This is a genomic window from Pseudomonas sp. B424, from assembly GCF_055408345.1.
This window is the reverse complement of sequence record NZ_JBUZTL010000008.1, coordinates 167180-215837: the sequence shown is the minus strand read 5'-3', so window position 1 is coordinate 215837 and position 48658 is coordinate 167180. Positions and strand designations below refer to the sequence as shown.

General features: G+C 52.8%; 50 protein-coding genes and 1 pseudogene (1 of these 51 only partly in view). 39 read left to right on the top strand and 12 right to left on the bottom strand.

Annotated elements, in window-relative coordinates; genetic code table 11:
• Window positions 1–127: 127 nt before the first annotated feature.
• Together ACZRMS_RS12685 and ACZRMS_RS12680 are read right to left on the bottom strand one after the other, a co-directional pair.
• Window positions 128–2122, bottom strand: coding sequence for a copper resistance system multicopper oxidase (locus ACZRMS_RS12685; protein ID WP_047303450.1), 1995 nt, complete (start codon window positions 2120–2122; stop codon window positions 128–130).
• Window positions 2123–2298: 176 nt separating this feature from the next.
• Window positions 2299–2505 carry a co-regulatory protein PtrA N-terminal domain-containing protein gene (locus tag ACZRMS_RS12680; protein ID WP_047303448.1) on the bottom strand — a complete coding sequence of 69 codons (207 nt, stop codon included), beginning with the start codon at window positions 2503–2505 and terminating at the stop codon, window positions 2299–2301.
• 353 nt (window positions 2506–2858) lie between these two features.
• On the opposite strand from ACZRMS_RS12680, the gene flgB reads away from it, so the two are divergent.
• Window positions 2859–3272 carry a flagellar basal body rod protein FlgB gene (flgB, locus tag ACZRMS_RS12675; protein ID WP_047303446.1) on the top strand — a complete coding sequence of 138 codons (414 nt, stop codon included), beginning with the start codon at window positions 2859–2861 and terminating at the stop codon, window positions 3270–3272.
• A gap of 118 nt (window positions 3273–3390) precedes the next feature.
• On the opposite strand, the gene ACZRMS_RS12670 is transcribed toward flgB, so the two are convergent.
• Window positions 3391–3591 carry a heavy-metal-associated domain-containing protein gene (locus ACZRMS_RS12670; RefSeq protein WP_019821359.1) on the bottom strand — a complete coding sequence of 67 codons (201 nt, stop codon included), beginning with the start codon at window positions 3589–3591 and terminating at the stop codon, window positions 3391–3393.
• A gap of 365 nt (window positions 3592–3956) precedes the next feature.
• Here ACZRMS_RS12670 and ACZRMS_RS12665 point away from each other — a divergent pair, with 365 nt between their 5' ends.
• From ACZRMS_RS12665 to ACZRMS_RS12650, 4 genes are read left to right on the top strand one after another with little or no spacing between them, the layout of a single operon-like run.
• The gene (locus tag ACZRMS_RS12665; protein WP_047303444.1) at window positions 3957–4232 is read left to right on the top strand and encodes a metal/formaldehyde-sensitive transcriptional repressor; all 276 of its coding nucleotides are present in this window, start codon (window positions 3957–3959) and stop codon (window positions 4230–4232) included.
• Window positions 4233–4252: 20 nt separating this feature from the next.
• On the top strand, window positions 4253–5167 hold the full coding sequence (dmeF, locus tag ACZRMS_RS12660) for a CDF family Co(II)/Ni(II) efflux transporter DmeF (RefSeq protein WP_314492650.1): 915 nt from the start codon (window positions 4253–4255) through the stop codon (window positions 5165–5167).
• 39 nt (window positions 5168–5206) lie between these two features.
• Window positions 5207–5578, top strand: coding sequence for a hypothetical protein (locus tag ACZRMS_RS12655; RefSeq protein ID WP_047303440.1), 372 nt, complete (start codon window positions 5207–5209; stop codon window positions 5576–5578).
• A 2-nt stretch (window positions 5579–5580) separates the two neighbouring features.
• Window positions 5581–5763, top strand: a complete 183-nt coding sequence (locus ACZRMS_RS12650) for a DUF1289 domain-containing protein (RefSeq protein WP_050683282.1) — start codon at window positions 5581–5583, stop codon at window positions 5761–5763.
• 149 nt (window positions 5764–5912) lie between these two features.
• Here ACZRMS_RS12650 and ACZRMS_RS12645 read toward each other — a convergent pair whose 3' ends face one another.
• From ACZRMS_RS12645 to ACZRMS_RS12620, 6 genes and pseudogenes are all read right to left on the bottom strand, one after another.
• Complete coding sequence (locus ACZRMS_RS12645; protein WP_326427866.1) at window positions 5913–7559, bottom strand: copper-translocating P-type ATPase; 1647 nt, start codon at window positions 7557–7559, stop codon at window positions 5913–5915.
• Window positions 7556–8718, bottom strand: a protein-coding gene (locus tag ACZRMS_RS12640; RefSeq protein WP_094991569.1) for an IS3 family transposase whose coding sequence is annotated in 2 segments (ribosomal slippage) — window positions 7556–8463 and window positions 8463–8718 — 1164 coding nt in all. Because the reading frame shifts where the segments join, the coding sequence is not laid out codon by codon here. The genes ACZRMS_RS12645 and ACZRMS_RS12640 overlap by 4 nt, the downstream gene beginning before the upstream one ends.
• A gap of 49 nt (window positions 8719–8767) precedes the next feature.
• A pseudogene (locus tag ACZRMS_RS12635) lies at window positions 8768–9508 on the bottom strand (YHS domain-containing protein); the annotation flags it as partial.
• A 2-nt stretch (window positions 9509–9510) separates the two neighbouring features.
• Window positions 9511–9747 carry a DUF2933 domain-containing protein gene (locus ACZRMS_RS12630; protein WP_047303434.1) on the bottom strand — a complete coding sequence of 79 codons (237 nt, stop codon included), beginning with the start codon at window positions 9745–9747 and terminating at the stop codon, window positions 9511–9513.
• Window positions 9748–9826: 79 nt separating this feature from the next.
• Window positions 9827–10363: a cupredoxin domain-containing protein gene (locus tag ACZRMS_RS12625; protein ID WP_326427869.1), complete on the bottom strand. Its 537-nt coding sequence runs from the start codon at window positions 10361–10363 to the stop codon at window positions 9827–9829.
• A 167-nt stretch (window positions 10364–10530) separates the two neighbouring features.
• Window positions 10531–10884 carry a co-regulatory protein PtrA N-terminal domain-containing protein gene (locus ACZRMS_RS12620; protein ID WP_042556871.1) on the bottom strand — a complete coding sequence of 118 codons (354 nt, stop codon included), beginning with the start codon at window positions 10882–10884 and terminating at the stop codon, window positions 10531–10533.
• 204 nt (window positions 10885–11088) lie between these two features.
• Between ACZRMS_RS12620 and ACZRMS_RS12615 the strand changes: the two genes are divergently transcribed.
• From ACZRMS_RS12615 to ACZRMS_RS12560, 12 genes are all read left to right on the top strand, one after another.
• A complete protein-coding gene (locus tag ACZRMS_RS12615) occupies window positions 11089–11778 on the top strand; it encodes a heavy metal response regulator transcription factor (protein ID WP_047304368.1) in 690 nt (229 codons plus the stop codon).
• On the top strand, window positions 11775–13163 hold the full coding sequence (locus tag ACZRMS_RS12610) for a heavy metal sensor histidine kinase (protein WP_047304366.1): 1389 nt from the start codon (window positions 11775–11777) through the stop codon (window positions 13161–13163). Before ACZRMS_RS12615 ends, ACZRMS_RS12610 begins: the two co-directional genes overlap by 4 nt.
• 363 nt (window positions 13164–13526) lie before the next feature.
• Complete coding sequence (copC, locus tag ACZRMS_RS12605) at window positions 13527–13910, top strand: copper homeostasis periplasmic binding protein CopC (protein ID WP_042556868.1); 384 nt, start codon at window positions 13527–13529, stop codon at window positions 13908–13910.
• A 3-nt stretch (window positions 13911–13913) separates the two neighbouring features.
• Complete coding sequence (copD, locus tag ACZRMS_RS12600; protein ID WP_042556867.1) at window positions 13914–14852, top strand: copper homeostasis membrane protein CopD; 939 nt, start codon at window positions 13914–13916, stop codon at window positions 14850–14852.
• Window positions 14853–14925: 73 nt separating this feature from the next.
• Window positions 14926–15267 carry a hypothetical protein gene (locus tag ACZRMS_RS12595; RefSeq protein WP_080896087.1) on the top strand — a complete coding sequence of 114 codons (342 nt, stop codon included), beginning with the start codon at window positions 14926–14928 and terminating at the stop codon, window positions 15265–15267.
• Between the two features lie 99 nt (window positions 15268–15366).
• Entirely contained in the window at window positions 15367–16623 is a 1257-nt protein-coding gene (locus ACZRMS_RS12590; protein WP_326427872.1) for a TolC family protein, read from the top strand.
• Entirely contained in the window at window positions 16620–18104 is a 1485-nt protein-coding gene (locus ACZRMS_RS12585; RefSeq protein WP_047304361.1) for an efflux RND transporter periplasmic adaptor subunit, read from the top strand. The genes ACZRMS_RS12590 and ACZRMS_RS12585 overlap by 4 nt, the downstream gene beginning before the upstream one ends.
• Window positions 18101–21244 (top strand): efflux RND transporter permease subunit, encoded by a 3144-nt coding sequence (locus ACZRMS_RS12580; RefSeq protein ID WP_047304359.1) that lies wholly within the window; start codon window positions 18101–18103, stop codon window positions 21242–21244. Before ACZRMS_RS12585 ends, ACZRMS_RS12580 begins: the two co-directional genes overlap by 4 nt.
• A 354-nt stretch (window positions 21245–21598) precedes the next feature.
• Complete coding sequence (locus ACZRMS_RS12575) at window positions 21599–22765, top strand: SAVED domain-containing protein (RefSeq protein ID WP_047304356.1); 1167 nt, start codon at window positions 21599–21601, stop codon at window positions 22763–22765.
• Complete coding sequence (locus ACZRMS_RS12570; protein ID WP_047304353.1) at window positions 22766–24016, top strand: nucleotidyltransferase domain-containing protein; 1251 nt, start codon at window positions 22766–22768, stop codon at window positions 24014–24016.
• Window positions 24000–25784 carry a HesA/MoeB/ThiF family protein gene (locus ACZRMS_RS12565; RefSeq protein ID WP_047304352.1) on the top strand — a complete coding sequence of 595 codons (1785 nt, stop codon included), beginning with the start codon at window positions 24000–24002 and terminating at the stop codon, window positions 25782–25784. The genes ACZRMS_RS12570 and ACZRMS_RS12565 overlap by 17 nt, the downstream gene beginning before the upstream one ends.
• The gene (locus ACZRMS_RS12560) at window positions 25781–26263 is read left to right on the top strand and encodes a Mov34/MPN/PAD-1 family protein (protein ID WP_032901850.1); all 483 of its coding nucleotides are present in this window, start codon (window positions 25781–25783) and stop codon (window positions 26261–26263) included. Before ACZRMS_RS12565 ends, ACZRMS_RS12560 begins: the two co-directional genes overlap by 4 nt.
• Window positions 26264–26291: 28 nt before the next feature.
• On the opposite strand, the gene ACZRMS_RS12555 is transcribed toward ACZRMS_RS12560, so the two are convergent.
• A complete protein-coding gene (locus tag ACZRMS_RS12555) occupies window positions 26292–26840 on the bottom strand; it encodes a 3'-5' exonuclease (RefSeq protein ID WP_032901853.1) in 549 nt (182 codons plus the stop codon).
• A gap of 226 nt (window positions 26841–27066) precedes the next feature.
• Here ACZRMS_RS12555 and ACZRMS_RS12550 point away from each other — a divergent pair, with 226 nt between their 5' ends.
• From ACZRMS_RS12550 to ACZRMS_RS12515, 8 genes are all read left to right on the top strand, one after another.
• Window positions 27067–27705: an antitoxin Xre/MbcA/ParS toxin-binding domain-containing protein gene (locus ACZRMS_RS12550; RefSeq protein WP_230679725.1), complete on the top strand. Its 639-nt coding sequence runs from the start codon at window positions 27067–27069 to the stop codon at window positions 27703–27705.
• Window positions 27706–28023: 318 nt separating this feature from the next.
• The gene (locus ACZRMS_RS12545) at window positions 28024–28464 is read left to right on the top strand and encodes a DUF6957 family protein (RefSeq protein ID WP_155418777.1); all 441 of its coding nucleotides are present in this window, start codon (window positions 28024–28026) and stop codon (window positions 28462–28464) included.
• A 230-nt stretch (window positions 28465–28694) separates the two neighbouring features.
• Complete coding sequence (locus ACZRMS_RS12540) at window positions 28695–28961, top strand: hypothetical protein (protein WP_463995520.1); 267 nt, start codon at window positions 28695–28697, stop codon at window positions 28959–28961.
• 15 nt (window positions 28962–28976) lie between these two features.
• Entirely contained in the window at window positions 28977–29366 is a 390-nt protein-coding gene (locus ACZRMS_RS12535) for a hypothetical protein (protein WP_463993172.1), read from the top strand.
• Window positions 29363–29683, top strand: coding sequence for a hypothetical protein (locus ACZRMS_RS12530; RefSeq protein ID WP_463995519.1), 321 nt, complete (start codon window positions 29363–29365; stop codon window positions 29681–29683). Before ACZRMS_RS12535 ends, ACZRMS_RS12530 begins: the two co-directional genes overlap by 4 nt.
• 12 nt (window positions 29684–29695) lie before the next feature.
• Window positions 29696–30142, top strand: coding sequence for a hypothetical protein (locus ACZRMS_RS12525; RefSeq protein WP_463995518.1), 447 nt, complete (start codon window positions 29696–29698; stop codon window positions 30140–30142).
• Window positions 30078–30632, top strand: a complete 555-nt coding sequence (locus tag ACZRMS_RS12520; RefSeq protein ID WP_463995521.1) for a ParB/RepB/Spo0J family partition protein — start codon at window positions 30078–30080, stop codon at window positions 30630–30632. The genes ACZRMS_RS12525 and ACZRMS_RS12520 overlap by 65 nt, the downstream gene beginning before the upstream one ends.
• A gap of 98 nt (window positions 30633–30730) precedes the next feature.
• Complete coding sequence (locus ACZRMS_RS12515; RefSeq protein WP_463995517.1) at window positions 30731–31039, top strand: hypothetical protein; 309 nt, start codon at window positions 30731–30733, stop codon at window positions 31037–31039.
• 583 nt (window positions 31040–31622) lie between these two features.
• On the opposite strand, the gene ACZRMS_RS12510 is transcribed toward ACZRMS_RS12515, so the two are convergent.
• Window positions 31623–32975 carry a toprim domain-containing protein gene (locus ACZRMS_RS12510; protein WP_169872904.1) on the bottom strand — a complete coding sequence of 451 codons (1353 nt, stop codon included), beginning with the start codon at window positions 32973–32975 and terminating at the stop codon, window positions 31623–31625.
• Window positions 32976–33279: 304 nt separating this feature from the next.
• Between ACZRMS_RS12510 and ACZRMS_RS12505 the strand changes: the two genes are divergently transcribed.
• The 14 genes from ACZRMS_RS12505 to ACZRMS_RS12440 all read left to right on the top strand — a co-directional run bounded on the left by ACZRMS_RS12505 (window position 33280) and on the right by ACZRMS_RS12440 (window position 45975).
• Entirely contained in the window at window positions 33280–33882 is a 603-nt protein-coding gene (locus ACZRMS_RS12505; protein ID WP_463995516.1) for a DUF6012 family protein, read from the top strand.
• A gap of 645 nt (window positions 33883–34527) precedes the next feature.
• Window positions 34528–34899 carry a hypothetical protein gene (locus tag ACZRMS_RS12500; protein ID WP_326427881.1) on the top strand — a complete coding sequence of 124 codons (372 nt, stop codon included), beginning with the start codon at window positions 34528–34530 and terminating at the stop codon, window positions 34897–34899.
• Between the two features lie 129 nt (window positions 34900–35028).
• Window positions 35029–35556, top strand: a complete 528-nt coding sequence (locus ACZRMS_RS12495; RefSeq protein ID WP_463995515.1) for a hypothetical protein — start codon at window positions 35029–35031, stop codon at window positions 35554–35556.
• A 339-nt stretch (window positions 35557–35895) separates the two neighbouring features.
• A complete protein-coding gene (locus ACZRMS_RS12490) occupies window positions 35896–36132 on the top strand; it encodes a hypothetical protein (protein WP_326427884.1) in 237 nt (78 codons plus the stop codon).
• Window positions 36133–36191: 59 nt separating this feature from the next.
• A complete protein-coding gene (locus ACZRMS_RS12485) occupies window positions 36192–36446 on the top strand; it encodes a hypothetical protein (protein ID WP_326427885.1) in 255 nt (84 codons plus the stop codon).
• A 283-nt stretch (window positions 36447–36729) separates the two neighbouring features.
• Window positions 36730–37416: a GNAT family N-acetyltransferase gene (locus tag ACZRMS_RS12480; protein WP_463995514.1), complete on the top strand. Its 687-nt coding sequence runs from the start codon at window positions 36730–36732 to the stop codon at window positions 37414–37416.
• Window positions 37417–37551: 135 nt separating this feature from the next.
• Window positions 37552–38391, top strand: coding sequence for a hypothetical protein (locus ACZRMS_RS12475; RefSeq protein ID WP_463995513.1), 840 nt, complete (start codon window positions 37552–37554; stop codon window positions 38389–38391).
• A 398-nt stretch (window positions 38392–38789) separates the two neighbouring features.
• Window positions 38790–39155, top strand: coding sequence for a hypothetical protein (locus ACZRMS_RS12470; protein ID WP_463995512.1), 366 nt, complete (start codon window positions 38790–38792; stop codon window positions 39153–39155).
• 512 nt (window positions 39156–39667) lie between these two features.
• Window positions 39668–40132 (top strand): hypothetical protein, encoded by a 465-nt coding sequence (locus tag ACZRMS_RS12465; protein WP_463995511.1) that lies wholly within the window; start codon window positions 39668–39670, stop codon window positions 40130–40132.
• 21 nt (window positions 40133–40153) lie between these two features.
• On the top strand, window positions 40154–40501 hold the full coding sequence (locus ACZRMS_RS12460; protein ID WP_463995510.1) for an Arc family DNA-binding protein: 348 nt from the start codon (window positions 40154–40156) through the stop codon (window positions 40499–40501).
• 963 nt (window positions 40502–41464) lie between these two features.
• Entirely contained in the window at window positions 41465–42619 is a 1155-nt protein-coding gene (locus ACZRMS_RS12455; RefSeq protein WP_463995509.1) for a hypothetical protein, read from the top strand.
• An 82-nt stretch (window positions 42620–42701) separates the two neighbouring features.
• Entirely contained in the window at window positions 42702–43583 is an 882-nt protein-coding gene (locus ACZRMS_RS12450) for a tyrosine-type recombinase/integrase (protein ID WP_463995508.1), read from the top strand.
• A 173-nt stretch (window positions 43584–43756) separates the two neighbouring features.
• Window positions 43757–44938 (top strand): ParB/RepB/Spo0J family partition protein, encoded by a 1182-nt coding sequence (locus tag ACZRMS_RS12445; RefSeq protein WP_463995507.1) that lies wholly within the window; start codon window positions 43757–43759, stop codon window positions 44936–44938.
• A 671-nt stretch (window positions 44939–45609) separates the two neighbouring features.
• Entirely contained in the window at window positions 45610–45975 is a 366-nt protein-coding gene (locus tag ACZRMS_RS12440) for a hypothetical protein (RefSeq protein ID WP_463995506.1), read from the top strand.
• A gap of 71 nt (window positions 45976–46046) precedes the next feature.
• Here the strand turns inward: ACZRMS_RS12440 and ACZRMS_RS12435 are convergent, their stop codons facing one another.
• A protein-coding gene (locus ACZRMS_RS12435; RefSeq protein WP_463995505.1) for an ADP-ribosyltransferase-containing protein crosses the window boundary here: on the bottom strand, window positions 46047–48658 show its 3' portion. Its footprint extends 8080 nt past the window's final position; 2612 of the gene's 10692 nt are visible here — the last part of the coding sequence; its start codon lies off the right edge, out of view; it ends in the stop codon at window positions 46047–46049.

Sequence of the window (48658 nt, the reverse complement as noted above, 5' to 3'; positions counted from 1 at the left end):
CTCGATGAACACTGCATCAGGTCGTTTTGAGCAAATAGCGCTGCGTGCCGTGCAAATTACGACTTGCGGCCGCCGCGCAGCAAGTTGATCGGAGCATCCTTAGGTATGTGCTCACAGATCGTCTCCTTTACTCATCAACCCGTACTTCACGGAACATGCCCATTTCCATATGGAAAAGCAGGTGGCAGTGATAGGCCCAGCGACCTAAGGCATCGGCGGTGACTCGATAGCTGCGCTTGGTACCTGGTGGCATGTCGATTGTGTGCTTGCGCACCATGAACTTGCCGTTTTCATCTTCAAGGTCGCTCCACATTCCGTGAAGGTGAATGGGGTGCGTCATCATGGTGTCGTTTACCAAGGTGATGCGAAGACGCTCCCCATACTTGAGACGAAGGGGCTCAGCGTCAGAAAATTTGATGCCGTTGAAGGACCAGGAAAACTTTTCCATGTGACCGGTCAAATGCAGCTCAATGGTGCGATTGGGCTCGCGGCCATCAGGGTCCTGGAAAGTGCTTTTCAGGTCTGAATAGGTGAGGACTCGACGACCATTGTTCCGCAAACCGATGCCTGGATCGTTTAGCTTTGGCGTCGGGGTCATGGCTTGCATATCAACCAAGGGGTTGTTGGTTTCGGAGGCTGGGTGAGTCTGCATTTCTCCACCCATACTACCCATGCCAGCCATCCCCGACATATCACCACCGCCCATTCCTGCCATCTTGCTGTGGTCCATGCCGGCCATGTTGGACATATCGCCTTTGTCCATGCCCGCCATCTTGCTGTGATCCATACCAGCCATGTTGGCCATGTCGCCTTTGTCCATACCAGCCATCTTGCTGTGATCCATACCAGCCATGCTAGTCATATCACCGCCGTCCATGCCGGTCATCCCGGTCATGTCACTTTGGTCCATGCCCGCCATCTTGCTGTGATCAATGCCAGCCATGCCGGACATGTCGCCGCTGCCCATACCAGCCATGCTGCCATGGTCCATACCAGCCATACCGCCCATTCCCATGTCATCCATGGACAAAAGAGGCCTGGGGTCGATCGCAGGCACTTGTGCCTTTAATCCTTCGCGAACTGCGAGGGTTCCGCGTGCATACCCGGTTCTGTCCATAGACTGGGCGAAGATGGTGTAAGCCTCTTCACTGGCGGGCTCAACTATCACGTCATACGTTTCAGCTACGGCGATGCGGAATTCGTCGACGCTGACCGGTTTGACGTGTTGGCCGTCGGCGGCCACAACGGTCATTTTCAAGCCAGGAATTCGAACGTCGAAATAGCTCATCGCCGAGCCGTTAATAAAACGAAGGCGCAGCTTCTCACCCGTTTTGAAAATACCGGTCCAGTTACCGTTGGGCGCCTGGCCATTCATGAGGTAGGTGTAAGTATCTCCACTGACGTCTGCGAGGTCAGTGGGGTTCATTTTCATTTCTGCCCACATCTTTCGGTCGGCTACGGCAGATGACCAGCCTTGCTTGCTGACATCGTCGATGAAATCGCCAACGGTACGTTTGTGGTGGTTGTAGTAGTCAGATTGCTTCTTAAGCTTCGCCATGACGCGACTAGGATCTTCATCGGTCCAGTCAGTCAACATCACCACGTAGTCGCGGTTGTATTGAAAAGGTTCAGGTTCTTTCGAGTCGATAACGATTGGCCCGTAAACGCCTGCCTGCTCCTGTAAGCCCGAGTGGCTGTGATACCAATACGTACCGTTCTGATGGACCTTGAATTTGTACTCGTACATACCGTCGGGTGCGATGCCATGGAAACTTAATCCGGGTACGCCGTCCATATTGGCCGGCAGGATGATCCCGTGCCAATGGATGGAAGTGTCCTGGTCCAAGCGATTTTTCACACGCAGTGTGACTGTCTCTCCTTCGCGCCAACGCAGCAAGGGTCCTGGCAATGATCCATTGATGGTCATGGCCGTGCGCGGCGAGCCGGTGATGTTTACAGGGGTTTCACCAATAAACAGATCAAATTCGTTGCCGGTTAGGACGCTCGGCAGGCCTGGACTGGTCACTGCCCATACAGGAGTGCGCCACAGACCAAGGCCGCCAAGGATGCCGCCGGCGGCTAGGCCTTTAACGAATGTCCGTCTAGAGGTTTTGGAATGCATGCCGTTTATTTCCAATCAGTCAAAAGGGAGCCGTTCAAAACAACCCGTGAGTTGGCAAGATGAGCTTCGCTTACCGTTAAAAAGACGAATATTTACAGCAAGCGAGCTCAGAAATTGCCACATCTAAACCACCTTAGTGATTACATTTCTGTCAGCTTGGCCGCGTGCCTAATCGTTCAGCAGTTTTTATGATCCATCGCTTTGGCTTTGCTCTCAGCGACAGGCGGTTGAGAGCTCTGCGTTTGAGCTACCTGGTACGATTCCACCGAATTATTCCTGGCCAATTCCATACGTGCGAAAGTCCGATCACCACCGCCCTCAGCCATAGCCAAAGATGAAATGGTCAGAGCAGCGATGACGAACAAGGATTTGATAGTGTTCATTTTGGGTTTCCTCAGATCAGTACTGGCCGCCCCTGAATCCAATCGTGCATTGATTCGTAGCGGGTGAGCATTAGGCTCAATAGGACTATAAGACTCACCCGCTGTCGGGAAGCTTAGGCCAATATTACAGTTGCGTCAGGTTGCGATATTTCTCTTGAAGAACACCGTATTTAGTCCTTAAGGTCTCGGTCTTCCAGCGCGCATCGATATTTACTCACTAACAATATCAACGGGCGAACCTTTGTAGGTTTTCGTTACTCAAGGTGACTACGTCTTTGAACCTCTACTGGTCGGAGATGTGAATACCGGAGGTATCGCGTAGCACATTAAGTGAGCTTGTTGAGGATTATTGCTTGAGTATTAGTTTCGAAAAAGCGGTCGGCGTAGCGGAAAGAGCTTTGAATCTTCGTAGCCAAAGAGCCGAAATCCTGAGTAACAACATCGCAAATGCTGATACGCCGAACTACAAGGCCCGAGATTTAGATTTTTCTACTGTGCTCGCCCGCGAAATAGAAAAAACACCTGCCACTCTATTTTCTTTGGAAACGACAAATGTAAAACACATTGCCGGAATAGAATCCGTCAGTGATATTTATGGAGTTAGTTTGCTTTACAGTACACCGGCTCAACCTGCCATTGACCAAAATACTGTCGATCAGCAGGTTGAGGTCGCAAAGTACACAGAAAATGGAATACGTTTCGACGCCGCTTTTACTCGGTTGAATGGAGCATTCAAAGGTTTGCTCAAAGCTCTGCGAGGTGATTAGTAGCGCAAGGGCTTGCGAGCGGTAATTGTGGCCGACGTGGCTGCTTCGGTATTCCCTGAGGGGTTAACCAAGGGGAGCCCCTGTATACGGGGCCCTGACCATGGAAAGGTGCCAGCATTCAAGCGCTGATCTGGGAAGGAAAACCCAACGCCTCTACAGCTTTACGAATCTGCTCTGGGCTTTCGCTGCTTTCAACACTTACCTTACCGGCTGACCGATCCACGGAAACTGTAGCTTCGTTGTCCAGTGACTGAATCGCTTTGGTAATTTTGCTGACGCAACTGCCGCAACCAATGCCTGATACATCTAAGACGAACATGGTTATTCCTCTCGTGCTGAGCGGTCTCTTTTCACCGCACCGACAGCATCAACGTTGACACGATGGCAAGGTCAACAGCTATATGTTTCGGGTTGTGAGCGTCATTGATGGGTATTTGCGCAGACTTAACCAGCCGTTTGCATTTGACCTGACCAACCATTTGCAGCGTATTCGACCAGTACGCTTCTTTTGGCCATGGCCGGCAAAGAACGGCCAGAGGCGGACATTACAGCTCCTCTCGTTCCTCGCTCGCACTTGAAGCCTCTTTCCTGCCAGGGACTGTAGATGCTCTCTCCGTTCTTTGATCTTGTATAGGTATAGGGGGTATGCCTATCATGCACAATACATAGGTAGGGGGGGATCCCATGGGCCATATTGCAGCAAACAAAGAAAATCTTCTCAACCGCGTAAAACGCATAGCCGGACAAATCCAAGCCGTTGAACGGGCATTGGAATCGGATCTCGATTGCGCAAAAACACTACACCTTGTTGCTGCCACTCGCGGAGCAATCAACGGCTTAATGGAGGAAATCATCGAGGACCACGCGCGGGAGCATGTCGCGAACCCTGCGCTCAGCGAAGAAGAGCGTAACAAGGGCGTCGAAGAGCTTCTTGAAGCCATTCGCCGTTACGCCAAGTGAACGCATCTAGGTACACACTCATGAGCAGCACCAACATCAATTACACACACGACCACGTGTTCCTTGGCTCAGCGCACGACGAAAATGCCAAGCGTACGCTTTGGGTTGTGGCACTGACGGTGGTGATGATGGTTGGCGAGATCACCGCCGGCTATATTACGGGTTCGATGGCGTTACTGGCCGATGGCTTCCACATGGCAACCCATGCTGGCGCATTGGGCATCGCGGCCGCCGCTTACGGATACGCAAAACGCCATGCTTCCAGCCAGCGCTACAGTTTCGGTACCGGAAAGGTTGGAGACTTGGGCGGATTCGCCTCGGCACTGATTCTCGGTATGGTCTCCCTGGGAATTGGCATTGAGTCTGTCATGCGCCTCTTGCAGCCAACGGAAGTTCAGTTCGGCACCGCTACGCTCATCGCGATTGTCGGATTGATCGTCAACATTGTCAGTGCCTTACTGCTGGGCCACGGGCACAGTCATGGGCACGATCACGATCACGGCCATGCCCATCACGGGAACGACAACAACCTGAAATCGGCCTACGTTCACGTAATTGCAGACGCGCTGACTTCGGTTCTGGCCATTGCTGCACTGCTCGCCGGCCGGTATCTCGGCTGGGTTTGGCTAGACCCGGTTATGGGCATTGTCGGCGCCATTGTTATCGCGCGCTGGGCATGGACCTTGATGGGGGCCACCGCAGGAATACTACTGGATCAGACAGACGCACACGTTGCCGAGGAAATCCGCGAACTGATTGAGAAACCGGGGGATGCCACTATCACGGACTTGCACGTCTGGCGGATTGGACCGCAAGCCCATGCGGCCATCGTCAGCGTCCTTGGTGAGGCCACTGCGAACGCCGATAGAATTCGTGAACGTCTCAAGCCGGTCCACGAAGTCAGCCATCTAACGGTCGAGTTTCGACCTGTCTGATTCAGCGGCTCCCCACCATTGTCTCCAAAGGAACCCGCAATGCCTCCAGGGAAACGTGAACTGGCACGAATCGAACGTCGGTTGATGACCACGCTCACCGAAGCGTGCGAAACAGCCAAAGGTGAAATCGAAGGCTTTACCTGGCTCACTCATGCCGCTGACCTGAGCGCATTGGCTGAAACCCTGAAGGTAATCTGGGTGTTCGAAACCCAGGCTGACAGAAAGCGCGCCCAGGTTAACGCTAAGGCGCGCATCTTTGAGTTGACGGCCTTAGCGCTGAATGAGGCCAACATCGAGCTGATCCCTTCAGACCTTAACGTCCGCTTCGACTCTGAGGAGGAGTGTCAGCGAACTCACGGAGGTGACTGGAACACCCGCCTGACTCAATCACGTGTGTCCAAAGGTGGCTGACAATGGCTAAAGAAATCGAGAATCCCTGCATCTCAGTTTGCCAACTCAGTGGTGATCTGTGTGTGAGCTGTGGGCGAAGCAAGGAAGACATCAGAAAATGGAAACGCATGAAGCGGCCTGAAAAAATGGCCGCTGTGCAAAGGGCGAATGTGCGCTTGAAGGGACTGAAGAAAGCACATGGGTAGTCACTTGCCCAGGTTTACCGCTTTGGGTCGTTATGAGCCCCTCAGCTTTGATGTCTGGTTGGTCAAATTCTCAATCGCTGATCAGTCAAATGCGAATGACTGGTCAGGTCGTATGCAAACGCATGGCAAGTGCGCTGCAATTTTGCAGCTCAGTCAATTCGGGTATTTCTCAGTCTCAATGCATTGAAAACTACAGATGCAGAACTGACGCTCATGGCTATGGCAGCGATCATTGGCGACAGAAGATGTCCCGTCAGTGGATAGAGCAAGCCTGCGGCAAGAGGAATGCCCATTGAGTTGTAAAGAAAGGCGAAACCCAAATTTTGCCGCATGTTTTTTACTGTTGCGACCGAAAGAGCCCGTGCTCGTAAAATTCCCATCAGGTCACCTTTTACCAGCGTGAGTTGCGCGCTATTCATCGCTACGTCAGTCCCTGTCCCCATGGCAATGCCCACATCTGCTCGGGCCAGAGCTGGTGCATCGTTGATACCGTCACCGGCCATGGCGACCTTCCGGCCGTATTGCTGAAGGTCTGCGACCAGACGCTCCTTGTCCTGAGGTTTCACTTCACCATGGACTTCTTCAATCCCCATCTCCCTGGCGACTGCCCGAGCGGTGGATAGCCCGTCGCCAGTTGCCATGATGATTTTGATGTCATCAGCCTTGAGTTTGGTGACTGCTTCTTTGGAGGTCGGCTTAATTGGATCTGATACTGCCAACAACCCCGCCAATGCCCCGTCGACTGCGAGGTAGATGATGCTAATGCCATCACGTCGCAACGCCTCAGCACGCTCTTGTAGGGGAGTGGCGCTTACGCCTACGGCTTCCATCAATGCGGTGTTCCCCAGCTCGATCTTCTTACCATCAACGATCCCACTGACCCCAATACCTGAACCAGACTCGAAAGACTCTGGCTTGGTGAGCTTAATGTTCTTAGTTCGGGCGTGATCGACGATTGCATGAGCCAAGGGATGTTCGCTGCCCTGATCAAGACTGGCAGCAAGCTGGAGAACATCGTGGGGATTGAAACTGGGTGTGGCCTCCACACTGTGAAACACTGGCCGTCCCTCTGTCAGGGTGCCGGTCTTATCGACAATCAGCGTGTCGATCTTGCAAAGGTTTTCGATGGCGCTGGCATCCCTGAACAGCACCCCCATGCTGGCCGCTTTACCCGTCGAAACCATGATCGACATGGGCGTAGCAAGACCTAGCGCACAGGGACAAGCGATGATCAGCACAGCAACAGCGTTGATCAGACCAAACACCCAACTGGGCTCAGGGCCAAAAAGCCCCCAGCCGACAAATGTCAGTATCGCAATCGCGATAACACCCATCACAAAGTAGCCAGCAATCGAGTCGGCCATTCGTTGCATTGGTGCTTTGGACCGCTGAGCCCGAGCGACCATCTGTACTATCTGTGACAGCATGGTCTCGGCGCCGACCTTCTGCGCCTCCATTACCAAGCTGCCATGTGTATTGAGCGTGGCACCGATCAGACTATCTCCAGCTCTCTTCATTACCGGCACTGGTTCGCCAGTAAGCATGGACTCATCCACCGCACTTTCACCTTCCAGTACTGAGCCATCAACTGGAACCTTTTCACCGGGTCTGACCCGTAGATGGTCTCCAAGGTGGACATGGGTGAGAGGAATGTCTTCTTCCTGTCCATCGGTATTGATCCGGCGTGCTGTCTTGGGCGACAGGCCGAGAAGGGACTTGATGGCGGCGGAGGTTTGCGATCGTGCTTTGAGCTCAAGAATCTGCCCAAGCAAGGTGAGTGAGATTGTAGTGGTCAACTTATCCCGGACACGACTTTAAGTTTTTCCTCGGCCCGCGCTGGAGCCAACCCATCGTTGAATTGATGAGGCCTAATCCAATTGTAGCGATGCATCAAAAAATGGCTGATATCGCGCTGTGCTTCCTGCGCAGTTCGATAGCCCACGGTCGGTATCCATTCTGTTTTCAAGCTGCGAAATACGCGCTCCATCGGTGCGTTATCCCAGCAGTTTCCTCGTCGACTCATGCTCTGGCGCATGCGGTATCGCCACAACCGCTGGCGAAAGAGTCGGCTTGCATATTGCGATCCCTGGTCCGAGTGGAATAGCAGATCCGAAGGCCTGCCACGCTGCTCGTAAGCCATATCTAGCGCTTTGATCACCAGCTCAGCGTCTGGCTTTTCCGACAGCGCCCAGCCCACGATCCGACGCGTACAAAGATCCAGGACGACAGCCAGGTAATGCCACTTTCCTTGCGCCCAAATGTAGGTGATATCGCCGCACCAGACTTGATTGGGCGCTGGCACGTCGAACTCGCGGTTCAATGTGTTCGGGATATCCAGTCTTTCTACTGTTGCTCGTTTGTAGGCATGGGAGCCGGGTTGTTTGCTGACTAAATCAAGCTCGCGCATCAAGCTGCGCACTTTGAATCGACCGATCTGCTCACCGTCTTCACGCATCAGCGACAAAATGCTGCGACTGCCCGCAGCACTGCGACTTTGTGAGAACAGCTCACTGACACGCCTACGCAATCGAAGCCGTTCAACAGCGGGTGAGCGGCGCCGCAGGCGCTGGGCGTAGTAACACGAGCGAGTGACGTCAAACACCTTGCACAGCCAATCAACCGGCTCATGTGCGCTCAACTGGTCAATCAGCGCGAACGCTCGTGATCTTCCGACATCAAGAGCGCGGTAGCCTTTTTTAATATTGATTTCTCTCGCTCAAGCCGAGCAATCCGAGCTTCCAGCTCCTGAATTTTTTGCTGTTCAGGAGTCAGTGCTTTGTTCTGCGGGGTGACGCCTTTATGTTCTTTCTGAATCTGGTCAACCCAGCGGCGCAATGCCGACTCACCAATGCCGAGTGAACGGCTGGCTTCGATGTAGCTGTAGTTTTGCTTGAGCACAAGGTCGGCAGCCTCGCGCTTGAATTCAGGAGTAAAGGAGCGGCGTTGTTTGGTCATCTGACACCTCGATCTGGCGAGCATTCTCGCCTAAATGGGTGTCCGGTTTCATTAGACCACTACAGATGATGACCGCTGCGGCTTCGAAGTAGACGCCGATGCGTCCATCTTGCATGAAGGTGGCCGGAAAGCTTTGAGGTAAGAGCGTTGCCATGACGCTGTAAAGGTATGCTGCGGCGGTACCCAACCCAATCAGTGTCCACATATTTGGACTGCGATTTCTAATAGAGGCTATGCCTCTGACAAAAAAAGGCCAACCTGCCCACAAGGTCACCGGTGTCGCCAGAGCCAGCTCGATCCAGTTTTGGATCGGGCCATGGAAAAGTTGTAACGTGTGTCCCGCCATGGCGAGCAAGGTCACTATCACGGTTAATGGCAGCGACCACCAAAAGCGGCGGGCGAAATCCCGGAGTTCAGGATTTTCTTCTTCATCGAGCGCGGGCATGACCGGCTCTAATGTCATGCCACATTTAGGGCAGTTGCCGGGTCCGGGCTGACGTATTTCCGGGTGCATCGGACAGGTAAACTCAGTGCCTGTTTGTACCGCAGACTCTGGAGTGGTGACACGGGATTCGGCGCTCGAAACATTACTGCTGAAGCGTTCAGGATCAGCTCGAAACTTCTCCTGGCATTTCAGGCTACAGAATTGATACTTCTGTCCCTGATAAGACTCACCAAATTTACTTGATGAAGTGACTGCCATTCCGCACACCGGGTCACGTAGATCATCGTCATTTAGCGGAGCAGCATGGGCGTGACTGTGGTCGTGGTGGCTCGATATGTTAGGCATGGCTATTTCCCTTCTTTGTCCTTGTGGGTTGCTGCCTGATCGCCATGGCGATGTCCAAAAAAATGCATCAATGGACAGATCAACAGAATCAGATAAGGCCAAAATGGATAAACGTGGCTGAAATGCTCCCGCAACACGTAGAAGGCACCAATCGCAATGAGCATGATTAGTACAACGCCTGTTTTGCGCCTCCAAAATGGTGCGGTGGTGTTTCCATCCAGACGCTGATGGTTACTCATGATCTAAGCCTCACTGTGTACTCTGCAACAGAGCGTAGCCAACTCCTGTGTCGAAGCGGTGGGAGAAGCCGGCTTAGGCTTATTTCAGGTCAAACTGACCGACCATTCCCGATTGGTAATGTCCGGGCACATTGCAGGCAAACTGAAGGCCTGTGCTGTCGTTGAAGGTCCAGATCAGTTCTTGGGTTGAGCCAGGCTCAATCAGGACGCTATTCGGGTCGTTGTGCTCCATTCCGACCATCTTCATTCCGCCCATGCTGTGGCTCATACCGCTCATCGTTTTCCCGGTACCGGTGGGGTTAAGCGTCCCGTTCTGGAACATGCTCGCCATTTCTTTTTGGTGTGCTGCATGAGCAGCGGCTTTGCCGATGTTGAACTCGTGCAGCAGCGAACCCTCATTGCGAAGGACAAATCGAATGGTTTCACCAGGCTTTACGTTGATGCTTTCAGGTTTGAAGAAAATATCGCCCATCTCGACCTCCACCGTACGGGTAACCTCAGAGGCGACTCCAGGCTGGCCGATGTCCTCTTTCCCATGCCCTGCGCTGGCCATAGCCGTAGCACCGAAGAGTAGAGTGATTGCCGCGATGACAGGGGTAACGAGCTTAATTTTCATAGTGACCTCGAGAGTAAGAGGAGTGGGAGCACTGGCTATGCTAAAGACACGGAGCTGCCAGTTAACTGACCTGAACACTACATTTCTGTCAGTTTTCAAAAAAGCACGGCGTCCAAACGACGCCGTATTTAACGTTACTGTTCAAAAAGCCCCTTGGAAGCCGTTTTTCACTGATGATTCTCTGAAAGCATCAATTTGTGCTCGCGCTGCATTTGGTTCAAAACGTCATCGACGATTTTGTCGTGCTTTTCCATCCAGGCGAGATGCTGCTGAGGTGACATTGAGGCGTCTGGATGATCTTTATGGAGTTGACTCATGAGCTCTCCCAGCATCTTCATATGCTCGGTCATGTGGACATGACGCTGACCTTCAGGGGCGTTTTCAGCTTGTATCAGGACAGCCTCTGCCTTGTTGCGCAGACCCTCCATGCGCTCTATCACCCGGTCTCCGCCACTTTCAGCCCATACAGAAGCTGAGACGAGTATTGAGCTCACAAAAAACAGAATTTTCAGGCGATTCATGGGGCAACTCCTTATGGAATTGTTTTCCGGCTCCCAAACGGTTCATGTTAAAGAGTCGGTCGAGCACCAGGAAGTACTCATGCTTGAACCCTAGACAGCGCTCGCTGACATCTACCTGAAGCCAATATTACTTTTCTGTCAGTTGCTGGTTGGCTGCCGGTTTTCGTTGCAGACTCCGCTTCATCACTATCAGAGAACGACCTCATGAGACTTCTTGTCGCTGAAGACGAACCAAAAATAGGTATCTATTTGCAGCAAGGACTCACCGAGGCGGGGTTCAATGTTGATCGTTTTACTAATGGAAAAGAGGCGCTTCAGCACGCTTTGAGCGAAGCGTATGACCTGTTGATTCTCGACGTCATGATGCCTGGATTGGATGGCTGGGAAGTTCTGCAGAAGGTTCGCGCTTCCGGGAAAGACGTCCCCGTGCTCTTTCTCACAGCGAGAGACCGCGTTGAAGATCGAGTTAAAGGACTTGAACTCGGCGCAGATGACTACCTGATCAAACCCTTCGCATTTTCTGAATTGCTTGCTCGAGTCAGAACGTTGCTGCGTCGCGGTAACAGCGCGCCTTCGCAAACCTACATGAAATTGGCTGATCTGGAAGTGGACCTCCTCAAGCGTCGAGCCATTCGTGGAGGCAAGCGAATTGACCTTACGGCCAAAGAGTTCGCGTTGCTTGAGCTATTGCTGCGACGTCGTGGGGAGGTGCTGCCAAAGTCACTTATCGCTTCCCAGGTTTGGGATATGAACTTCGATAGCGACACCAACGTTATCGAGGTTGCGGTTAGACGGTTGAGGGCCAAGATAGATGACGACTTTGAGGTCAAGTTGATTCATACCTCGAGGGGAATGGGTTACATGCTAGACGCGCCTGATTCGGAGTCGGAATGAATCGGATGTCCCTGACAACTCGCATGAGTCTGATGTTCATGCTCGCGGTAACGGCCGTGCTTACGGTCGCCGGACTTAGTTTCAACAACCTCAGTCGGCATCACTTTAAGATGCTGGATCAGCAGGCATTGAACGAAAAGCTCCACTCGACCCAGAGAATTTTGTCGGGGTTGAACACCATCGATCAATTCAGCGAATTTAAGCCTGAGTTGGAAGCGCTGCTGGGTGCTCACCGTGATTTGACGGCCCTAATAATCGATGGTGAAGGCAAGCTGCTGTTCGCAGATCCCGGTCCGGTAGATATTCCGAAGGAGTTCCGCACAACCACAAACAACAACGTCTGGGAGTGGCGGGAGCAAGAGCAGATGTTCCGTGGCGTGACAGCACAAGCCGTTGTAACGGGGCAAGACAAGCCGTTGACAGTCATTTTGATCTTTGACGTTACTCAGCATATGTCTTTTTTCGAGACGCTTGAGCGCTGGTTTTGGATAGGGCTGGTAATTAGCGCGTTGGTCAGTGCGGCGCTTGGCTGGATGGTAGCAAGCAGTGGCATGCGGCCTATTCGCCAGGTCACGCGGGTCGCCGCCTCTATGTCAGCAAAATCACTAAAAGAGCGCATCCCTTTAGCGCCTGTTCCTAAAGAACTTCAGCAAATGGTGCTGTCCTTTAACGCAATGCTGTCCAGACTCGACGATGCATTTGTCCGGTTATCGAATTTTTCCGCAGACATTGCCCACGAACTACGGACTCCTGTAAGCAACTTGATGACCCACACCGAAGTCGTGCTTTCAAGAAAAAGGGATATAGAAGACTACGAAGACAACCTGTACTCAAATCTTGATGACTTGAAGCGTATGAGTCGGATGATTGATGACATGCTATTTCTGGCGAAGTCAGACAATGGTCTGATCACCCACGAGAACAAACCAATAGATTTGGTGGAAGTCGTGGAGAAACTGCTTGAATACTACCGTCTTTTGGCAGATGAGCGAGGGATAGAACTGAAGGTTTCAGGAAGGGGCAGCGTCCGAGGCGATGTCCTTATGCTCCACAGAGCTATATCTAACCTGCTCTCTAATGCGCTTCGCTACACCTCGGAAGGGAAGATGATCAGTGTCGAAATCCTCCAGAAGGAGATGTCGATATTGGTCGTCGTGGAGAACCAGGGTGAACCCATTGCCCCCGAACATCTTGAAAAGCTCTTCGATCGTTTTTATCGCGTGGACCCAGCGCGCAGGGAAGGAAGCCCAAGCAACGCAGGGCTAGGTTTGTCGATTACCCGATCAATTATTGAGGCGCATGATGGCAAAATCTGGTGTACGTCAAGTGACGGTAAAACGGCCTTTCATCTCGAGTTTCCTAGTGTTGACTTGCAGGTCAGCTGAGCAATGCCGCATTTGTGATCAACGGCGTTAGCGCGACTTGGGCCTGCATCCAGTTTCGTAATTTTTTGAATGAGTGAATACCCCAGTATTTGCGGCGTGCGGTCTCGTTTCTAAGACTTGTGACCTTCGCCAATTCGATCCCAAACAGCGTGTCAAGCTGACTGAAATGTAATCGAACAGTTTGCGTTCGTGTGGCATCGTGTTCTTGCACTGTGACGTTGGGGCTTAGCGAGATGTTCGTGTTCAACCTGCACTAGAGATGGAAGCTCCGAGTTAACCATCAGTGGTTTTAAATTGAAAATTACAAACTAGTTCTTCCCAAACAAACCTCAAATCAACAGCTCTTGCTGTGAGGAGTCTTGCATGTCATTCCTTAAAACTACGACCGTAGCTGTTGCACTTACTGCTGGTTTGCTTCTGAGTGCCGTAGCTCAAGCACATCCAAAGCTCCTTTCTTCCACTCCGGCGGAAGGCTCGGATGCGGCGGCCCCTTCGAAAATTGAACTGCACTTTTCCGAGAATCTCACCACTCAGTTTTCCGGTGCAAAACTGATCATGACCGATATGCCTGGCATGCCGAACTCTCCAATGGGTGTAAAGGCCGCCGTCGCTGCTGGCGGTGATCCGAAAACGATGGTGATTACGCCGGCTGCACCTCTGACGACCGGTACCTACAAAGTTGAATGGCGTGCAGTTTCCTCGGACACCCACCCGATCACCGGCAACTTTTCCTTCAAAGTGAAATGATCCATGAGCGACTCAATAAATATTGTGGTTCGCTTTGCTCTCTATTTTGACCTGATGTTGTTATTTGGATTGGCCATATTTGGCTTGTACAGTCTCAGGGGAAAAGAAAGGGTATCGGGCACGGTCTTGAATTTTGAGTCGCTTCTTTACGGTACTTCTGTTGCAGGTGTAGCTCTGTCCCTTGCCTCGATGTTGTTGCTTGCGAAAGCAATGAGCGGTGTATCGGAGCTTATGGAGCTACATCACCACATTTTTGAAATGGTCATCATGGGCACCGACGTTGGGTTGACCTGGATGGTCCGAATAGCCGCCTTGGTTGGGGCAATTATGGGCGTCGCGTTGAATAAACGATTTCCGACACCCAGCCTCTGGATCGTCACCGTGTGTGGAGCAATCGCGTTGGCCACGCTAGCCTGGACAGGGCACGGTGCCATGGACGAAGGCAGCCGCCGCTACTGGCATTTTCTGAGCGATATTTTCCATTTATTAGCGGCAGGTGGCTGGTTGGGTGCTCTAGCGGCCTTCGCTCTACTGCTGCGGTTGAAATCGCTGAAGGGCGAGGAGGAAGCACGAATTCTTGCCCGCGTGCTGACTGGCTTTGAGTCGGCCGGCGGTGTGATTGTTGCGATCATAAGCGTAACGGGAGTCGTGAATTACCTTTTCATCGTCGGTCCAAACCTTGATGAGGTCATGCTGAGTACCTATGGTCAGCTGCTGTTTTTGAAGATCCTGCTCTTTGCCGGGATGATCGTTTTAGCCACACTGAACCGCTTTCACTTAAGCCCGCAGTTGGAGCGCTCAGTTCGCAATGGTCAATACTCTGTAGCGGTTAATGCCTTGCGCCGCAGCATGAAATTCGAATTCCTGATGGCAATCCTCATCATCTGTCTGGTCGCATGGTTAGGCACGCTAAGTCCTGAAATGGAAATGAGCGCGCAATAGAGGTTTCTGGCAGCTAACCAAGAAGCCGGGAACGGGATTGTTAGCACCATTTCTACTGGCTACACTTCAGTCCATGACACGCTATGTACGGTTTTGCCTGATATTCCTGATTAGCTTGGCGCTTCCCCTCAGTGGGATGGCGGGTGTTCAGGCGCCGACAGAGCCGTGTCCCATGCAAACCATGGGCATGGCGATGATGGACGGCATGGGCCAAGACTGCTGCCATGACATGAAAAGTCCCACCGAGCATGGTAAACCCTGCAAGCCGGGCCAGGAGTGTAAGACCGGCGGCATGCTGCAAGTCTCTATCATCAAGCCTCTGGTCCCCCTATCTAGCCCCCTCGAAGCGTCCATCTCCATAGACTCCCATCCTGTCCAAACCCCTTCAGGGGTATGGCGACCGCCCCGCATTTGATTCCTGTACCACACTGAGCCTCATTCCGCGTTAGCGGGATGGCATATCTGCGTGCATGTCTGATGAAGCGCGCAGTGGATCATCACAGGAATCGTGAACATGAACTCCAAGTGCTATTGCACAGGGTGGTCCCTCGTGGCCGGCCTGGCGGCAAGCGTACTGGCATTGCCGAGTCTCGCTGCCGCATTGACACTCGATGAAGCTTTGCAGCTGGCTGAAAACAATGCGCCGTCGCTGACTGCACAAGACGCGAAAATTCAGGCTGCCAGTAGTGCGGCCATCCCCGCTGGTGAACTACCCGATCCCAAGTTGCTGCTAGGCGTACAGAACTACCCCATTGGGGGGCCGGATCGCTGGAGCATCGACCAAGACTTCATGACTATGCGAATGGTCGGAGTCAGTCAGGAGATGCCCAGCAGCGCCAAGCGCAAAGCCCGAATCGAGGTCGCTGATGCGGCCATTGAACGCGCCGCCGCTGAGCGCCGGGTCGAACGTCTAAAGGTTCGTCAGGCCACGGCGTTGGCCTGGATCAACAGCTACTCGGTTGAGCGTAAAGACACTCTGTTCCAGGACCTCTACAAAGAAAACCGTCTGCTGGCCGATACCGTCCGGGCACAAATTGCCGGCGGCCGCGCTCAACCTGCTGATGCAGTAACGCCCAAACAGGAAGCGGCACAACTGGAAGAGCAGCAGGACGATCTGATTCGTCAGAGAGCGCAGGCCCGAGCTGCCCTGAAGCGCTGGATTGGACCAGCCGCCAATGACAAACCTGTGGGCAGCTTGCCTGAATGGCCTGTCGAAGCCTCTGACTACTCTCATAAGCTGCAACATCATCCAGAATTGGCAGCTTTTGCGCCAATGACCCGCGAAGCGCAAGCCAAGGTCCGTGAAGCCGAAGCGGAAAAACAGTCGGATTGGAGCTGGGAAGTCGACTATCAGAATCGCGGCCGACAGTTCGGCGACATGGTCAGTGTGCAATTTTCCTGGGATCTACCACTGTTTCCTGACTCTCGGCAAAACCCCAAAATTGCGGCCAAGCACGCTGAACTCAACCAGCTAGAGGCCGAGCGGGAAGCCCTGTCACGCAAGCGTACCCAGCAACTGGAGGACGAGCTGGCCGATTATGAACGCTTGAATCGTGCCGTTCGCCGAACCCAGGACAGTCTGCTGCCTCTGGCCAAGGAGAAGGTCGAGCTCAGCATGGCCAGCTACCGCGCCGGCAAAGGCGATTTGAACTCCGTCGTGGCTGCTCGGCGCGAGCTTATCGAAGCCCGTCTCAAGCAGATTGATGTTGAAGAGCAGCGTGCTCTCACCAGCGCTCGCCTGTATTTCGCCTATGGGGAGTCCGCTCAATGATCTCTAGAACACGGAAAGGGGTATTTGTTGTCAGCATCTCAGTTGCTTTGGGGGTTGCCGGTGGTTACTGGTTGGCCCAACCGGGGGTGAGCTCGGTACCGGATGCAGCACCGCAGCAGAAGCCTGAGTCATCAGTCGATCGCAAAGTTCTGTATTGGTACGACCCCATGTACCCACAACAGAAATTCGATAAGCCGGGTAAGTCGCCCTTCATGGACATGCAAATGGTCCCTCAGTACGCGGATAGCAAGGGGGACAGTGACACTGTTCGCATTGATCCAAGCCTGACCCAGAACCTCGGTGTGCGACTGGCTACCGTCAGTCGAGGTGTGTTTGCTTCGAGTCTGGACGTTGTCGGAGTGTTGGCTTTCAACGAACGGGACGTCGCCGTCATTCAAGCCCGTACGGCGGGTTTCGTCGAGCGCGTGTATGCCCATGCTCCTGGCGACGTGATCAAAGCCAATGCCGCCATGGCGGATATCCTTGTACCTGAGTGGGCTGCGGCTCAGGAGGAGTTTCTCGCACTCAAGCGCAGTGGCGATACAGGCTTGCTGGCCGTGGCTCGCCAGCGCTTGCGGCTCACCGGGATGCCGGCGGCATCGATTGCTCAAGTAGAGCGCAGTGGCAAAGTCCAACCAAACTTTACCCTCACCAGCCCTATTAGTGGTGTGCTGCAAGAGCTCAATGTGCGCGAGGGTATGACGGTGGCCGCCGGCGAGACACTGGCACGCGTTAATGGTTTGAGTAGCGTCTGGCTGGCCCTGGCCGTTCCGGAGACTGAATCTGGATCGATCCTCATGGGGCAAACGGCAGAGGCGCATTTGCCCGCGTTCCCTGGGGTTGTGCTCAAGGGCGTCGTCAGCGCGATTCTTCCGGAAACCAATCCGGATAGCCGCACCCTTCGCGTACGCGTCGAGTTACCCAACCCAGAAGGCCTTCTCAGGCCGGGTATGACCGCACGAGTGAGCCTCAATCGTTCAACGGAGCAAAGTGTGTTGTGGGTGCCGAGCGAGGCCGTCATTCGCACCGGTCGACGTGCTCTGGTGATGCTTGCTGAAGACGCTGGCCGCTATCGTCCTGTTGAAGTGTTGATCGGGCAGGAAAACGATGACAAGACGGCGATCTTGAAAGGTCTGGAAGAGGGCCAGAAGGTGGTTACCTCTGGCCAGTTCCTGCTCGACTCGGAGGCCAGTCTCAAGGGCATCGTTGCAAGCTCGGAGGAAGAGTCACCACCCAGCGCAGCAGTCTCCAGTTTTCATGAAGCGGATGGGCAGATCGTTGAGATCAACGACAAAGAAGTCACGCTCGCCCATGGTCCTTTCAAAACGCTGGGCATGCCTGGCATGACGATGACGTTCCCGCTCGCCAATCCGGCGCTGATGCAGGGCCTCAAAACGGGCGACAAGGTCCGGATTGCTGTTAGTCAAACCGACGATGGCTTGCGTGTTGAGCGTCTAGAGAAATCAGGGGGCCAGCTATGATTGCTGCTCTGATTCGGTGGTCAGTAGCCAACCGATTCCTGGTGCTACTGGCGACACTGTTTGTCACGGCTTGGGGCATCTGGTCGGTACAGAGCACGCCCATTGATGCGCTGCCGGATCTCTCCGATGTTCAGGTGATCATCCGCACCCCGTATCCGGGACAGGCACCGCAGATTGTCGAGAACCAGGTGACCTATCCGTTGGCCACCACCATGCTTTCGGTGCCTGGCGCCAAGACCGTGCGCGGCTACTCCTTCTTTGGTGACAGCTTTGTCTATGTGCTGTTCGAAGACGGTACTGACTTGTATTGGGCCCGCTCGCGGGTGTTGGAGTACCTGAGCCAAATACAAAGTCGCTTGCCAGCCAGCGCCAAACCGGCGTTGGGGCCAGATGCGACAGGCGTTGGCTGGATTTTCCAGTACGCGCTGGTAGATCGCAGTGGCGGACACGATCTGGCGCAACTTCGTGCACTTCAGGACTGGTTCCTCAAGTTCGAACTCAAGACTCTGCCCAACGTTGCCGAGGTGGCCACCGTGGGTGGGATGGTCAAGCAGTACCAGGTGCAGCTTGATCCACTCAAATTGGCCAGCCTCGGTATCACGCAGGCCGAGGTGACCGAAGCGATCGGCAAGGCCAATCAGGAAACCGGTGGCGCCGTCCTGGAAATGGCAGAGACCGAGTTCATTGTGCGGGCTTCCGGCTACTTGAAAACGCTCAATGATTTTCGGGCGATCCCACTCAAGCTGGGATCGGGCGGTGTGCCGGTGACCCTTGGCGATGTCTCCACGATCCAATTGGGTCCGGAAATGCGGCGTGGCATCACCGAACTCGACGGCAAAGGCGAGACGGTCGGCGGCGTGGTAATTCTGCGCAGCGGCAAGAACGCCCGCGAAACCATTGCGGCGGTCAAGACCAAACTCGACGAGTTGAAAAGCAGCTTGCCGGCGGGGGTAGAAATTGTCACCACCTACGACCGCAGCAAGCTGATCGACCGCGCCGTGGAAAATCTCAGCCACAAGCTAATCGAAGAGTTCATCGTCGTCGCGTTGGTGTGTGGCATCTTCCTCTGGCACCTGCGTTCATCTCTGGTGGCAATCATCTCCCTGCCGGTGGGGGTGCTGATCGCCTTCATCGTGATGCGTTATCAAGGGATCAACGCCAACATCATGTCCCTGGGCGGAATTGCCATCGCCATCGGTGCCATGGTCGACGCTGCCGTGGTGATGATTGAAAACGCGCACAAGAAGGTTGAGGCTTGGCACATGGCCAATCCGGGGGAGGAACTGAAGGACGAACGTCATTGGCACGTGATGACCGAAGCGGCGGCTGAAGTTGGACCAGCACTGTTCTTCTGTTTGTTGATCATCACCCTATCGTTCATTCCGGTGTTCACCCTGCAAGCCCAAGAGGGGCGGCTATTCGGCCCGCTGGCTTTCACCAAGACCTACGCCATGGCCGCAGCGGCGGGATTGTCAGTGACCTTGGTGCCTGTGTTGATGGGCTACTGGATTCGGGGGCGAATTCCCAGTGAACAACAGAACCCGTTGAACCGCTGGCTGATCCGGATCTACCAGCCGGCTCTGGATGCAGTCTTGCGACGACCGAAGACCACGCTGTTGGTCGCGTTGCTAGTTTTTATCAGCGCACTATGGCCAATGTCGCGCTTGGGTGGCGAGTTTCTTCCGCCTTTGGACGAAGGCGACCTGCTCTATATGCCTTCGGCTCTGCCGGGATTGTCGGCGCAGAAAGCGGCGCAACTGCTGCAACAGACCGACCGCCTGATCAAGACCGTGCCGGAGGTCGAACATGTCTTTGGTAAAGCCGGTCGTGCTGAAACTGCCACCGACCCGGCGCCGTTGGAGATGTTCGAAACCACCATCCAGTTCAAGCCACAGGAGCATTGGCGCCCAGGCATGACTCAGGAAAAACTGGTGGAAGAGCTGGACCGAGTGGTGCGAGTTCCTGGGCTGACCAATATCTGGATACCACCAATTCGCAACCGAATAGACATGCTGGCTACGGGGATCAAAAGTCCTATTGGTGTAAAGATTGCCGGCACCAACCTGACAGAAATCGATTCTGCGACTCAGGCAGTCGAGCGAGTGGCTAAGGGCGTACCGGGTGTCAGTTCGGCTTTGGCCGAGCGATTAACCGGTGGGCGTTACATCGACGTGGATATTGACCGAAAAGCCGCCGCCCGCTACGGACTGAATATCGCCGATGTGCAATCCATCGTGGCCGGTGCTATCGGCGGTGAGAACGTCGGGGAGACCATTGAAGGGCTCGCACGTTTCCCGATCAACGTGCGTTACCCTCGGGAGTGGCGTGACTCGCTCGGCGCCCTGGAGCAGTTGCCGATCTACACCCCGCTAGGGAGCCAGATCACCCTCGCCACTGTGGCGAAGGTCAAGGTCAGCGACGGCCCACCGATGCTCAAGAGCGAGAATGCACGGCCCTCCGGTTGGGTATACATCGACGTGCGTGGCCGGGACATTGCCTCGATAGTCGCCGACCTGCGTCGGGTCGTCAGTGAACAGGTCAAGTTGCAGCCCGGCATGAGCCTGAGTTACTCAGGGCAGTTCGAGTTTCTCGAAAGGGCCAACGCACGACTCAAATTGGTGGTGCCTGCCACGCTGTTGATCATCTTCGTGCTGCTCTACCTGACTTTTGCCCGCTTCGATGAGGCCCTGCTGATCATGGCCACTCTGCCATTCGCCCTGACTGGCGGGGCATGGTTCCTCTATCTGTTGGGGTTCAACCTGTCGGTCGCCACCGGGGTCGGCTTCATCGCCTTGGCCGGTGTTTCTGCCGAATTTGGCGTGATCATGCTGCTCTACCTGAAAAATGCCTGGGCCGAGCGTCAAGACCTCGGTGACAACACAGAACGCGGGTTGATGGCCGCGATTCGTGAAGGCGCTGTGCAGCGCGTTCGACCCAAGGCCATGACCGTTGCGGTGGTTATCGCTGGTTTGTTACCAATACTTTTGGGAAGCGGTACCGGCAGCGAGGTGATGAGCCGCATTGCCGCCCCGATGATTGGAGGTATGGTTACGGCGCCCTTGCTATCGCTGTTTGTGATCCCGGCGGCCTATCACCTCATGCGTCGTCGACACTTGTCCGTTGAGCCCGGCAAGCACTGACGCGTAAAAATGCATACAAAAGGGGCTGCGCTTGCAGCCTCTTTTGAGCTGCACAGCCCGTTTTCATCGGTCCTACACGCGGTATGTATCGAAATTAGCAAGTTTATGTCTTTTGCATAAACTCGCTAATTTCGATACATACGCTGTGGTCAGTGCCGTTACCCACCTGCACTTGCCAGAAAAACGAACGCTGCCGCCACTGCGTTTCGATGAGCCACAAACAGCATCCTGCTCAAAGCCGACTCAGCATTCGTCACCCTCAGATCACTCTTGAAATCGAGGCGAATGACCTTAATATGATCTTATCTTGCCATCATCGTTTTCAATCATGGATGTTCTCTGGGGTAGGTCGGAATGGCAGAACAAGAAGACGCTAAACCCGCAAGCGGGCGCTTCAACACAAATGATGAGACGAAGCGGATCGTATGGACACAGACCGCTGGTCATTGTGAACTGTGCGGCACGGATCTGACGTTCGATTATCGTGCCGGCAAGCCAATGAAATGGGGCGAAGTGGCGCATATCCTGCCCGCCAGTCCCAAAGGTCCTCGGGGACGCGCGGATCATGATGCTGAGGCGCACACGAACGATACTGCTAACCTGATGCTCCTATGCCCAGGCTGTCATGACAAAATTGATCGTGACGCAGACGGTTATCCTGAAAATGATTTGAGTGGTTTACACCAAGCATACCTAGAGCGCATCCGAATCGCCGCAACGACCCCTGATGGTGGCAGAGCGATTCCTCTCATTGTCCAGAGTCAGCATTTCCAGACGATCAACGATATTCCCGTTCGCGATCTGTTGACTGCGATGTCTGCGGAGGGATTAACCGCCTTCGATCAAGGCATCAAAATTGCCTTCCCTGCGCCCGGACCGCGCGGCAGGGACACTGCCTATTGGCAGAACGTCAAAGACAGCATCCAGTATGAGCTGGAGCAGCAACTCAAGCGTCGCGGCGGCACCTATGGCGACTCGCCCGCGCTAGCAGTAGTAGGCTTGGCCGATATCCCAGCTTTGATGATGTTGGGCCAGAGCATCGGCGATCGTTCCAAACGCTTAATCTTCTCTTTTCACCGCGAGCATCTTTTGCGCTGGCCCGATCAGTCTGCTGAGCCGCCCAGTTTTCTGTTTACGCCTCCACCCAACGGCGATGGTCCACTGGCGTTGGTGCTCTCCATTTCTGCGCAAGTTCCAGTTCGCGACGTTTCCGACGCTCTACCCGGTGCACGTATTGCAGAGCTGTCGATCCCAGAGCCAAGCTATGCGATGGTACAAAACCGTCGGGTGATTCATGCCTTTCGTGACGCACTTCAAATACGACTGAGCCAGCTTGAAGCTTCGACTCCTGACCCTATTCACGTCTTCGCCGCTATTCCTGCGGCATTGGCCATCGAGTTTGGCGCGTTGCTCACAACGCAGCATCAACATACGTACCTGATCTTCGATCGGGACAAAGAAAACCAAGATCGGTTTACGCAAACACTGCAATTGGGCTCGGTGGCCCAGGAGGCTAGGTAAATGCTGTTGAGCAACGAACAGACCAAGCGCAGCAGTTGGGAATATTTTCTGCTTCGCGCTGCGCGGGAAATCTCGCTGTCGGAAGCGCAGTACGAAAAAATTAATGACCGCTACTCCCAACTGGAAAAAATCCTCTCGGCTTCCGACAATCCGCTGCTCGCTGAGGCCCATATCTTTGTGCAAGGCTCGATGCGGCTGAAAACGACCATCAAGCCAATCCCCGGCGCGCCTGCGGATCTGGACACCATTGATGCGGACGCGATTATCTGGCTCCCTCACGCTCAAGGCGCTGGTGCGAAGGAAGTTCTAGAAGCGATTGAGCAGCGTTTTAGGGAAGGCTCCCGCGTTCAGGAAGAAGTTAAGCAATTACGTCGTGGCATCCGGATCGTTTATGCCGACGAAAATCCAGGTTTCCACATTGATGTCACGCCTGCCCGCGCGATCAACGGAAATGGCGAAGCAAACGGCGAGGGTAAGCTGGAGGTTCCGGATCGGGTCACAGGGTGGAAAGCAAGCAGCCCTATCCCTTACTCGAACTGGTTGCAGGTTGCTTCTGCCCAGGAAATCTCTCTGGAAAGCTTGGTAGTTGCCAAAAACCAGCGGATGCTCGATGCCGCGACACAAGATCCATTGCCGCATTATCAGGATTACATCGATCAAGATCCCCTGCGTGCGACCATTAAGCTGCTCAAGCGGCATCGCGATGAATGGGCCATCAACACAAGGAGCGCTGATACTCGCCCCATATCTGTGGTCATTACCACTTTGGCTACTCACGCATACCTGGATGTCGTAAAGGAATCGCAGTCGAAGCCTTTGGCTCCGCTCGATGCAATTTTGGAAATCGTTCGCAGAATGCCGCAGCACATCGCGCATAGAGGTAACGATTGCTTTGTCTGCAACCCTGCCGATAACGGCGAAAACTTTGCAGAAAAGTGGAATCGACCAGGCGAGGGGCAAGGCTATCGTCAAGCATTTGCCAAGTGGCATGCGGACGCCAGTGCATCCGTATCATTGGGTTTGGAAAGTTTTGAATCCAATGATTCCTTTGCCGAGGCAGTGAAAAAGAATTTCGGTATTGCGCCGGCGTTAATCACGGCAGTGAACAATGAAATCCCTGCGAATTGGACGATGCCCGGTCGACCGGATGGCACTACTCGAAACTCTGCTTCGATGGGTTCGCTCTTCGGAGGGGCTAGCGGTGGCGGAACCTCTCAGTCGAGCGTAAAGCCAGTTGGACGCCTTGGCTGATCCTATTAAGACGCCATTGCAGCGCGGAATCGCCGCACTGCGAAACACCCTAGGTCAGGATGCTGCCGATGCATTGCTCCAGCCCGCACCCATGCGGGCTGACGAAGCGGCGTGCTTTTACTTCCCCTTGCCCATCGATTACACGGGGCAGGAGCGGCGACTGCGTATTGGTTTCCCCTCCAACTTTCCCCGTGGGCTCTTGCGCCTAAACGTCGAACCCTCTCCATGGCTGGTTTGGCCGCATGCCACCAAGTCGGGGCTTTGCCTTCATGGCTTTCAGGAACGCCCCATCATGGGCTCCCCGGAGGTCGTGGTAGAGGACAGCCTTGCTCGCTTGGCCCAGATCGTTTCGTTGTCCAAGATGGGATCAAGCCAGGCAACGCGCGATATCGAATTTCAGAATGAGATCACTACCTACTGGTCGTTTCAGCATGGTCAGTCATTCCAGAACCTCTTACTGTTGGATCGACCTCAGACTGCCTCGCAGTTGTTTGCGCTCAGCGATCCGCGCCGAGCTGTGCCATCCGGTCAGGAAACGGTTTGGTTAGCATCGAACGTAGCTGCACTCAAAGGACATTACCGACGGGTTGTCGGGCGCTCCGCTGTCATTCGCGCGGCCGAAACTCCCGGTTTTTACGTCAAGCTTCAGACTTATCCGGACATACGCACCCCGGATCCCGAAGATTTATTGCTGTGGCTCACGCCACACCTTCAACCAGACGATGCCGAGCAATTGCTGGCATGGTTTGAGCTGCATGGAACGTTGCCGAGTCGATGGATTGTTCTCGAGCTTCCAGGAGGGGCAGATGCTCCAACATATTGCCTCAATGTGCGGTCGCTCGGCGTACAGCAGGAGCGGGGGGCAAAGTTTGGCTTGCGTACAGCGCGCCGTCGGCCAGCTATCGCAAATGCACATCCTCCGGCGCTCGTCCGAGCAACTGCCCTGGACGTGCTTGATCGAGCGTCCATTCTATCCCGCGATATAAGTGGCACTGCACAGCACCTTGAAAATGCTCGAGTCGTTTTTGTTGGCGTTGGCTCATTAGGCAGTGCGGTGGCAATACAATTGGCACGATCCGGTGTCGGCCACCTAACCCTCATCGATCCTGACACTTTGGTGTCAGCCAATCTGGGGAGGCACGTACTGGGAGCGGATAGCCTAGGGAGACTGAAAGCCTCAGCGTTGAGGGACAAGATTCTGTTAGATCTTCCGACGACAGAATGTACCGCTTATGCGACTTTTGCCGAAGTGGTGATGAGCAGCAAACCAGAAGTGTTTGATAACGCAGATCTGGTGGTGATCACGACAGCAGACTGGCAGTCGGAGGTCACTGTATGGCGAGCCAAATCAAGCGGCGCTCCTTGGGGGCTTTTACAAGCCTGGAGCGAACCGTATACACAGGTAGGCCATGCTCTATTCGCACCAGCCGGCACCTTTGATGGCCGTCAGTTGTTCACGGACGTCGGCGATTTTCTGCATAGATTTACAGAGTGGCCGGGAGGCGGTGTTGTTCCACTGCCCGCGTGTGGCGAGAGCTTCATCCCAGGCGGCTCGCTGGGAATGACCAATATCGCCTCCATGGTGTCGCACACGGCCTTACGCGCATTGACCGGCAACATCGCCACTGCATCTTGGGTCAGCAGCATTTACAGACCTGAAGATGTGCTGAGCCTAGGAGGCCAATACCATGGGCCCAAGCTGCCAGAGGGGGCGCAGCAGATCCTACTCGAGCGCGGATGGCCGGAAGATAAGGACGAAACGGTATGACGGATATCGCATGGCGCTGGCGATGGCCGGAGGTGAATTCCGAGCTGTTGGTGTCCCAAGCTGTCGCGGACATCTTGGATAGCCATCGGCAGGGCCTTTTTGGCGTGGAGCGAGGGGGACAGTTATTCGTCAACCCGGTTGATCCGAAAGGGTTGCTGCTGGCCTTGGCCACGTTGCCTCATCGCGCCGATCGGTCAGGCTGGTCTTGGCTAGAGTTGGATGCGGAGCGGTGCCGTCAGGAGATCCAGGCTGCCAACGAACAAGGGTTACGTCTGGTGGGCTATTGGCATACGCACCCCCAATCCGTTCCGGTGATCTCTCCGGCAGACATCGGAAGTTTCTCCAAATTTGCTGCACGTTACACGCAGGATCTGCCGCACCCAATAGCCATTATTGTCGGCAAGTCCGAAAAACCAGAAGGTATCAAGGCGTGGTCGTTCAGGGACGGCAGATATGTTGAGGCAACCTGGGTCAGATGAGCTTCAAGTCCGTGCGGTGGAACGCAGGTCAGCGTTTACCTTTACCCGCTAGCATTAGTGCGAAGAGCTCTGCCTGAAAGCGGGCATCATCCAATGCGTTATGGTTCGGTTCGCTGAGTGGCTTCAGCGCAGCGGTCATCTTGGATGATTTTGTTTCCTGCCAGCTGCACCCTACAGCTCCCATGAAATAGGCCTTCATGTCGATAGCTGTAAAACCAAAGGGGTTGGTTTCCAGGTATTTGTGGAAGTAGTAATTGACGAATGACCAGTCAAACGGTGCATTGAGTCCTACGAAAATGACTTTTTGCCCCGTTTGGCAGGACGATTTCAGCCACTGATCAAATGTCAGCATCGCCTGTTGCGGAGCAAGGCCCTCGCTCTCCAGCTTCTCCAGACTCAGCCCCGATACTGCCAGCGCTTCGGGGTCGTGTTTCGGACTGTCAGGCCGTAGTTCAAGATAGATGGACGTTTCAGGTTGGGCTACAAGACAAGCTCCAATGGAAAGCAGACTGTATTCGCCTGGTATAGGCCCAGAAGTCTCGACGTCGACGGAAACATAAAGCTCATCAGGGTGCATGTCATATCCTTTTGTGTAGTTACCTGATTACGCTCAGGCTCTTAGCCATGTGAAGGTGGAAAGGCAGGTATAGCCATTGCCCATTTTTTGCTGTTTCACTCGCTATCCGGGCTTCGAGCAGCGGCAGTGCCTGTCTACCAGCGGATTGCGCGTTCCTTTGGTCAGCTCTGGGCCCAAGCATAATGATGTGTGTCATTCTCTGATGGCGGATGAGGGCCGGACGATCATGAGTGAAACTGAGCGCTGGATAGTCAAATGCCAGAAAACTGAGGACGGTACTGGCGACATCATCATTGATCTGCCTCAAGAGTTGCTTGACCAAATGAGGTTAGGTGTTGGGGACGACCTGGAGCTAACGGTATTAAATGGCACATTAGTCCTGACGCCCGTGCGCAACTCAACATCGGTGCGGCCCATGTTTGCTGGCGCCCTGCGTCAGGATGCCTATCATGCTTACCGCATGCGTCTGGAGACGCTTCTTCATATCTCTGTCAATGCTTCGGATCTGGACATTCACGACATGATAGTAGCTGGCTTCTCGGTCAGCCTGATCAAAATGCTTTGTGATGATGGAACCCTCTCCAACGAAGAACGCGACAGAATCATTCACCCCAAAACGCTCAAAACAAAACTGTCAGCCAATCAGCTTTTAACGTTGCATGAGAGTGATCGCCTGTTCCGGTTTGCACATGTTACTGCTATGGCCGAGGTGATCTTCGGTGACAAAGGGAAGGCTAAACAATGGCTTTCCAAACCCAAAGCCCGTTTTTTGGGAGAAAGCCCATCGGCGATGGTCACTACAACCTTTGGCACACATCTAGTTGAAGAAATGCTGATTCAAGTGTCTGAGGGCATGTCATTTTGATTCAGTCGCAGCCAAACGGCTTCTACCGCTCCTTGAGTACCATGGATTCATGCGCCTATACCGGCGTCGCCTTGCCGAATACGGCATGCACGGGCATCCATGAAGCACTAGGTCACCCACATTGGCACCTACCGCTAGGTAGGGATCACGCGCGCCAATGGCATAGCTGGGTACTGGCGCAAACCACTTTATCCGGTGACAGCTCGATAGAAATCATCCCGTTCAGTGAGAGGAAGGGAGAAGACGGAACAGCCATGAGATCACCCTGCTGCTATCCGTCGGCATCGGAACCTGGTGATCCGCTGGGAGCTAAGCTGAATGATGCTTCTCGTTCGAATCGGTTTTTTTGATCGGCAGGAGGTACAAATGAATTTGGCAGATTATGTTTCAGTGCTTTCTGCGGGTGAGAAAATAGATGGTTGCCAACTTACCACCTCAGATGCTGTGGACCTCGCCAGTCTGCATTTTCCTTCCAGTGCCTATTGTCTTGTTGCTGATTGGGCAATATTGGATCTCGACATTACACCACGTCAGCGAAAAGCCATTACGGATAGACAGCTAATACCTGCTCTCGTTTACGCTTTGACTGTTATCCAAGACAGTCAAGGCCGCTTCCCGCCTGGTGATTGGGTCCGAACATCGCTGGGTGTTTCCTTAACCCACAACTACTTATTTAGAACAAAAAACACAGTTTATGTGCTGATGGGGACCGGTCGAAGGTTGCGCACGGATTTAGACATCGCACTCAGCCTGTGCTGAAAAACGCTATTCCCACACAGGTGAGTGACTGGTCGCGCTCACATAATATTTCGGCCTGTATGAACGCTCTCGCTGTTGTGTCAATCTATGTTGTTACCAATCGAGCCCCGTATTTGAAGTGCGACCTGTCTGTGTCAATCTATGTTGCTGTTGCCTTTACCCCGAATCATCCTACAGACCCCGATTTACGGGAGGGGCTGAGTCAAACTATGTTGTTGGTAACCAGATGTATGAAAAATGTCCGACCAGCAACCAAGCTCACAACTCTGGCCATTGCAGCGTTTTGCGGAGCGTTTATTTTCATGGCGGTTTGCTTTGTGATGGGTTTCTTTCCCTACTTTTCGATTCCGATTCCCACAGGTGTACCGTTTGGCCGACTCAATGTAGGCAGCATGCTGGGTAATACCCCCCTTTCCTATGCAGCTGTTTGTGGCGCTTTGATTGGTGTGGTTTTGATCCTGACCACTTCTAATGAACGCGAAGAAAAATCCGCGTAATCACGGAAATCGACCATGGAAAGCTCAAAGCGCACCCCCCCGGAAACTATCGACGCGCTGTTTGATGCGGACCCGGCGCCACGGCCATCGCTGGAGCGCGCCGAAATGATAGATACCCTGCAACAATCAATTCGGGATCTGCGCCGCCAGGATAGCAACGAAGGTCGCGTCACCTATGTGACCGAGGCAAAAACGCTGATGAGTGTCATGCGTCGCGCCTCAATGCTCGATGCTGAAACCGATGCACGCTATCGAGCGATCATCCTGGACGAGCACCGCCAGGCGATTGAGCGCTGCCGGGCTGCCGGTGAACTTGTTGACCCGTCTGTTGCTGGCCGCGTTGACTTCCAACTGTCGCACCTGGTGCGCGATGGCTACCTACCCCAAAAGGATTTTCCGCAATGAATGACCTGACGAATCCTGACGTGCTGGCCGTGAATCTGCCCGGTGAATTCCTGGACAAGCTGACCCGGTACGCACAGGAGGATGCCAAGCTGGCCGCCGCTGATCCGATGGATCGTGAGGCGTATATCGCGCAACGTGCGGTTTCTCAGGGATGGGCCGCAGCGACAGCCCATTTGCTGCTGTATTGCCTTCAGCCACCTGAAGGCTCCGCTCTGGCCGAGGCGAAGCTATCCCGCTCTGATGCCTGGCTCAAGACCCAGGGCGATGCGCCGCCGATGGTGTTTGCCCCCGACCTGCTCGACAAAGTTCGTACCTAGGAAAACAGTGTCATGAGCGTTGAAGAACAGAATGTAGAAGGCTTTGAGCTGACTTTCAGTGTGCAGATTGACGAGAACCGAATTCTTGAGCTGTTGGTCGACCAGGTGTTTGCCGGTGATTGCGTTTGGCAAGTCACGGACGCTGGTGGTCAGGTTCTGGCCCGTTCTGATGTTTACAAGGATCAGGCCCACTGCCTGCGTGACGGGCTGAATAAGGTTGACCACGAAACACGGCGTTTGGAAGAGGTACGAGGCAAGGCATCGTCAATCGCAGTTGGCTTGATTGAAGCAGCAGACAACGAGCTGGAGGCGCTGCGCCGAAATGCAACCCGCTATGAGGTGCTGCGCGAACACTGGCTGCAGATCGACGACGGGACCGTTGTGCACCGTGCCGATGGGCTGGATTTGTGGTGTGACAAGCGTTTACCAGCATCAAAAGATCAATCACCGAAAAGTTGACGGAAATCTTATGAGCACTCCTACAGTAATCCAAACCAGCAAAATTTTACCTGTTAGCGGCCCGGCTATGCCTCCTAGTCAGAGCCAGGTAGATGCTATGGCTACCAGTATCAAAGGCATGGGCATCCTAGAGCCGATCCTCGTTCGTAAAGTGGGCGACCGCTATGAAATCACACCTGGTGGAGGCATGGTTCGGTGGCTTGCGGCTACGAAGTTGGGAATGGATATAGTCCCAATCAGGGTACTGCAACTCGACGAAGAGGACTGCGCAGCAGCGTCACTCATCACGAATATGAATCGTGAGTCCATAGCCCCCGAAGAAACGGTTGGCAACCTGGAGATGCTGATCGAGCAGTTTGGCGAGAATGTGGCTGATCTGGTCATGGAGCAGCTACCTGACCTTCGCGAGGCCGCGGCCTCTAACCCGGAACTACAAGCACGTATCAATGCCGTTTTAGCCCGATGCAAGATTAATAGCGAGAAGTTGTAGGAAACCCCGCTCAAATGCAGCCCAAGCCTCGGCCTACGCTGGGGCCGGGTCAGTAGAAGCACACCGGATAGGCCGGGGTGCTGTGAAGGAACTAAATCATGTTGAAACTGAAAGCTCGAATTCTTCCCGCTTGGGCGTGGGGAGTTGTTCTGTTGACTCCAGCGGTGCTAATCCTCTCTCTGGCGTGGTTCGTAATCAACGAAGCACTGAAAACATCCGCTGTGGTTCAGATCGTGGCAAAAGCCTCAGAAGCTGGCCTGCTGGAGCAGCCCGAGGTTCGTGGATTAGCTCAAACAGCGTTCAGCGGGTCGGCCCCTTTTGTGATCATGTGCGCAAGCATCGTGGCAGTCGTATTACTAAACTTTGCCATCATCTTTACAGCGCGTCGGGCTGATCTTGGCCAATAGCACGGAAAACACCATGAAATATTGGATTGCTCAATGCGCGTAGTGCGGGGCCGTCAAGCGTGCGCAGTAGTCGAAGCCAATCAGCTGCACCGAACAGATCCGCACGGGTGACCACCAAGCTCAGTGAGCCGATGCAAAAAGTTCTGATGAAGTTGGGCAAGGGCTGGGGTTGGGCCGATTTCGAAGTAGATGGCCCTCTGTCCTATGCAGCGCGGATTCGCACATGTGTAGCCTCGCTGAGCGAGGTCTGGTGGCGTGAATATCGAGCGATTTGTCTCTTGGGTTTACGCGGTTTCATCTCCTGGAGGACCGTTGCAGCAGCTGCAACCGCGATTATCGGGCTATCTATCTCTTGGTTTAACGGGGAGGGCATCTCTTGATGTGGTGGCGGGGGTGGCGCTTCGAGTGAATATCTGGTGTTTTGTCTCTCGGTGGATAGTTTTGATGTGTCGGATCGTGTGTGCTCACGCAATAAAGGGTGGCTCATCACAAGGTTGTAGACACACGTATTCCACGAAGACGTGCCGAGGAGGGCACGCACCAGGCATATCCCCCCTTAGAAACTAGAAGCGCTCGACATAGATCAGCGCAGGGCCATTCGAATAGTTTGTTTGGCCGATTCGCTGAAGGGGTTTGCAGCGATATTTTTCAGGCCTTCATCAAGCGTTGCCCGTTTCATCCAGCTTTGCCAATTCAAACGCAAGTCACTAATTTCCGTGGGCGACAACCCGCCGTGGGCCTGAGCGTATTGATGGAGCCGACCATTTGGCGTGGCCCCAGCCTCGTACTGCTTTGCCAAAGCTGACAGTTCATCTAGGCCTAAGGATTTCAGCTTGATGCCCGCCAGCTTTGCCGCGATTTCCTTTTGTAGAGGCTTGTCATGAACTAACCAGCGCGCTGCAAGAGCGGTGTTTTTGTCCCAAGCTATTTGGGTGTCTTGTTCTGCTCGTGCCGGAAGTATTTCGACAAGAACATCTCGCGTCAGTTGAGTGTATTCAATCGCTTTGTCCAGCAGCACTTTGTAAAGGGCGCCGCTCGACTGCTCAATGAAAGGTGTCAGCTTGGTGAGGTATTCAGCTCTGTCATCAATACCAGGTGCAGCGCGATGACCAGCTGAGCAGAGCTTGTGAATATAGGCATCGAGAAGGACGGCTTTTGCCATCTCTTCCCGAAATGCATCGGCGCCATGCGCCTTGATCATCGAATCTGGATCGTGGCCATCCGGCAAGGTGGCCATGTAGATTGCGAGGCCGGGATGGTACTGCTCCATGATGGTGTCGAGCGTACGCTCTGTAGCCTTAACTCCGGCATTATCGCCGTCCAGACACACCGTTAGTTTTCGCACACCGGAATTGAGAATGAGCGAGAACTGAGTGGGGGTGAGGGCGGTACCCATCGGCGCAAAGCCAAGGGGGATATTGTTGTCGGCCATGGTTATAACGTCGGTATAACCCTCAACCAAGATACCTTCTTTCGAAGCTTGGATTGCTTTCCGATTTTCAAACATCCCGTAAAGAATCGCGCCCTTGTGAAACACCTCCGTTTCGGGGGTATTGATGTACTTGGGTGACCCCTCTCTTGCTTCGAGTAGGCGCCCCGCGAAACCAACCAGCTCTCCTTCGTGAGTCCGGATAGGAAACATGAGTCGTCCCAGGAAGAAATCCCTTAACCGTTCAGTTTCTTTAACCGTGGTCACAACGCCAGCTTCCTTGCCAGCCATTCGGATTTTATGCGAGCTGAAGTGATCAACAAGGCCGCGAAAGTCTTGTGGGGCGTACCCGATTTGGAATTTGTACATCGCACCAGGTGTGAGGCCACGACCTTCAGCATAAGCCTTGGGGGCGTCGTCTTTTACGTGGCTCTGATAGTAGATCCGGGCCACATTCATGGCGATGAGCAAGGTGCTTGAATCGCTCTGTGCAGGTTTGTCGTCCACGGCAAGGCTCCCAGGTACGTCCGATCGTTGTTTAAAATTTGATCACGTCAAGGCTGAGGCAGCCAGTCGCTATCGTAGACACTTACCCACAGAGTTATCCAGTGAAGCAGTGGATAACTGGAACAAATGCGCAATGTACAATATTACGATAAAATAATGATCGCGGCTTGATTGCCGCGAATAATCAGCACATCTGTGTCCGAAACCCGGCGCAGAGAGATGCGCCCTTACTGGCCCGGATTGGGCCTTTGGCGTTACCAGGATGCGGTTTCCGCAGCCGCTAAAAGCAGATAGGGAATCAGAAATGCTTGTTCATCTGACACCGCAAATTCGCGCCTGCAGCACCAACGAGATCTGTTCGCTGATCGACGTCACATCCGAAGAGCTGGGCTTCGTTTTGGAGGGCGGCAAAGATCTAACTGCCCGTCGTCCATACCCAAACAAAGACTACCTTGTGGCTTGTCGTAAAGTCGGTCAAAGGGCCATGAATGGGATTCTGATCGAGCTGCAGGAGCCAATCCGTGAATTCACCGTGGTCACCCGCTGGGCGGTTGCTGCAAGCCACATTGCCACCCATCGAGTGCGCTACATCATCCTTGACGATGACTACGACACAATCAGCGAAAACATGGTGTTGTGGTACGGCACTAGCGAAAGCTCAGGGGGGTTTGAATCGCGCTGGCCAAAGGATGTGGAGTACAGCACACCGGCTAGGACGCAGCCACGAATGGAGGTGTTCCCGCGCCTAGATAGATGTGGAGAGATCAGTGACAAGACGGACGAGCAAGGAGCCATCATCGAGCGCTCCGAGGTATTCCGCTTGCCCACAGTTCAGCGCGAACGAGTCATAGATCTGAAGTATTCCTTTGATGACCGCATCCCCGGAATCGAGAGTGCGTTTCGATAAGCGCTTGTCATTAACTCGTTGAATGAACCTCCCAAAGCTGACGCCACCCAGGCAGATCTTGCCGGAACCTAGAGTAAACTCATGCGATACGTCATTAGCGTTGCCCACCACTACCTGACTGGAAAGCTGTCTACCGAGCATGCGGTATATGCCCTTCGGGAGAGACCATCGGCTGTCGCCAGCAAAGGCAAAACTTGGGTCATCGACCCTGACTTCGAAGTCTGAAAAATTAACAGTGATTAGCGTGCCATTGGCAGGAAAGCTAAGGGAAAAAAATGAGATTTTTTTGGATTTGCTGTTGCGTGGTTTCAATCACAGTCCCGGTCGCTTTCATGGTTTTAGGTCCAATCGCTCGGCAGCATGGAGTGGAGCAAGCGACCCTTGTGATTGAGGCCTCGGCGTGTGGTGACACAACTGGTGATGTAGCAGAGGGCTGGGAGAATCGTTGCTCCGAACGAGCGGCAAGTAGAACCAATCCCTAGCGGAAAACTTTGCAAAGAGATCAGCTTGTTGGGCCGCGCTGCAAAAGCTTGATGCCCTGCATGAGTCACGTTAATTGCCGTGAAAATGGAATGGCGCTGCCTCTTGCGTGTATATCTCTAGAGATATACACTTAAGTCAATTCAATAGACCCCAGAGATAATAATGTTAAAGCGCAACTATGGTGAATACGTCGCGGCAGTTTCAGGTTTCGGTGTAACTCCCATTATCGAAGTGGTGTGGAGTGATGGGCAACTGACATTACCCGCCCCGAAGGATATTGACATGCCGCTGTCGCTCAATTTCGCAATCGCGATGGCAATCGAATCTGGAGACCATAGCGGTGCTTCACAGTTGATCGACAAGTGTTCTGGGCATGACGAGGATTGTTGGAAGATGTATACCAAAGAGGGCGACTACTTCGCGGCAGGAGGCCTTTGGTTCAACCAACAACAGTGGGAGAGTGGCGAGCGGCCAGATGCGAGCCCTATGACCGTGGCGCACATGCTCGATTTTGAAGGGGATCTGCCAACGTGAAGGCCTGAGCCCTTAGCTCAAGGCCTGTAAGCCGCTTTGCCTACCTCCCAGCCCAGCCGTCAAACCGTTGGGCTGAAGCCGTACAAGAGGGTGCTTTTTGCTCCCTCAGATCTAGCGGGATAACGATTCATGCAAGGCCAACAGATCAATGTCACCGACCAACTGAATGATGTAGGCCTTTCGCCCGAGCCTCTCTTACAAGCAGCATTACTGTGCAATAGCCTGCGGCTAGCGAGCAATGCAGGCGAGCTTAGCGTTGCCGTTGCTCAAGCGAACGGTGTGCTTGTTGGTATGCGCATTGGTATGGTCATCAGTGAAGAGCAGCAGGAACATCTACAGGTGCTGTTCGAGAGAGTCAGGCAAGTGACTCAGACCCAGCATGAAGTACATGCGGAGCAGCAGTCGCCGGTTAACCAGGTAACTGTCACTTTCCTTGACGGTCTGCCAGGCCCCTTTGATGGCCCCTGCATCTTCCTGCTCGATGATGGATCAATCCATGCCGGAGAGGTGGTGCGTAACTCGGCAATTTTTGCTGCTGGCTCTCTAAGCACCCTGAACACTGCAGGTGGTATCAATGAAAAGTTCGAGATCCCGCTGCGTCGAGTAATCGGCTGGGCAGATGCCAGTCCGCGAGATAGAAACAGCCTACGGAAATAAGCCATGTCCAAGTTGAGTAAGGTCAACGACGTGCGGTTATGTCGGTCCGATAACTGGCACCAAGTACTCGGCGATTCAGTAGCTCGTGCCGTAAGGTGGGCGCGTAGACAGGACCGATTCAGTAATCAGGTCTGGACTAAGTGGCATTACACCGAAGGTAATGGCGCGTTCACGGCTTGCGGAACACCCGTCGTGGCATTCGAAACAGATGGCAGCCCCCAGGAGCAAAGCACTGGCCTTGTAAATTGCCGTCGCTGCCTTTCTGTCATGGTTCACCAGTCACTTAAGCTCAGGTAGAGAAGGGTGCTTAGCACTCCTCAGGAGAGAGAAGAGAATTATATGACATTCGTAATGCCCAGCATCAAAGCCATGTTGAAAGCTGCCTTTTGGGGAGCACTGTGCGCCGTTTTGGTTTGCTTTGGATTGAGTTTAATTCCTAGTCTTGGCCCCGCGCCAACGCACGGCCTACTTGGTTTTGGAGTTCTCATTGGAACGACTCCTTTGGATAATGCTGTGATGTTCGGCGCTCTTGGGGGCATCCTCGCCTCACTTATTGCTAAAGCTTCAGCCAAGTAGGGTAGGCCATCACCAAGCGGTTTGCACCGCTGATAATCAGATAGAAAAGAGGTTCACACATGAACGTAGAAGCATTGAGAAAACTTGAAAAAAAGCTGCGCAAAGCGAAGCGCTCGTCGTTCTTTTGCGGCGTTCTAGTGGTCATGGTCATGATGGCCTTTGTGATCGTCTCCAAAATCGGAGGAGTTCCCGTAGACCAGGAAGCTGTTGCGACAGCGGGTACGCCGATAGTGATCTTGATTGCGCTAATCACAGGTCTGTGCGGCTTTTTTCATTCCAGCGTTAAAGCAAAACTCAGAAGGTTGCAGCTATAACCCTCAGCATTCTGACAAAGCTCGCCCAGCTGAGCTGGAAGCGTTACGCGATGTGATTGATACGCTTAGGAGCGTGCATGATCTTTATGCCTTGTTGGCACAAGGGGGCGCGATCAGGGAGCGGATATTGAGCGCTTGGCCAGACCTGATCGACGAAGACGAACATAGCGACTGGCTCGACAAACTCAAACCTTCTGCGCTGCGTCGCCAGTTGTGATGGCAAGGCTCAACGTCGCTAAGCATCAATGGCCGCATTTAACTCACTCCCGATTCAGGTAAGCAAATGTCTACAGTCCTCTTTCATGAGTCACCTCCATCACATGAGGTGGCTGACCAAGTACTGCAAATGGTAGATACCTACCTATCCGACTTAAGCATGCTGGCCGTACCGCCAAGCAACCCTCTCTATGAGGTTTACCGTTGGACTTTGCCCTGCGAGGTCGATCAGTACCTGCAGCGAATCGGTCAGGTGCCTACAGCTCCCGTAGAGCTTATTGTGGCTTTCGATGATGTCGACCTGCGGAAGGTGGTCGGCTTTCTTCTGTATCTACCAGTTCCGTCTCACCCTGACGCATGTGGAATTACCTACATGGCAGTCAAGCAATCGCACCGTAGGCGTGGGCTCGGCACTACCATGATGCGTGAAGCTATAGCCCGGTACCCTCATGTTGAATTGACCTGTCCGGTTAAGAAAGTTCCTTTCTACGAGCAGATTGGCTTTCAGGTGATTGACTCGGAAAATACGCAGGTTGTGATGAACACCAGGTCTGCAAGCACTACGGGGCTGATGGGGATTGTAAACGCGGAACAGATCCTCCACTCATCCCAAGCGAAGCAGATTCATGCGCAGCTTGTTGGCCGGTTGGGTCTGAAAGTGATGGCTAATGCGGAGAAACAGCTCCAGCGCCATGTAGACCAGCTTACGCGCCAGGCAGCATCGTTTGTCCGCGAACGCATGTCAGCAGTATAGGAACACGCTCATAGAGGTACACCGTATGCCCAGCTTTCAGCGCTGGGCAGCGGCAGTAGATGAGGCGCAATTTTCGAGCTAGCAGTATCGGCGACCTCTGGAATTACGAACCAAGAACAGGAAGAGAATACCTAGATGTTTAAAAAGAAATGGTCTGAACTAAAGCCACAGTTGGCCAAGATGTTTAAAATGAAATGGTCTGTACTTAAGCCACAGTTGGCCAAGATGCTTAAAAAGAAATGGTCTGAACTTAAAACACAGTTAGAGTTCATTCACAGCCCTAGGCTATGGTGCGTTAACATCGGCGCAGCTGTTATGTCTTGGAAGTATTGGGATGGCATAAAAAAGGATGTACAGACCACTGCAGATGCGGATGTAACCATTGTTGCGCTAATAGTGATGGCTATTGCGAGCATTTGGATCTTCATAAACGCTGACAAGAAAGTAAGAAGTTATTTCGAGCGTGAAGGCGTGCCTACCTTATTTGCGAATGCAGATCATCTCGAAAAAATAGACAAGCGACTCATCAAGAAATGGTTGATGAAGCACTATTCACTGGATAAATATAATGAAGCCTGTGCTCTATCACTTACTTGGTTTTTAACATTTGTAGCAATCGCCTTGGTTGGGCCCACGGCTGATACAAGTAATGGATGGGGTGTTCAATCGATCCCGAAAACAGGATTATGGGTCTCTGGAGTGTTGTGTGTATTTTTGCACTGGTACCGGCACAAGATCCGCAAAGAGGAAAATGCTAAATGGTTCAGTCTTTCAGACAACTTTCCTATAATCAATGATCTACCCGGCTTTAAAAGTGGCTATATCATGTGTAAATCACCTGCGCCACTGACTCAATGGGGCGACCAGGATAGATATGTGATCAAGACATCTATGGTTAATAGCAGCAGAATGCCAGGAAAAGGTTCACTCGATCGCGCAAGTGTTAAGTGGCGTTTATTACTGCAGAGTGAGTAATTGCTCTGTAAAAATTGTTTCCGGCTAGTCCGCCCGCAAATATGGCGGGTATTCACCAATGCCAGGAATATTTTTCAGAAAATCGCGAGTCAAGAGTCGGAGGTCGATTTGACATTAATAACAAGCGGCCAGTATGACGTGCTTATAAAGCTCATGCGGGGTGATACTAAGAGTCCTGCTAGCCGAGCAGCCCGTCTTGTACTAGTAGATGGAATCTCACAGGCCGATGCAATGCGAGAAACAGGTGCGAGCCGAACGACTGTTCACTTAACAGTAAAACGGTACACTGAGGCCTATGAGTTAATTAAATCTGCATTTATGAAATAATGAAAAATACTTGAGCATATTACTCTAGCGCAATACACTGAGGCCCTATCGAATCCTCTCAGGATACGATCATGCATCAGTCTACCAAAGCACATAACACCCTCTTTGCTGCTGGTTTTGACTTCTCTTTGGAGCTGGGTGGGATTGCCTACCCGTTGTGTGCAGTTGAAGGTAGTTGTTCCGCTTCAACAGATGTTGAATTTGAGGAGATGCATACTGGCGGTGGGTGCTTGGCACTTCGCCGTAGCATGGGTGGCCTTTTCATGCTGATCACTGATGAAGATGGTAGCAATCTACCAGATATGCAGGATTGGAAGGAAAACATGATTGGTGTGTATCGGGAAGCTGATGATGAAGAGGTCGTTGTTTTGACGCCCTTGCAATGGATGCAGGTAATAGATATCGAGGCAAAGCGTTGCTCTAGCACTCTACCATAATGGATTTATATCAAATCCGATTGTGTTTATCGCCCAGCAGCACTAACGCCCCAGCCTAATAACTGGGGCAAATCTAGTATGAGACTTGTATTTATCGCGTTGATGACCCTGAAGAGTTAAGATTAAGAAGACAGCTAAATGATGGCCAGCTCTGCTGGAGGAAAGGGGAAGAACTTGAAGATATACCGAGCACCTAAAAAGCCCATCGATGAGTACACCTCAGAAGAAAGGCGAGCATGGCTAGATAACCACGCTGCAACTGCAGAAGAAAGACACAAGCAGTCTAGTAGTTTTAGGATAGTCGCTGCGATTTGTTTGGGAGCTGCACTAGTGATTTCTATAGGGGCGCTAATACTGTCGTCACATAGCAGCTAAGTTAGTAAGTCCCTAGGTGCACTTGGATTCATTCAAGTTACAGTGTTTGCGGAAAAATATTCCACTGCTACAACGCTCGACTAAGTCTTTGAGCTGAAGGGTATCCCGAAATTTTAACTAAGAGCGAGCAGCGCGCAATGCCTACAAAACAAACTAAGAAATCGAGTTTTTCCTATATTGAAAACGTTGTACGTTCACTTGAGACATCCAATTTTGGACCTCGTGTTAGCGCGGCTGCACGTCTCACAAGCATGCTGGTGGTAGTTGCATGTTTCTGTATTTTGCTCCCTTGGGGTTTGAATAAATCGACGTTATATGGGCTTGGCCTGGCATTCGTTTTGGGCGCGTGCTTCTTTCTAGCTTTTCTAAAATTCAGTAAGCAGCCAGATACTTGGCAACAAGCTCTCGATTCTGCTTTGGCAGTTTATGAGCCTATCGACAAAGATGCCTACTTGCAGTTGCAGAAGAACGTTGCCCTCAATGGGTGGGCCCCAGCGGCGTTAAATGAGTGGATAGCAGCCGAGCAAGCCGCATTAGATGCCGAAGAAATACGGATAAACTCTAAAGGGCCAAGTGAATTTCTAGATCGGCGCCTACCGTAAATTCGACATGAAGGAAGTACGATGAATCCAATAGCACAAGAAGCATTAGAGCGAAACACAAAGGCGAAGGAAGTCTCTACGGAGCCGGGACAGTCGGCGCAACGTGAAATTAGAAAAAGTACCTCCAGGACCAGACAAGCAAGCGCGTCTCGCGATGCAGACAAATTTGTCGCACGGCTGCCAGATGATCTTCGGTCCAGGCTGGCGGCACGTAGTAAGTCAGATGAGATAAGCATGAACTCGGTACTTGTCAGCGCTCTTAAAAATCATCTGGATTGCCGAGACGAGCAAAAAATAATTATAGATTCTTTGGTACTTTTAAGGGCTGAGTTGCAGAAAGCCTTGGCTTCGGCCAACAAGGTATCCTGATATTAATCACTGCTGGTTAGTTTGCTAAATTTATGTAACGGCTTGGTACAGGGCTGCTGTAGTGCCAGGTCGGGCATGCTGAAGCAAAGCAATTTGGTTCCACTGAAATGCCCGACCCCCTGCAGATCTTGTCCGAAAAGGTGGGGGGGTGGTTCGAGGCATTATAATGCCACGACAATGTGTTAAAAATCATTTGGACGGGTGGGCGGCAAGATTGGCACGGTTATCTCCGTGACAAGATACATTACGCACTATAATACCTATTTGCTTGCGTAATGACCCTTGATATAGCGGCAAGGCATAAAAACGCATGCTGGTAGCTCCTGACTATCAATCGAGCAAAATTAATAGCTCTACTAAATGACTGTTTAGTATAGCTAATTTTCATGCAATATACGGTAATGCTCTCTTTGGGTTATGGTTCGGCTGGAGCGTTTGAAAAAATCGCTAACCTATTGATTTATATAGGTTAATTTTCTTTATGCGCTGCTGTGTGAAATCTGAAGATTCTGCAGGGTCAGTGTGCTGCAGATTTCACGTAGGAGCGCGTGTTGGCCACTGGCTTTTGTGTCTTTGCGACGGCTCTTTGAGCTGTTCAGCAGGCTGAATCCAGGTAGATCAACCCGTTAAAAGTGCAGATTTAACTGCATATTAAGGCGGCCACACGGTATTATTCATATTTAATACACGCTTAAGCGTGTAGTTAATTGATGGCGAATACGTGTCATGACTGGAAAACAATTTGATGTTTGCGCTCATCTAATACGGTCGCGCAATGGTGTCGCTCATAAGGCTGCGAGGCTTGTACTAGTCGATGGCCTTAATGCCGAGCAGGCGCGAATAATGCTGACAAATAGCGATTTATCAGATCAACAAATAAGTAATGCAGTTCGGCGCTATGAACGTGCGCACAGCCTGATATTGACTGCGTACAGCTGCCGTTAACCATGGAGTGAATGAAGCATGTATGTGGTGAACAGGAAGCTTGGCCCAGTACGAAAGTTGGATGACGCCGAAATTAAAGCTTTGTGCGAGTTTCAACGAACAGGGGAGTCAGTGAAGGCAACTACCCTTCTCCGCAATGTGCATCGTGATTCGCACTGGATTTCATGTGGTTGTGTAGAACCAAGACCAGTGTTGAATATTGCCTTGCTGGAAGGTGGCCGATACGTGCTGCGCAACAATCCATCTTGCGAGATGCACGCCCTCACCTGCCCGTTCATTAAGGCCGAAACTTCCTTGCTCACCACCTCCAGGCACAACAGCAACATTGCTCTTGAGAGAATCCATCCGGAGACCTTCATTCCGCTGCACGTCAAGCGCAGTCCACAAGGTACTGGCGTGCCCGCCAGTGGAAGGGGAAAACGCGTGCTTGCCCTTCTGCTCTCGATGATCGAGCGTGCAGGGGTCAGCATTTATGATCCTTCAAAACCCATAGCCATCAGCAGTCAATACGCCGCTTTGCGGGATTCCGCTATGGAGTTCAGCATGGCTGGCGGTACTCCATTCGGCGGCTGGCTAGATACCCACATTGAGCCTATTCGCTTGTTCGCTATGGCAAAGCGGCTTCGAGCAGAGCCTCATCAGGTCGCTGTGCTGAAATGGGGTGCGATGCTGGATGTGGTTGACCAGATAAGGGCCCGAAGTATTACCTCTGGCGGGGGCCACATGATGCCCTTCTATGGAAGGTATGAGTGCCAGTTCAGGTCTCACTCCCCTACCCTCGCCTTGGTAACAATCGCGGAGCTAGATCGCCCAGGGTATTTTGAGTTATGTCATGTCGCAGCTGTGCCAGTATTAAGTAAGGCCAATCTCTTTCCAGTTGTATGTGCAGCCGAGCGCGCCCCTTTAAAAGAGTTATTCGGCCTTGTTGATTGGATTTACAAAACTTCTGGAAAGCCGCTAATTTTGAGAAGAAATATATTTGACCCTGTTACTAATCATTTAATTGAGCTACGATCTAATAAGGTTCAATTCTTTATCGATCTTAGTTCTGATCATCAGTCCCCACTTATTTCTGATAGTGATTCAAACATACTGAAGCTTTCTGAACTTGGTTCAATTGCAAAGCTCAAAAAGGTAATAGCTTCCAGGGTGCTTAAGCCAGATGCCAAATAACTTGATTGTGTCACCCCGCATGCATTCGACTCCGACCATTCTGAGTTCGGAGCGTGGCCATGTGTACACCGTAGAGTTCGCTATGAATGCCTTTCTCGGGCGTTTGGCTGATAACAGTAAGGCCACGGTGCGCCACGGATTAAGGAAGGCCGCTGATGAGTTGGGCTATGAAGACGTACCTCTTCAGCTCGTGCCATGGGACCACATCGATGAGCCCGTCTTGCGGCAATTGGTCGAGCGCTGGCGCGGGACTGTGTCCAATGCCTCGATCCGCATTTACATCTACGCGGTGCGCGGGGTTGTTGAGTCTTGCGTGAGCCATAGGCTGGTTCATCGTGATCAGTATGAGCCTATGCGTAAGGTTCGGGCACCAAAAGGCACCAACCGCATTGGGCTCGGCCAGTACATCAAGGAGAAGGACCGGCGCAGGCTTTTACAAAGTTGCGAGGATGACGAGCGCAAGACTCTTGCGATGCGCGACAAGGCTATGTTGTGCATTCTGTTCGGTTCTGGGATACGGCGGGCGGAAGCAACTCGGCTTGTGATTCAGGACATCAATCTTGATGAGGGCACCTTCCAGGTGGTGGTCAAGGGGGATCATCTCGTCGAAAAATATCTGACTGCTTGGGCTATTCCTCCTCTCAGGGAGTGGATAGCGGAGCTGGCCAGCCTGAAAATCAAATCTGGCCCGGTTCTTCGTCGCATGAGCAAGGGCGGCAAACCGTTGTCGCCGATGAGTCCAAATGGTTTGTGGAGAGCACTTGGTGAACGATGCATTCACGCGGGCGTGCAGCCGATTAAGCCGCATGATGCTCGACGAACGCTGGCCACCGACCTGATTAGCGAGCATGGCCTCAACATTGCCAAACTTGCTTTGGGCCACCGCGACATTGCGACAACAGCGATTTATGACATGACAGACCGAAACGCCATGAAAAACGTATTTGGCAAAAAGACAGAATAACCTTCAAATTTCACTGAAAAACCCCTAAAGCCCGCTAATAAGCGGGTTTTTTGCATTTATTCCCTTTGAATCAATAAAAAAATATAATATTTATATATTGATTCTGGCCGGGCAAAACGCTACTATTTACACATCGAAGGAACACGATACGACAATGAACTGAGGGCTTAAAAATGAACAAGAGCACCAAACCAGCTGGCGGCTTCATCAACACCCTGAGCAAGTTGGGTGATGCTGTTGCTGATGTTCGAAAGGAAATCAAGGAAGCAAAGGCAAATGGTTTGGAAGCTCCTCGCCTCCCTGTGAGCCGTGGTGATGGATGGTCGGTTGATCCATTACTGCTGATTGAAGAAGAAGGCTTTAACTCGCGTGGTGCGTTTGCAACCGACTACTGGAATCGACCGGATGTCGTGGCCCACATTCGAGGTTTTGCAGACTCCTACAAAGCCGGTTCCTATGTGCCGCCAATGGTTGTGATTGTTCGCGATGCTGACATTATCATTCGCCAAGGTGCACACCGCTGGCGCGGCTTGAAATTGGCTATCGCTGAAGGCGCAAAAATTGAACTTGTTAGTGTCATCGAGCAGAAAGGTGACGAGGCCGAGCAAACCAAGCTCTGCTTGAACGACAACAATAGTCGACACCTGGCGCCGCTTGACCGTGCCGTGCACTACGGCAAGCTGTCTAACTGGGGTTGGCCAGTATCTCGCATAGCGAAAGAGATCGGCATGACGGCTGAGCATGTTCGTACAACTTTGGTATTGCTAGAACTGCCAATTGATCTGAAGCGCATGATTGCTGATGACGTAATCCGTGCGACTCTTGCTCTGCAGTTGTTTAATGATCATGGTCATAAAGCGCTTGAGTACGTAAATGCGGCCATTGCTGAAAAAGAAACTGCTAACACGCTAGCTGTACAGGTTGGTTCGCTAGAGTTAGAGCTTGCAGGGTCAAAAAATGGTGTTGAAAACGCTGTAGCTACTGAGGTCAACGGATCTACACCAGCTTTAGAGCCCCAGCCTCAAAAGGCCTCTACTGAGCCCCCACAGAAGCTGAAGATCACTGGGAAAGACCTCAAGAAAGTGGTTGCTACTACGCCTAAAATCAGCAAAAAAACTGTTAACTTCGTGCACAAGAGTTTTGAGGCTTTAGCTCAGAGCATTGACCAGATCACTCTTAAAGGTGACCGCTTTGTGATGGAGATGAGCGCAGATGAGTTCGAAATGATGAAGGAAATGAAGGCTCAGTTGATCGCTGTCAGCAAGCCTGAACCAGATCAAAAGGACCAGGCGCAAGCTGATCTGCTCGAAGGTCAAAAAGAAGCCGCAAATAGCACTGGCCAGACACTGCAGTAATTTGGTGAAGTAGAATCCGAAATAATTTAGGGGCCTTGAATGGCCCCTTATGTTTGTGGGCCAAATAGTTTGTTTGTTTGTTTGTTTTTCCTGCCTCTCTTGGTAGACCCACGACATACTGCGACGCTCAAGCTGAATGATTCATCTGACAAATTCACAATCAAAGGAGGGAATGATGGTTCGTAAAATGGTTACTCTCGGTCTACTCACACTACTGCAGGGATGCTCTACGAACGAAGTGGCCCCTACCCTAGCCTCTAACCCAAACGTGAAGACGGTGTTAGGTGGCCAAGGCTATCCCGTCCTATCCTCCATCCGCTTTGTCAGCCCTAAAGCATCAACTCTCGACCAAGCTGCGCTGTGTGCCAAGGCGGGCGTTGAGGGCCTAGAAGCTGACCCCGTTTTAATCGGCCACAATGTGCAAGTGTCTGGTACCAGTTCATTCGAGCCGCCGCCGCCATCTATTGGGAAGCCCTTCAGGTACACCCTATTGATCAGCACTGGAACAGCAACGGTCTTTACTTTCGACCGGATTAGGTACACGGCAGCGGGACCTATCGGGGCCATTTCTGACAATGGGGCAGAACAAGCTTACGAAGCAATGCGTGAGATCGCGGATAGAGTTGAACAGTGCCTGCCTTGATTGAGGGCGATGGCCACGGAAAATCCAGATGAGTGACTTGCGGACAGCTGGAGATCTCCCCAGCAAAACAGTGGTCGAGTACGCAACCATAAAGGTCGAGATTCCACATAGGCTGATCCCTGCAAACCTTAGGCAAGAGTTCTACGAGAGCGAAGACATTGTTAAAGGCCTCTATGTGTCCCCTACGGGGAGACTCACGTACAAAACTCTGTATTTGGAAAGTGAAGCTTTGGCTCATAAGTTCGCGGCCCAGCTGGCTGTCATTTTTAGGGGCAGACCATACCGCGACCATTACAAATTGTCGGTGTCGGTTGAACGGACGACGAAGGTAGTTACAGCCACCAACGGGAAAATTCATCATTCAGCCGTGGTGGCCAACAACCTTATCGGATGACTCAAAGCCCGCGTAGGCGGGCTTAATATTACTGTCGCAGCCACCTCCAAAACTGCATCTCAAACAGTGGCCTACATCATCGAAAGATTAGGTAGGCTGGATTTAGCAGTGAGGTCTGCAAATGCGTACCCTGCTATCGGTGTGTCAGCAGCAACCGTTTTGCAAACCGTCCGGGCCCCAGTACCCCAAGCGAGTGTGGCATCCTCAGTACAAACCCCGACGATCCCAACCTTGCTCAGCATGGCTTTGGCTCCTTCAATGCCTTCTTGTCGGCCCGCGATTAGGCGGAAGACTGCAGAACCAGGTAGTGCGTGCGCCGGGTCAATTTGGATGACGGGGCTCAGTGTTTTCAGGTGCTGCTCTGATAGCGGCTCAGCCCAAGGTAAGAACTGGCTTGGTATGGCTGTGAACATCAATTCCTGCTGCAGGGCCTTGGCCTCGGCCAGTTGTTGCTTGTTGTGCTGGTCATTTTCAGCAAGTGGAGAACCAAAATCAGCCAGTTGGGAATGTCGTGTAGACAGCAAGTGAATTGCCGACTGAACAACTTCAAGCGCTCGCTCTTGATTGCTCCATAGGCTCTTGCAAGCTGTGTGCACGCCCCCTTTGATCATTACCCCGCCAAGGTCTTGGATTGCTAGGCTGTCGCCGTTGAGCGCGCCAGGCGTAGGCTTACACAGCGCCAGCGCTAACAGTGGAGCGTGAGTGTAGGAAGGCTTAAACAACAGCACTTCTGCCGTGCTCTGCTGAGCCCCCGTTATCCCCATTGAAGACAGCAGGTCAGCTGCTTGCTTGCTACCCCCCAAGTCGTTGGCCAACTCCTCAAAGCAGGCACGCCCAGTCAGGCCAGCTGCATCGATCTGCTCAACTCTTCCGTCTGGGTATTCGCGAGTGAATTCGTCAGCGGTGTATCTGTTGCATGTTTTGAGCTGCACGGTGCCGTTCCCAACAACCTGATACAGGCCATTGATGCCCAGCGTTGAAAGTACCTGCCGGACCATTGGGCTCTGTTGAGACAGTGGTTTGTTCCACTGCAGCAGATCTTCACTCACCAGGCCTTTGAGTGATTTGCTGGAGCTGGAATGTTCAATTGCCCACACCAGGGCATTCGAGAGCTTATCGACCATATTGCGTTGGTAGCTTGCTTGCGGGGTGTCAGCCCGAGCATCCATTCGAGCTTGGTTGATACCCTGTCGCAAACTACGAATGTGTTCAGCGAAGATGTCCTCGATCCTAGCCTTACCTGCCAACCCCTTGCGGTTGCGCGTCAGAAACTCAAGTAGGTGCTTGGGCGTATCAGGGGCTTCGCACATCGCTGCTATGTTTGTCGCACTCAGGCGGATGTTGCCGAGATGATTGACGTAAAGCCTGTCCGAGTTGGCCAAGTATTGGTCTGCTGCACTCATTGGCACCACGTGGCCATGTGGTTTCCCATGATTGCTCAGGGTGAACTGGCGGGCCCGCGCTCGATCTCCAACGAATGACATTGCTGGTGCTGCAGGGACGGGGCCCCACTGTGAGCTTTCATTCAGGGTTCTCTGTATCGCTGAGCCTACTACCGCTTGCGCAACGTCAAAGGTGACATAGCGATTTTCCCCATCCCGGTTGCGATAAATCACACCGTCGTAACCTGCCTGTTGAATCCATTTGTTGCACCGCGGATTCTTGATAATGTCTTCAATGCCCAGTTGGCCATCACGCAGTAGGTCGCCCACGATCAGCCCAGCTTTCCGACGGCCAAGCTTGTCGTTCAAGTCAGTAATTGCGATGTGCGCGCTGTCCGTGACAATGAAGGGTGACCGTATTGCCAAGATCGCTGGCGTCACTTTGCCTTGGGCGTCAGGGCTTGCAGCATTCAGATCCGCAAACGTATTGAAGGCGTTACCAGGATTGTCCCGCACAAACACGAGCCGTGGCTCGCCAAACTGATTGATGCAGCTGCTCCCTTCAAACCAATGGTCAAACAGTGTTGATGCGGGCGGTGTAATCGAAGCACCAGGTACTGGGCTCAATGGATTGCTGTGCTCTTGCATTAAAACCTTCGCGTCCTGCTCAAACTCGAAAACACTTCGGATGTTCGCTGTGTGAAAAACCATCCACTCAGGATCTTGACCCACGGTCCCATCTCCGCTGTAACAAACGCTGTCATAGCCGTTTGATTGGGCATCGCGTGCCTGCTGCTTATCGTCGGTGTAGAGAGTGTTCTCGCACCTCAGATAGACCGGCATGACGATGGGTACAGGCACTGCGTCAGCTAAGCCAAGAGTGACGGCCAAATCTTTGATGTCGTCCGGCATGTCGCAATCGTGGTGCTCTGCGAAGAGGTTGATATTCTCGCGTGGGTGTATCCCCGCACTACCTTCCACGTACTCAGAAAGGTCCATAAGGTCGTTGATGTCGAAACCTTTCGAGAGGCACATATCCCGCATGTTGCAGAACTCATCCTCGGAGTATTTGGCCCAGATTGCATGGCCCTCTTCCACCAACCCCTTTAGCAACTGAGTGATCGTGGGCGGCAGCGCCTTCTCGGCTGCTTGGTACAGATCGAACTGCCTGAATAGTTGGTTTCTTGCGGCTGTTGCGTACGAGCTGGCCACATCGGGCGATGGTGAAAAGTGAAAGGCATCACCTTGATAGCCGTTGTTCAAGATCGAGCGATGGCGCGCTGCGTCGAAGTTCTCGAATG

Excerpts from the sequence above, each read along its gene's own strand:
- ACZRMS_RS12685 (WP_047303450.1), bottom strand. The coding sequence starts at position 2,122 with ATGCATTCCAAAACCTCTAGACGGACATTCGTTAAAGGCCTAGCCGCC.
- ACZRMS_RS12680 (WP_047303448.1), bottom strand. The coding sequence starts at position 2,505 with ATGAACACTATCAAATCCTTGTTCGTCATCGCTGCTCTGACCATTTCA.
- ACZRMS_RS12670 (WP_019821359.1), bottom strand. The coding sequence starts at position 3,591 with ATGTTCGTCTTAGATGTATCAGGCATTGGTTGCGGCAGTTGCGTCAGC.
- ACZRMS_RS12665 (WP_047303444.1), top strand. The coding sequence starts at position 3,957 with ATGGGCCATATTGCAGCAAACAAAGAAAATCTTCTCAACCGCGTAAAA.
- dmeF (WP_314492650.1), top strand. The coding sequence starts at position 4,253 with ATGAGCAGCACCAACATCAATTACACACACGACCACGTGTTCCTTGGC.
- ACZRMS_RS12655 (WP_047303440.1), top strand. The coding sequence starts at position 5,207 with ATGCCTCCAGGGAAACGTGAACTGGCACGAATCGAACGTCGGTTGATG.
- ACZRMS_RS12650 (WP_050683282.1), top strand. The coding sequence starts at position 5,581 with ATGGCTAAAGAAATCGAGAATCCCTGCATCTCAGTTTGCCAACTCAGT.
- ACZRMS_RS12630 (WP_047303434.1), bottom strand. The coding sequence starts at position 9,747 with ATGAGTAACCATCAGCGTCTGGATGGAAACACCACCGCACCATTTTGG.
- ACZRMS_RS12625 (WP_326427869.1), bottom strand. The coding sequence starts at position 10,363 with ATGAAAATTAAGCTCGTTACCCCTGTCATCGCGGCAATCACTCTACTC.
- ACZRMS_RS12620 (WP_042556871.1), bottom strand. The coding sequence starts at position 10,884 with ATGAATCGCCTGAAAATTCTGTTTTTTGTGAGCTCAATACTCGTCTCA.
- ACZRMS_RS12615 (WP_047304368.1), top strand. The coding sequence starts at position 11,089 with ATGAGACTTCTTGTCGCTGAAGACGAACCAAAAATAGGTATCTATTTG.
- ACZRMS_RS12610 (WP_047304366.1), top strand. The coding sequence starts at position 11,775 with ATGAATCGGATGTCCCTGACAACTCGCATGAGTCTGATGTTCATGCTC.
- copC (WP_042556868.1), top strand. The coding sequence starts at position 13,527 with ATGTCATTCCTTAAAACTACGACCGTAGCTGTTGCACTTACTGCTGGT.
- copD (WP_042556867.1), top strand. The coding sequence starts at position 13,914 with ATGAGCGACTCAATAAATATTGTGGTTCGCTTTGCTCTCTATTTTGAC.
- ACZRMS_RS12595 (WP_080896087.1), top strand. The coding sequence starts at position 14,926 with ATGACACGCTATGTACGGTTTTGCCTGATATTCCTGATTAGCTTGGCG.
- ACZRMS_RS12590 (WP_326427872.1), top strand. The coding sequence starts at position 15,367 with ATGAACTCCAAGTGCTATTGCACAGGGTGGTCCCTCGTGGCCGGCCTG.
- ACZRMS_RS12585 (WP_047304361.1), top strand. The coding sequence starts at position 16,620 with ATGATCTCTAGAACACGGAAAGGGGTATTTGTTGTCAGCATCTCAGTT.
- ACZRMS_RS12580 (WP_047304359.1), top strand. The coding sequence starts at position 18,101 with ATGATTGCTGCTCTGATTCGGTGGTCAGTAGCCAACCGATTCCTGGTG.
- ACZRMS_RS12575 (WP_047304356.1), top strand. The coding sequence starts at position 21,599 with ATGGCAGAACAAGAAGACGCTAAACCCGCAAGCGGGCGCTTCAACACA.
- ACZRMS_RS12570 (WP_047304353.1), top strand. The coding sequence starts at position 22,766 with ATGCTGTTGAGCAACGAACAGACCAAGCGCAGCAGTTGGGAATATTTT.
- ACZRMS_RS12560 (WP_032901850.1), top strand. The coding sequence starts at position 25,781 with ATGACGGATATCGCATGGCGCTGGCGATGGCCGGAGGTGAATTCCGAG.
- ACZRMS_RS12555 (WP_032901853.1), bottom strand. The coding sequence starts at position 26,840 with ATGCACCCTGATGAGCTTTATGTTTCCGTCGACGTCGAGACTTCTGGG.
- ACZRMS_RS12550 (WP_230679725.1), top strand. The coding sequence starts at position 27,067 with ATGAGTGAAACTGAGCGCTGGATAGTCAAATGCCAGAAAACTGAGGAC.
- ACZRMS_RS12545 (WP_155418777.1), top strand. The coding sequence starts at position 28,024 with ATGATGCTTCTCGTTCGAATCGGTTTTTTTGATCGGCAGGAGGTACAA.
- ACZRMS_RS12540 (WP_463995520.1), top strand. The coding sequence starts at position 28,695 with ATGAAAAATGTCCGACCAGCAACCAAGCTCACAACTCTGGCCATTGCA.
- ACZRMS_RS12535 (WP_463993172.1), top strand. The coding sequence starts at position 28,977 with ATGGAAAGCTCAAAGCGCACCCCCCCGGAAACTATCGACGCGCTGTTT.
- ACZRMS_RS12530 (WP_463995519.1), top strand. The coding sequence starts at position 29,363 with ATGAATGACCTGACGAATCCTGACGTGCTGGCCGTGAATCTGCCCGGT.
- ACZRMS_RS12525 (WP_463995518.1), top strand. The coding sequence starts at position 29,696 with ATGAGCGTTGAAGAACAGAATGTAGAAGGCTTTGAGCTGACTTTCAGT.
- ACZRMS_RS12520 (WP_463995521.1), top strand. The coding sequence starts at position 30,078 with ATGGGCTGGATTTGTGGTGTGACAAGCGTTTACCAGCATCAAAAGATC.
- ACZRMS_RS12515 (WP_463995517.1), top strand. The coding sequence starts at position 30,731 with ATGTTGAAACTGAAAGCTCGAATTCTTCCCGCTTGGGCGTGGGGAGTT.
- ACZRMS_RS12505 (WP_463995516.1), top strand. The coding sequence starts at position 33,280 with ATGCTTGTTCATCTGACACCGCAAATTCGCGCCTGCAGCACCAACGAG.
- ACZRMS_RS12500 (WP_326427881.1), top strand. The coding sequence starts at position 34,528 with ATGTTAAAGCGCAACTATGGTGAATACGTCGCGGCAGTTTCAGGTTTC.
- ACZRMS_RS12495 (WP_463995515.1), top strand. The coding sequence starts at position 35,029 with ATGCAAGGCCAACAGATCAATGTCACCGACCAACTGAATGATGTAGGC.
- ACZRMS_RS12490 (WP_326427884.1), top strand. The coding sequence starts at position 35,896 with ATGACATTCGTAATGCCCAGCATCAAAGCCATGTTGAAAGCTGCCTTT.
- ACZRMS_RS12485 (WP_326427885.1), top strand. The coding sequence starts at position 36,192 with ATGAACGTAGAAGCATTGAGAAAACTTGAAAAAAAGCTGCGCAAAGCG.
- ACZRMS_RS12480 (WP_463995514.1), top strand. The coding sequence starts at position 36,730 with ATGTCTACAGTCCTCTTTCATGAGTCACCTCCATCACATGAGGTGGCT.
- ACZRMS_RS12475 (WP_463995513.1), top strand. The coding sequence starts at position 37,552 with ATGTTTAAAAAGAAATGGTCTGAACTAAAGCCACAGTTGGCCAAGATG.
- ACZRMS_RS12470 (WP_463995512.1), top strand. The coding sequence starts at position 38,790 with ATGCATCAGTCTACCAAAGCACATAACACCCTCTTTGCTGCTGGTTTT.
- ACZRMS_RS12465 (WP_463995511.1), top strand. The coding sequence starts at position 39,668 with ATGCCTACAAAACAAACTAAGAAATCGAGTTTTTCCTATATTGAAAAC.
- ACZRMS_RS12460 (WP_463995510.1), top strand. The coding sequence starts at position 40,154 with ATGAATCCAATAGCACAAGAAGCATTAGAGCGAAACACAAAGGCGAAG.
- ACZRMS_RS12455 (WP_463995509.1), top strand. The coding sequence starts at position 41,465 with ATGTATGTGGTGAACAGGAAGCTTGGCCCAGTACGAAAGTTGGATGAC.
- ACZRMS_RS12450 (WP_463995508.1), top strand. The coding sequence starts at position 42,702 with ATGAATGCCTTTCTCGGGCGTTTGGCTGATAACAGTAAGGCCACGGTG.
- ACZRMS_RS12445 (WP_463995507.1), top strand. The coding sequence starts at position 43,757 with ATGAACAAGAGCACCAAACCAGCTGGCGGCTTCATCAACACCCTGAGC.
- ACZRMS_RS12440 (WP_463995506.1), top strand. The coding sequence starts at position 45,610 with ATGAGTGACTTGCGGACAGCTGGAGATCTCCCCAGCAAAACAGTGGTC.